Source organism: Myxococcus qinghaiensis (assembly GCF_024198215.1).
GTDB lineage: Bacteria > Myxococcota > Myxococcia > Myxococcales > Myxococcaceae > Myxococcus > Myxococcus qinghaiensis.
The window spans coordinates 112376-169155 of the sequence record NZ_JAKCFA010000026.1 but is presented as its reverse complement, the minus strand read 5'-3'; the positions used below and the strand labels follow the sequence as shown (position 1 = coordinate 169155).

52 protein-coding genes (2 of these 52 running past the window's edge) are annotated in these 56780 nt (G+C 69.2%); 42 read left to right on the top strand and 10 right to left on the bottom strand.

Going from position 1 to position 56780, the window contains the following annotated elements; all coding sequences use genetic code 11:
• On the top strand, positions 1–1397 hold the 3' portion of the coding sequence (gene aspS / locus LZ199_RS37585) for an aspartate--tRNA ligase (protein ID WP_253998609.1). 421 nt of this gene lie to the left of the window's left edge; the window shows 1397 of its 1818 coding nt (coding positions 422–1818); its start codon lies beyond the left edge, outside the window; the stop codon is at positions 1395–1397.
• Here aspS and ehuR read toward each other — a convergent pair whose 3' ends face one another.
• Positions 1398–2801, bottom strand: coding sequence for a MocR-like ectoine utilization transcription factor EhuR (gene ehuR, locus LZ199_RS37580; protein WP_253998608.1), 1404 nt, complete (start codon positions 2799–2801; stop codon positions 1398–1400).
• Positions 2802–2935: 134 nt separating this feature from the next.
• Here ehuR and LZ199_RS37575 point away from each other — a divergent pair, with 134 nt between their 5' ends.
• The 3 genes from LZ199_RS37575 to LZ199_RS37565 all read left to right on the top strand — a co-directional run bounded on the left by LZ199_RS37575 (position 2936) and on the right by LZ199_RS37565 (position 5609).
• On the top strand, positions 2936–3823 hold the full coding sequence (locus LZ199_RS37575) for a PhzF family phenazine biosynthesis protein (protein ID WP_253998607.1): 888 nt from the start codon (positions 2936–2938) through the stop codon (positions 3821–3823).
• A 137-nt stretch (positions 3824–3960) separates the two neighbouring features.
• Entirely contained in the window at positions 3961–4485 is a 525-nt protein-coding gene (locus tag LZ199_RS37570; protein WP_253998606.1) for a hypothetical protein, read from the top strand.
• A gap of 200 nt (positions 4486–4685) precedes the next feature.
• Positions 4686–5609 carry a diacylglycerol/lipid kinase family protein gene (locus LZ199_RS37565; RefSeq protein WP_253998605.1) on the top strand — a complete coding sequence of 308 codons (924 nt, stop codon included), beginning with the start codon at positions 4686–4688 and terminating at the stop codon, positions 5607–5609.
• Here LZ199_RS37565 and LZ199_RS37560 read toward each other — a convergent pair.
• Complete coding sequence (locus LZ199_RS37560) at positions 5599–6336, bottom strand: DUF2306 domain-containing protein (protein ID WP_253998604.1); 738 nt, start codon at positions 6334–6336, stop codon at positions 5599–5601. The two genes, LZ199_RS37565 and LZ199_RS37560, sit on opposite strands and share 11 nt — an antisense overlap.
• Before the next feature lie 138 nt (positions 6337–6474).
• Between LZ199_RS37560 and LZ199_RS37555 the strand changes: the two genes are divergently transcribed.
• The 5 genes from LZ199_RS37555 (at position 6475) to LZ199_RS37535 (ending at position 10112) form a co-directional block, all read left to right on the top strand.
• On the top strand, positions 6475–7641 hold the full coding sequence (locus LZ199_RS37555) for a sensor histidine kinase (RefSeq protein ID WP_253998603.1): 1167 nt from the start codon (positions 6475–6477) through the stop codon (positions 7639–7641).
• The gene (locus LZ199_RS37550) at positions 7638–8279 is read left to right on the top strand and encodes a response regulator (RefSeq protein WP_253998602.1); all 642 of its coding nucleotides are present in this window, start codon (positions 7638–7640) and stop codon (positions 8277–8279) included. Before LZ199_RS37555 ends, LZ199_RS37550 begins: the two co-directional genes overlap by 4 nt.
• Before the next feature lie 129 nt (positions 8280–8408).
• On the top strand, positions 8409–9464 hold the full coding sequence (locus LZ199_RS37545) for a DUF72 domain-containing protein (protein ID WP_253998601.1): 1056 nt from the start codon (positions 8409–8411) through the stop codon (positions 9462–9464).
• Between the two features lie 44 nt (positions 9465–9508).
• Complete coding sequence (locus LZ199_RS37540; protein WP_253998600.1) at positions 9509–9820, top strand: hypothetical protein; 312 nt, start codon at positions 9509–9511, stop codon at positions 9818–9820.
• Positions 9741–10112 (top strand): Smr/MutS family protein, encoded by a 372-nt coding sequence (locus LZ199_RS37535; protein WP_253998599.1) that lies wholly within the window; start codon positions 9741–9743, stop codon positions 10110–10112. The genes LZ199_RS37540 and LZ199_RS37535 overlap by 80 nt, the downstream gene beginning before the upstream one ends.
• Here the strand turns inward: LZ199_RS37535 and LZ199_RS37530 are convergent.
• The 4 genes from LZ199_RS37530 to LZ199_RS37515 all read right to left on the bottom strand — a co-directional run bounded on the left by LZ199_RS37530 (position 10094) and on the right by LZ199_RS37515 (position 16094).
• Positions 10094–12859, bottom strand: a complete 2766-nt coding sequence (locus LZ199_RS37530) for an SNF2-related protein (protein WP_253998598.1) — start codon at positions 12857–12859, stop codon at positions 10094–10096. The two genes, LZ199_RS37535 and LZ199_RS37530, sit on opposite strands and share 19 nt — an antisense overlap.
• Before the next feature lie 201 nt (positions 12860–13060).
• Positions 13061–14407, bottom strand: a complete 1347-nt coding sequence (locus tag LZ199_RS37525; RefSeq protein WP_253998597.1) for a DUF58 domain-containing protein — start codon at positions 14405–14407, stop codon at positions 13061–13063.
• On the bottom strand, positions 14404–15339 hold the full coding sequence (locus LZ199_RS37520; RefSeq protein WP_253998596.1) for an AAA family ATPase: 936 nt from the start codon (positions 15337–15339) through the stop codon (positions 14404–14406). The genes LZ199_RS37525 and LZ199_RS37520 overlap by 4 nt, the downstream gene beginning before the upstream one ends.
• Positions 15340–15407: 68 nt before the next feature.
• Complete coding sequence (locus tag LZ199_RS37515; RefSeq protein ID WP_253998595.1) at positions 15408–16094, bottom strand: hypothetical protein; 687 nt, start codon at positions 16092–16094, stop codon at positions 15408–15410.
• A gap of 326 nt (positions 16095–16420) precedes the next feature.
• On the opposite strand from LZ199_RS37515, the gene LZ199_RS37510 reads away from it, so the two are divergent.
• Positions 16421–18568: a peptidylprolyl isomerase gene (locus tag LZ199_RS37510; protein ID WP_253998594.1), complete on the top strand. Its 2148-nt coding sequence runs from the start codon at positions 16421–16423 to the stop codon at positions 18566–18568.
• Positions 18569–18575: 7 nt separating this feature from the next.
• Here the strand turns inward: LZ199_RS37510 and LZ199_RS37505 are convergent, their stop codons facing one another.
• Positions 18576–19691 carry an HD domain-containing phosphohydrolase gene (locus LZ199_RS37505; RefSeq protein WP_253998593.1) on the bottom strand — a complete coding sequence of 372 codons (1116 nt, stop codon included), beginning with the start codon at positions 19689–19691 and terminating at the stop codon, positions 18576–18578.
• Between the two features lie 239 nt (positions 19692–19930).
• On the opposite strand from LZ199_RS37505, the gene LZ199_RS37500 reads away from it, so the two are divergent.
• The 4 genes from LZ199_RS37500 (at position 19931) to LZ199_RS37485 (ending at position 24077) form a co-directional block, all read left to right on the top strand.
• Positions 19931–20932 (top strand): NAD(P)H-dependent amine dehydrogenase family protein, encoded by a 1002-nt coding sequence (locus LZ199_RS37500; RefSeq protein ID WP_253998592.1) that lies wholly within the window; start codon positions 19931–19933, stop codon positions 20930–20932.
• A 16-nt stretch (positions 20933–20948) separates the two neighbouring features.
• Positions 20949–21398, top strand: a complete 450-nt coding sequence (locus LZ199_RS37495; RefSeq protein ID WP_141643258.1) for a MaoC family dehydratase N-terminal domain-containing protein — start codon at positions 20949–20951, stop codon at positions 21396–21398.
• A complete protein-coding gene (locus LZ199_RS37490; protein ID WP_253998591.1) occupies positions 21398–22063 on the top strand; it encodes a MaoC family dehydratase in 666 nt (221 codons plus the stop codon). Before LZ199_RS37495 ends, LZ199_RS37490 begins: the two co-directional genes overlap by 1 nt.
• 169 nt (positions 22064–22232) lie before the next feature.
• Complete coding sequence (locus LZ199_RS37485) at positions 22233–24077, top strand: acyl-CoA dehydrogenase (protein WP_253998590.1); 1845 nt, start codon at positions 22233–22235, stop codon at positions 24075–24077.
• 128 nt (positions 24078–24205) lie between these two features.
• Here the strand turns inward: LZ199_RS37485 and LZ199_RS37480 are convergent, their stop codons facing one another.
• A complete protein-coding gene (locus LZ199_RS37480; protein WP_253998589.1) occupies positions 24206–24658 on the bottom strand; it encodes an ExbD/TolR family protein in 453 nt (150 codons plus the stop codon).
• A gap of 19 nt (positions 24659–24677) precedes the next feature.
• Entirely contained in the window at positions 24678–25403 is a 726-nt protein-coding gene (locus LZ199_RS37475) for a MotA/TolQ/ExbB proton channel family protein (RefSeq protein WP_253998588.1), read from the bottom strand.
• 43 nt (positions 25404–25446) lie between these two features.
• Here LZ199_RS37475 and LZ199_RS37470 point away from each other — a divergent pair, with 43 nt between their 5' ends.
• From LZ199_RS37470 to LZ199_RS37340, 27 genes are all read left to right on the top strand, one after another.
• Complete coding sequence (locus LZ199_RS37470) at positions 25447–26277, top strand: DUF4292 domain-containing protein (protein WP_253998587.1); 831 nt, start codon at positions 25447–25449, stop codon at positions 26275–26277.
• 60 nt (positions 26278–26337) lie between these two features.
• On the top strand, positions 26338–27096 hold the full coding sequence (locus LZ199_RS37465) for a GspE/PulE/PilB domain-containing protein (protein WP_253998586.1): 759 nt from the start codon (positions 26338–26340) through the stop codon (positions 27094–27096).
• A gap of 9 nt (positions 27097–27105) precedes the next feature.
• Positions 27106–28101 (top strand): GspE/PulE/PilB domain-containing protein, encoded by a 996-nt coding sequence (locus LZ199_RS37460; protein WP_253998585.1) that lies wholly within the window; start codon positions 27106–27108, stop codon positions 28099–28101.
• Positions 28098–29123 (top strand): ABC transporter ATP-binding protein, encoded by a 1026-nt coding sequence (locus LZ199_RS37455; protein WP_253998584.1) that lies wholly within the window; start codon positions 28098–28100, stop codon positions 29121–29123. Before LZ199_RS37460 ends, LZ199_RS37455 begins: the two co-directional genes overlap by 4 nt.
• Positions 29120–30172: an ABC transporter ATP-binding protein gene (locus LZ199_RS37450; RefSeq protein WP_253998583.1), complete on the top strand. Its 1053-nt coding sequence runs from the start codon at positions 29120–29122 to the stop codon at positions 30170–30172. The genes LZ199_RS37455 and LZ199_RS37450 overlap by 4 nt, the downstream gene beginning before the upstream one ends.
• Positions 30141–30548 carry a DUF2085 domain-containing protein gene (locus tag LZ199_RS37445; protein WP_253998582.1) on the top strand — a complete coding sequence of 136 codons (408 nt, stop codon included), beginning with the start codon at positions 30141–30143 and terminating at the stop codon, positions 30546–30548. The genes LZ199_RS37450 and LZ199_RS37445 overlap by 32 nt, the downstream gene beginning before the upstream one ends.
• 42 nt (positions 30549–30590) lie before the next feature.
• A complete protein-coding gene (locus LZ199_RS37440; RefSeq protein WP_163864811.1) occupies positions 30591–31262 on the top strand; it encodes an RNA polymerase sigma factor in 672 nt (223 codons plus the stop codon).
• Positions 31259–32710: a zf-HC2 domain-containing protein gene (locus tag LZ199_RS37435; RefSeq protein ID WP_253998581.1), complete on the top strand. Its 1452-nt coding sequence runs from the start codon at positions 31259–31261 to the stop codon at positions 32708–32710. The genes LZ199_RS37440 and LZ199_RS37435 overlap by 4 nt, the downstream gene beginning before the upstream one ends.
• Before the next feature lie 96 nt (positions 32711–32806).
• Entirely contained in the window at positions 32807–33793 is a 987-nt protein-coding gene (locus tag LZ199_RS37430; protein WP_253998580.1) for a TadE/TadG family type IV pilus assembly protein, read from the top strand.
• Between the two features lie 15 nt (positions 33794–33808).
• The gene (locus LZ199_RS37425; RefSeq protein WP_253998579.1) at positions 33809–35866 is read left to right on the top strand and encodes a Tad domain-containing protein; all 2058 of its coding nucleotides are present in this window, start codon (positions 33809–33811) and stop codon (positions 35864–35866) included.
• A gap of 20 nt (positions 35867–35886) precedes the next feature.
• Positions 35887–37053, top strand: a complete 1167-nt coding sequence (locus tag LZ199_RS37420) for a TadE/TadG family type IV pilus assembly protein (RefSeq protein WP_253998578.1) — start codon at positions 35887–35889, stop codon at positions 37051–37053.
• Positions 37043–37834 carry a hypothetical protein gene (locus LZ199_RS37415; protein ID WP_253998577.1) on the top strand — a complete coding sequence of 264 codons (792 nt, stop codon included), beginning with the start codon at positions 37043–37045 and terminating at the stop codon, positions 37832–37834. The genes LZ199_RS37420 and LZ199_RS37415 overlap by 11 nt, the downstream gene beginning before the upstream one ends.
• Positions 37831–38652 carry a hypothetical protein gene (locus tag LZ199_RS37410; RefSeq protein ID WP_253998576.1) on the top strand — a complete coding sequence of 274 codons (822 nt, stop codon included), beginning with the start codon at positions 37831–37833 and terminating at the stop codon, positions 38650–38652. The genes LZ199_RS37415 and LZ199_RS37410 overlap by 4 nt, the downstream gene beginning before the upstream one ends.
• A complete protein-coding gene (locus tag LZ199_RS37405) occupies positions 38649–38873 on the top strand; it encodes a hypothetical protein (RefSeq protein ID WP_141647169.1) in 225 nt (74 codons plus the stop codon). The genes LZ199_RS37410 and LZ199_RS37405 overlap by 4 nt, the downstream gene beginning before the upstream one ends.
• A complete protein-coding gene (locus LZ199_RS37400; RefSeq protein WP_253998575.1) occupies positions 38870–39640 on the top strand; it encodes a hypothetical protein in 771 nt (256 codons plus the stop codon). The genes LZ199_RS37405 and LZ199_RS37400 overlap by 4 nt, the downstream gene beginning before the upstream one ends.
• A gap of 128 nt (positions 39641–39768) precedes the next feature.
• Complete coding sequence (locus LZ199_RS37395) at positions 39769–40509, top strand: hypothetical protein (RefSeq protein ID WP_253998574.1); 741 nt, start codon at positions 39769–39771, stop codon at positions 40507–40509.
• A gap of 188 nt (positions 40510–40697) precedes the next feature.
• Positions 40698–41513, top strand: coding sequence for a Flp pilus assembly protein CpaB (gene cpaB / locus LZ199_RS37390; RefSeq protein ID WP_163864820.1), 816 nt, complete (start codon positions 40698–40700; stop codon positions 41511–41513).
• Between the two features lie 39 nt (positions 41514–41552).
• A complete protein-coding gene (locus tag LZ199_RS37385; protein ID WP_163864821.1) occupies positions 41553–42398 on the top strand; it encodes a type II secretion system F family protein in 846 nt (281 codons plus the stop codon).
• Positions 42399–42408: 10 nt separating this feature from the next.
• The gene (locus tag LZ199_RS37380) at positions 42409–43293 is read left to right on the top strand and encodes a type II secretion system F family protein (RefSeq protein ID WP_163864822.1); all 885 of its coding nucleotides are present in this window, start codon (positions 42409–42411) and stop codon (positions 43291–43293) included.
• A gap of 80 nt (positions 43294–43373) precedes the next feature.
• Positions 43374–45341: an FHA domain-containing protein gene (locus LZ199_RS37375; protein WP_253998573.1), complete on the top strand. Its 1968-nt coding sequence runs from the start codon at positions 43374–43376 to the stop codon at positions 45339–45341.
• Between the two features lie 36 nt (positions 45342–45377).
• Positions 45378–47117, top strand: coding sequence for an FHA domain-containing protein (locus tag LZ199_RS37370; protein WP_253998572.1), 1740 nt, complete (start codon positions 45378–45380; stop codon positions 47115–47117).
• Entirely contained in the window at positions 47114–48850 is a 1737-nt protein-coding gene (gene xseA / locus LZ199_RS37365) for an exodeoxyribonuclease VII large subunit (RefSeq protein ID WP_253998571.1), read from the top strand. Before LZ199_RS37370 ends, xseA begins: the two co-directional genes overlap by 4 nt.
• A 48-nt stretch (positions 48851–48898) precedes the next feature.
• On the top strand, positions 48899–49243 hold the full coding sequence (gene xseB, locus LZ199_RS37360; RefSeq protein WP_253998570.1) for an exodeoxyribonuclease VII small subunit: 345 nt from the start codon (positions 48899–48901) through the stop codon (positions 49241–49243).
• Between the two features lie 24 nt (positions 49244–49267).
• Positions 49268–49648, top strand: a complete 381-nt coding sequence (locus LZ199_RS37355) for a response regulator (RefSeq protein ID WP_163864826.1) — start codon at positions 49268–49270, stop codon at positions 49646–49648.
• A 29-nt stretch (positions 49649–49677) separates the two neighbouring features.
• Complete coding sequence (locus LZ199_RS37350) at positions 49678–50571, top strand: polyprenyl synthetase family protein (protein WP_253998569.1); 894 nt, start codon at positions 49678–49680, stop codon at positions 50569–50571.
• On the top strand, positions 50571–52322 hold the full coding sequence (locus LZ199_RS37345; protein ID WP_253998568.1) for a 1-deoxy-D-xylulose-5-phosphate synthase: 1752 nt from the start codon (positions 50571–50573) through the stop codon (positions 52320–52322). Before LZ199_RS37350 ends, LZ199_RS37345 begins: the two co-directional genes overlap by 1 nt.
• The gene (locus LZ199_RS37340; protein WP_176435540.1) at positions 52319–53059 is read left to right on the top strand and encodes a TlyA family RNA methyltransferase; all 741 of its coding nucleotides are present in this window, start codon (positions 52319–52321) and stop codon (positions 53057–53059) included. The genes LZ199_RS37345 and LZ199_RS37340 overlap by 4 nt, the downstream gene beginning before the upstream one ends.
• 27 nt (positions 53060–53086) lie before the next feature.
• Here the strand turns inward: LZ199_RS37340 and LZ199_RS37335 are convergent, their stop codons facing one another.
• Positions 53087–54697 carry a hypothetical protein gene (locus LZ199_RS37335; protein WP_253998567.1) on the bottom strand — a complete coding sequence of 537 codons (1611 nt, stop codon included), beginning with the start codon at positions 54695–54697 and terminating at the stop codon, positions 53087–53089.
• 545 nt (positions 54698–55242) lie between these two features.
• Here LZ199_RS37335 and LZ199_RS37330 point away from each other — a divergent pair.
• Positions 55243–56780, top strand: the 5' portion of a protein-coding gene (locus LZ199_RS37330; protein ID WP_253998566.1) for an ATP-binding protein. 958 nt of this gene lie beyond the right edge of the window; 1538 of the gene's 2496 nt are visible here — the first part of the coding sequence; it begins with the start codon at positions 55243–55245; its stop codon lies off the right edge, out of view.

The window sequence follows — 56780 nt, the reverse complement described above, 5'->3', positions numbered from 1 at the left end:
GGGCGCCGCTCCAGAAGTCGCTGATGACGCGCTCGAAGATGCACTCGCTGACGCGCGCGTACATGGTGGACAAGGGCTTCCTGGAGCTGGAGACGCCGTTCATGGGCAAGTACACGCCCGGCGGCGCGCGCAACTTCCTGGTCCCCAGCCGGATGAACGCGGGCAAGTTCTACGCGCTGGCGGAGAGCCCGCAGCTCTACAAGCAGCTCTTCATGGTGGCGGGCTTCGACCGGTACTTCCAGATCGTGAAGTGCTTCCGCGACGAGGACCTGCGCGTGGACCGGCAGCCGGAGTTCACGCAGATCGACGTGGAGATGAGCTTCGTCAGCCAGGACGACATCTTCACCATCATCGAGGGGCTCATCAAGAAGCTGTGGGGCGAGGTGCTCGGCATCGACGTGCCCACGCCCTTCGCGCGGATGGACTTCTACGAGTCCATGGCGAAGTACGGCAACGACAAGCCGGACCTGCGCTTCGGGCTGGAGCACACGGTACTCACGGACCTGATTCGCGAGCACGGTGAAGCGGGCGGCGTGCCGATGATGTTCGAGGCGGTGCAGAACAAGGGCATCGTCAAGGCGATGGTCGTCCCCGCGGAGAAGGCGATGAGCCGCGCGGAGAGCGACAAGCTGGAGGAGTTCGCCAAGCAGGCCGGTGCGAAGGGCCTGGCGCGCGCGAAGGTGGGCGAGGGCGGCGAGTGGACGCAGTCTCCGCTGTCCAAGACGATTACCCCGGCGCTGCGCGCGGCCATCAACCAGGCCGTGGGCGCGAAGACGGGCGACCTGCTCCTGTTCCAGTTCGGCAAGGAGTCGCTGGTCCACACGGTGATGGCGAACCTGCGCGTGCACGTCGCCAAGAAGCTGGGGCTGATTCCGGAGTACGGCAGCGGCGGCCAGTGGAAGTTCCTGTGGGTGGTGAACCCGCCGCTGTTCGAGCACGACGAGGAGTCCAACACGTGGGTGGCGGCGCACCACGCCTTCACGCGTCCGCATGACGAGGATGTGCCGTTCCTGCTCACCGACCCGGGCCGGGTGAAGTGCCACCGCTACGACGTGGTGCTCAACGGCTTCGAGATTGGCGGCGGCTCCATCCGTCTGCATGACCCGAAGGTCCAGGCGGAGGTCTTCAAGGCGCTGGGCATCGGCGAGGAGGAGGCGCAGGCGAAGTTCGGCTTCCTGCTGGACGCGCTCAAGTTCGGCGCGCCTCCGCACGGTGGTATCGCGTTGGGCATGGACCGGCTCGCCTTCCTGCTGACCGGCGCCGAGTCCCTGCGCGACGTGATTCCGTTCCCCAAGACGAAGACGGGCACGGACCTGATGACGGGCGCGCCCGGCGACGTGGACGACAAGCAGCTTCGCGAGCTGCATGTCCGTCCGGTGCCGCTCCCGCAGAAGTAGTCAGACGATGGAGGCGAGGGGCTCCGGCCCCCCCTCCAGTGTCTCTCGCAGTCGGTGCAGGCCCTTCTCCAGCGAGGCGCGGGTGCGTGGAGTCCCCAGGCACACGCGCACCGCCGCTGGAGCGGTGGCCGGGCCCACGGTGAACAGCTCGGCGGGCATGACGACCACGCCGCGCCGCCGGGCCTGCGAGGTGAACGCCTCCGCGCGCCAGGGCGAGGGGAGCTTGAGCCACAGGTGGTACGTGGTGGCTCGGCCCTGACGTGGCAACAGGTCCCCGAGCACGTCCCTCGCCAGCTCCAGTCGCTCGTGGGCTTCTCGGCGGCGTCGCACCACCAGCTCGTCGGCGGTGCCGTCACGAACCCAGCGCGCGGTGATGTCGGCCGTGAGCGCGGGTGTCATTCGCGCGGCCAGGGCGGCTTCTTCCGCGAGTCGCTCGGTGCTCGGTCCCGCTGGCGCCGCGAGGTAGCCGATGCGCAGCCCCGGGGCGAGCAGCTTGGAGACGCCGGCGATGAACCAGCCGGACTCCGGCAGGAGCGTGCAGAGCGGCGGTGGACGCTTGTCGAGGAGGAGGCCGTACGCGTCGTCCTCCACCACCGCGAGACCGTGTCTTCGAGCCACCGTGGCGATGCGGCGCCGGCGCTCCTCGGGCATGACGGCGCCCGTGGGGTTCTGGAGGTTGGGCAGGCAGAAGAGGACCTTCGCGCCGGTGCGGCACGCGGTCTCCAGGGCGTCCGGGAGGAGGCCTTGCTCGTCCATGGCCACGCCGTGAAGGCGCAGGTGGAGCCGGCTCGCGAGCACCTTGAGGCCCGGGTAGGTGAGTGACTCGCAGAGCACCGTGTCGCCGGGGCGCGTGAGGGTGCTGAGGGCGACTTCCATCGCGTGCTGCCCGCCGGAGCAGACCATGATTCGCGAGGGCTCCACGTCCAGGCCGAAGCGGGACATCCACTCGGCGCCGGCCTCACGGTGCGCTGTGTTGCCCGCGTGGGGTTGGTAGTCGAGCAGCTCCGAGAGGTGAGTGGAGCGGTGCAGTGCCTCCAGTGACTTCTTCAGCGCGGCACCGGCGGGGTCTCCGGATGGGGTCGCGGGCCAGTTGAGGCCCAGGTCGATGAGGGTGTCGTCGCCTGCGTCCTGAGTGGGCTGTGGGAACTGACGCGGGGTGTCCCGGTGGCGCACGAAGGTGCCTCGACCGACTTCGCCGCCGATGAGGCCCCGGCGCTCCGCCTCCGCATAGGCACGTGTCACGGTGCCCACGGTGACGCCCACCTTCTCCGCCAGTTCACGGTGCGTGGGCAGGCGGGTTCCGGCGGCGAGGCGTCCCTCCTCGATATCCGCGCCGAGCGCATCCGCGAGGATTCGGTACAGCGGCCCCTCTCGGCCCCGCAGGTTGGGCGTCCAGATTGTCATGGTGACAATGCATACAGTTGCCGGGCGTGTTCGCGCAATGTATCGATTGTGTCGATTCTTGAGTTGGATTGTGTCGGTACACTCGAAGGACGGTGCGGGCTTGGGCCCGGGGCCGTGGATGGGAGAGGCACGCCATGCAGGTGACCATCGTCGACGCTTTCACGCAGACCGCTGGGGCAGGCAATCGCGCGGGTGTGGTGCTGGACGCGGCGGGACTGGGGGTGGAGGCCATGCAGCGCATCGCCGCGGCGGTGGGCGCGTCGGAGACGGCATTCGTCGTCTCGGGCCCCACGGCGCAGGGCGTGCGGCTGCGCTACTTCACTCCGACGAGCGAGATTGATTTCTGCGGCCACGCCACGGTGGCGACGTTCCACCTGTTGGCCGAGCGCGGGCTCGTGCCTCGGGCGGGAGCGCTCAAGCTGGAGTGCGCGGCGGGGGTGCTCGACGTGGAGCTGGAGTCGGTGGACGCGCGTCGAAGCCGGGCGTGGATTGTCACCCCTCGGCATCCGTGGCTGGAGACGCCGGTGCCGCTGGAGCAGGTGCTCGCGCTCGTGGGTGGGACGGTGGACATGGTGGATGGCTCGTTGCCCGTGCGTCGCAATGCGCACCGAATCATGGTGCCGTTCCGCCGGAGGGCAGACGTGTGGGAGCTGGCCCCGCGCTCGAACTCACTGGACGTGCTGCTTCGGCCCCATGGGCTTAGTGGCGCGTACTTCTTCACGCGCGAGACGCTGGAGGCGGGCAGCGTGGCGCACTCGCGCTACTTCGTGCCCGGCATGGGTGTGGCGGAGGACCCCGCCACGGGCTCGGCGGCCGGGCCGCTCGGCATGTACCTGGCGATGCACGGGGTGCTGACGCTGCCAGCCGAGGGTGGCACCGTGCGCGCTCGCATCGAGCAGGGTGATGCCATGGGCAAGCCGGGGCGCATCGAGGTTGAAGTCACGGGGCGCGCCGGGCAGCCCGAGCAGGCTCGCATCGGCGGAGTGGCGGTGACGGTCCTCGACGGCACGCTGCACGTGTAGCGGAGCGGAGCGGCTCGCCCTTGTTCCAGGACGCCTGTCGTCGGCGGACCTTGCTCGCTCCACACGGACACTCCGCCGTGTGGAGTGCTCACTGGGAGGACTCGTCCGCAAACCGAGTCCCGAGCCGTCCGCGACGCATGCGCTTCCTTGCCTACCCGTATGTTGGTCCCCAGGAGATACGACGCCGTTCCTCGGATGCCCCGGCTGGTACGCCGGTCAGCTCCCTGGAGGACGTCCAGGATTGGCTTGCCGCCAACCCCGATGCGCTCGTCGAGGGTGCGACGTATGTGGTCGACTTGCGTGGACGCTTGCGGCTCGCGCCTCGGAGGTCCGAGCATGTCGCGTGCGCCAGCGGTGAAGAGGTCCTTGCCGCTGGCGAGATTCGCTTCCGCGACGGTTCGCCCCAGCCCTCGGTTGTCGAGGTGACGAACCTCTCCACTGGCTACTGCCCTGATGTGACCTGTTGGGCTGCCGTGGAGGGGGCCTTGAATCGGGCGGGCCTGAGGCCTCCGTCGGGCTTCACCACCGAGATGCTGTTCCGGCGGTGTACGGCATGTGGCCAGGTCACCCTGGTGAAGGACGGATGGTTCGTCTGCGTCTTCTGCGACGCAGACCTCTCTTCCTCGTGGAACGTCGGGGCCCGCCGTGAGGTGGGCGATTGAACCCGGCCTTGGGCCCCTGAAGGCACATTCCAGAGAGGCGGCCAGTCGTGGGGGGGCTGGCTGGAGCCGGACCTCACTGTGCGGTGCGTCAGCCGTGTGCCGGGTGGCGGGGGACCTGGACGACCCTGGGGGGCGTCGCGAAGTGGAGTACCGCGCCACAACCGCGTAAACAGGGGCGTTACAGGGAGGGGTAGGTGCCGATGAAGACGTTCCTCGTGGTCAATCCGCGCAGCGCCAATGGCCAGACAGGGAAGCGCTGGGTCGAGATTGCCGCGCAGGTGGGGAAGGTGCTCGGTGAGTTCGGGCACGGATTCACCCAGGGCGGCATGGATGCCGCGCGCATCGCCCGCGAGGCGATTGACCAGGGCTACGAGTGCATCGTCGCGGTCGGCGGCGACGGCACGCTCAACGAAGTCACCAACGGCTTCTTCCGCGACGGCAAGGCCATCAACCCGAACGCCGTCCTTGGCCTCATCCCTCGCGGCACCGGTGGCGACTTCCGCCGCACCTTCGGCTGGGGGCTCGACCTGGAGTCCTCCCTGGAGCGGCTCCGCTCGGACACCACCGAGCCCTTCGATGTCGGCCGGCTCGACTTCATCGACAACGACGGCAATCCCGCGACGCGCTACTTCGCCAACATCGCCTCGTTCGGCGTGAGCGCGGTGGTGGCTCGCGAGGTGAACAGCGGCAGCAAGGCCCTCGGCGGCAACTTCAGCTTCGTCTGGGGCACGCTCAAGGGCCTGGTGAAGTACACCGAGCGCAAGGTACGGCTGTCCACGGATGATGGGCCCGCGGAGACGCTCGACATCACCGCCGTCGCCGTGGCCAACGGTCGCTACTTCGGCAGCGGCATGTTCGTCGCCCCCGAGGCGATTACCCATGATGGCGTGTTCGACATCACCATCTGGTCCGGCTACGGCCTGAGCGACTTCCTCCTCAAGTCCAAGGGCGTCTACAACGGCTCGCACGTCACCTGGAAGGGCACGCGTCGCCTGCGCTGCCAGAAGGTCCATGCGGAGTCGGTGGATGGCCAGGAGGTCTTCCTGGACGTCGACGGAGAGACGCCAGGCCGACTGCCCGCCACGTTCACGCTCCTGCCCGCCGCCATTCGCATCAAGGTGTAGCCAAGGGCGGTTGCTCCCCAGGGGCAGGCGCCACGGCACTCTTGGGCGCGGGGCTCTTGGCCTTGGGCGCGAACTTCTTCTGGTAGTAGCGCTCCCACAGCTTGAGTCCCGGAACGCCCACCAGCGTGGGGCCGAGGAACACCGCGAGCTGCATGCCCTCGATGCCCAGGTGCCGCGCATTGACGACGAGCACGGCCGTCAGCGTGGCGATGCCCGAGCCCACCATGGCCCCCATGTGCTGGAACCACCAGTGCATCCGCTCTTGAGGCGGACGCAGCCAGTACCTCAGCGACGAGGCTCCCGTGAGGATTCCCACGGGCGCGAAGCCCCACAGGAGCGGCACGCCCTTCACGAGGCCCCACGCCACGGTGAACAGGCCCAGCGCCAGGGTCAGCGCGGAGAGGCCCAGGTCGAAGGGGTGGCGATGTGCCGTCGTGCGTGACTTCGTGCGCAGCACCCGCACGCCCATGGACGCGGAGGTTCCACTCATCACGCTCAGGAGCATGAAGAACAGCGCGTGGGACTGATTCTCGGGGCCTTGCATGAACCTCCAGGTGGAGATGATCAACCCGGTGAGGGCCACCACGCCCATCGCCCCCACGTAGACCCAGCCCACGCGCCGGTGGAGCGAGCCTCCCTTGCGCGCGACGAGGGGCAACCACAGCGCGGTGAAGCCGACGACCCCCGCCATGATGTGGATGGCACGGGCGAGATAATAGAAAGACATGCAGGCCTCCGAGGTGCTGCGAGACGAAAGCCACGGTACGCAGGCGCTCCCGTGTCCACATCGGCTGGAAGTCACACGGGGGCGCTGTGACTTCCGGCATATGTCCTGCCTCCGAGGCGGGCTCTATGCTCCGCTCCCATGTCCCTGAAGCACGCCGCGCGGAAGCCCGCGTCCATCCGAAGACTGCTGCGCATGGCGGGGCTGCTCACGTGGGCTGTCGTCGGTTCTCCGCATGTGGAGGACGTGCTGCGAGAGCCCGCGCTGCTCTTCACTCCGCGAGAGCTGGCGTGGTGGGCGGCCTTTCTCGCATTCGGCCTGGCCTACTGGCGCAACGCCCGCTCGGAGACGGTGACTCGGGACGGTGTGGTGATGATGGGGATTCAGTCCGTCAGCGCGCTCGTCATCGTCGCCACCAGTCGCACGGGCGTGGACGGGGCGCTGCTCGCCATCGTCGCGGCCCAGGCGCCCGAGCTGCTGTCCCAGCGTCGCGCGATGCTCTGGGTCCTCGCGCAGTCGGTGGCCATGCTGCTCGTCTTCGTCTCCATCTACCCGCTGTCGCGCGCGCTGCTCCAGGCGCTCATCTACATCGGCTTCCAGGGTTTCACGTTGGGCTCGGCCATCGTCATGGTTCGCGAGGCCGAAGCGCGAGGTGAGCTGGCGCGCCTCCACGCGGAGCTTCAGGCCACCCAGGTGCTGCTCGCCGCGCGCGAGCGAGAAGGGGAGCGGCTGCGCATCGCCCGCGAACTTCACGACTCGCTGGGCCACCACCTCACCGCACTGTCCCTCAACCTGGAAGCCGCCGTGCACACCGCGAAGGACACGCCCTCCGCCGAGCACCTGCGACGCGCGCGTGAAGCCGCCCGCACGCTGCTGTCCGAGGTGCGCGAGACAGTGTCCGCGCTGCGTGACACCCCCGCGCCCCTGCTGGCCACGCTGCGCCGGCTCGCGCAAGACGTGCCCGGCCTCACGGTCCACCTGGAGATTCCGGAGTCGCTGGTCCTCGACTCGTCCGAGGCGACGCATTCGCTCATCCGCTGTGTCCAGGAGGTCCTGACGAACACGCTGCGCCACGCCCAGGCATCGCAGCTCTGGATTCGCATCGTCCCGACACACGAAGGTGGCGTGCGCGTCACGACCCGGGACGACGGTCGAGGGGCGCAGGCACCGACGACGCCCGGCGCGGGCCTCACGGGCATGCGAGAGCGCTTCACCCGATTGGGAGGCGGCGTGGAGTGGCGCGCGGAGGCAGGGAAGGGCTGGGAGCTGGATGCGTGGCTGCCGGCCGAGCGGAGGGCCGACGCGTGATTCGACTCGTCCTGGTGGATGACCATGCGCTGGTGCGCCAAGGGCTGCGCGGGCTGCTGGACCTCACGCCCGACCTGCGCGTGGTGGGCGAGGCCGTGGATGGCGAGGACGCGCTGCGCAAGGCGGAGGAGCTGAACCCCGACGTCGTCCTGATGGACGTTCGCATGCCCCGCATGACGGGCCTGGAGGCGCTGAGGGAGCTGCGTCGCGGACCCGTGCACCGTCGCGTGGTGCTGCTCACCACCTTCGACGAGGACGCCGCCATCGTCGAGGCGCTGCGCGCGGGCGTGCAGGGCTTCCTCCTCAAGGACGTGTCGCTGGACGAACTGGCCGACGCCATCCGCCGGGTCCACGCCGGAGAGACGCTGCTGCCTCCCGGTGTCGCCGAGCGCGTGGCTCGGGGCCTCTTGGAGCTGTCCCGGGATTTTCCGGCCGCCGAGCTTCCCGAGGGCCTCACGCGGCGGGAGGTCGAGGTGCTGCGGCTCATCGCCCGGGGCTTGAGCAACCGGGAGATTGCCCAGGCGCTCGGCACGGCGGAGGGCACGGTGAAGAACCAGACCTCCAGCATCCTGTCGAAGCTCGGTGTGCGGGACAGGACTCGAGCGGTGCTCCGGGCGATGGAACTCGGCTGCCTGTAGGCCGTACATCCCTCTTGGGTAGTCCCCGGATTCTGAGGCAACCTCCTGCATCAGGTGGCGTCCGGCGTTATGCCTGCTGGACGCGCGGCACCGCGTTCCGGTGTCCGTAGGACACAAGAGAGATGCCCGATGGCCCAGCAGCGCGGACCCTCCCAGCTCGACCTCTTCACGGGCGCGCCCATCGAGCCGCCCGCGCGGAGCCGGAGCAGGACCCAGCCGGTAGCCCCCGCGCCGGTGCCGGAGCCCCTCGCCGACCTGGGACGCGAGCTGCCGACGGGCGTCTACCTGGGCACCTCGTCGTGGACGTTCCCCGGCTGGTCCGGTCTCGTCTATGACCACGAGGCCGCCGCGTCGCAGCTCGCGCGCGAGGGCCTGTCCGCGTACGCGCGCCACCCCGTGCTGCGCACCGTGGGCATCGACCGGACCTTCTACGGCCCCATCAACGCCGAGGCCTTCGCCGAGTACGCCGAGCAGGTGCCCGCGGACTTCCGCTTCCTGGTGAAGGCACACGAGGCCTGCACCCTGGCGCGCTTCCCCATGCACGAGCGCTACGGCGCGCACCGGGGACAGCTCAACGAGCGGTTCCTGAACGCGGCCTACGCGGAGGAGTACGTGGTGCGCCCGTTCGTCGACGGCCTGGGCGACAAGGGCGGTCCGCTCGTCTTCCAATTTCCACCGCAGGACCCGCAGGTCTTGGGGGGCACCGCGCGCTTCGTGGAGCGGCTGCACGCGTTCCTCTCCGCGCTCCCCAAGGGCCCGCTGTACGCGGTGGAGGTGCGCAACGAGGAGCTGCTGACGGAGAGCTTCGCGCAGGCGCTGGCGGACGTGGGGGCATGTCCGGTGCTCGCGGTGTGGGCCCACATGCCCTCCATGGGGATTCAGGCGAAGCGCACACGGGCGCTGGACGCACGGGCCCTCGTCGTACGGTGGATGCTGCCGCCGAACCTGGGCTACGAGGAGGCTCGCGCTCGCTACGCGCCCTTCAACCGGCTGGTGGACGAGGACGTGCCCACCCGCGACTTGCTGGCCCGCGCGTGTCTGGCCGCCCTGCGCCGCGAGCGCCCCGTCTTCGTCACCATCAACAACAAGGCCGAGGGCAGCGCGCCACTGTCCGCCATCAAACTGGCGGAGCGTATCGTCACGAGCAGGTCGACGGAGGGGGACCAGCGGAGCGTCGCGTCATGAACGCCCCTTGCGCCCATGCACAACACTTGCTTACTTGAGGGGGCATGAAGTCCGTCCTCATCGCCGCACTGCTGGTTCAAATGACGACAGCCGGAGGCGCGGGCGCGCGCGATGAACGTGCGAACGAGCACGTCACCGCGACGGAGGAGGATTGGAACAAGCACCTCTCCGCGCTGAAGCAGGAGGTCGACTCGGTGTCGGAGCAGTTCCGGGTGGCCCGAGAGCGGCGGCGTGTGGAGGCCGAGCGCCAGAAGCGCGAGTCGGGGGAATGGACGAATGAGCCCACGACGCCTGCCCCCTCTCCCAGCAAGCGAGCCCTCGCTCCCGCCGGAGGGGCCGGAACCCCCGCCCCCTGACGATGAAGTCGTCGAGCTGCCCATCGACGGCACCCTCGACCTGCACTTCTTCCAGCCTCGCGAGGTGAAGCCCCTCGTCATCGAGTACCTCTGGGCCTGTCGCCAGAAGGGGCTGCTCGACGTGCGGGTCATCCACGGCAAGGGCACGGGCGCGCTGCGCCGCACGGTGCACGCCCTGCTGCCAAAGCTGGAGGAGGTGGAGTCGTTCCGCCCCGCCTCCGAGTTCGATGGAGGCTGGGGCGCGACGTGGGTGCGGCTCAAGCCGCTGCCGCCTCAGGACAGCCAGAAGTAGGCGGAGGCGATGAGCGAGCGCTTCTCGTTCACCTTGGCCTTGTTCGCGAGCTCCGCGAGCTGCCGGTCCTTGGCGGCGTAGCGCTTCTCCTCCTCGTTGCGCAGCGAGGACAGCTTGCGGCGGTACTCGCGCTCCATCCGGTCCGAGTGCGCCCGCGCCTTCGCGCGCTCCGCGATGTCTTCCACGGACGACACCTGCTTGCGCGCGTCGATCCACTGCTGGCGGGCCGCCTCCACGCCCTCGCGGGACTCCATCAGGCAGTCCTCGACGTAGCGGTCCGCGCGCTCCTTGGCCTTGTCCAGCTCCAGGGCATTGCGGCGCTCGGCGGCGCGGACGATTTCGTCCTTCGCCGTCATCAGCGACTGCTCCTGCATGAGCTGCACGGATACGGGCGCGGGCTGCCGGCGCTTCTCCTCCTTCGCGGCCAGCTTCACGAAGTGCGCGCCGTCCTGGAGGGGCAGGGCGCGGAAGTTGCCCTCGCGGTCCTTCACCAGCACCAGGTGGACCAGCTTCTCCTCCGGCTTCAGGCCCGTCGTCTCGAACTTGTAGGCGAACCACCAGCCCTCGCTGCCGGCCAGTCGCGCCAGGCGTGAGGGAAGGCCCGCGGCGTCGAGCTGGAGGTAGCTGACGGCGTCCTGCTTGCGCTCCTTGACGGCATAGGCGGCCTTGGCGATTTCGAGCCGGCCAGAGGTGCGGCTTCCGAGCACGGAGCTGGTGAGCGCGCGCGCCTCCTGCTGCCGCTTCGCGAGGGCCTCCTTCGTCTGCTCTCCCTGGCCCCGCAGGCGGCGGCGGACATCGCCGTCGAAGCGCTCCAGCACCACCGAGCGCATCTCCGTCATGCGTTGGCTGATGCGCCCCTCCATCTCCGAGCGCAGCTTGTCGAACGCCGCGTTGATGTCCTCCACCTTGCGGCAGCCCTGGTAGATGTCGAGCACGCGGCGCTCGAAGTCCACGCCGCTCTCCAGCGCGCCCAGGATTTCATCCGACGCGCCGAAGACGCCGTCGAAGAGGTTGAGCTTCTTCTCCAGCAGCTCGAACAGGCGCGCGTCCGCCGCGTTCATCCGGTTGAGGAAGTTGATGACCAGCACGTCGCGCTGCTGGCCATACCGGTGGCAGCGGCCGATGCGCTGCTCCACGCGCTGCGGGTTCCAGGGCAGGTCGTAGTTCACCACCAGGTTGCAGAACTGGAGGTTGAGGCCCTCGGCGCCGGCCTCGGTGCAGATGAGGATCTGCGTCTTGTTGCGGAAGTCGTCCACCAGCGCGCGCCGGTCCTCCGGCGTGCCGGCGTCACCCGACAGCAGCGAAATCTTTCCCCGGTACCCGTTCTCCGAGAGGAGGTTGAACAGGTACTGCTGCGTGCGCTTGGACTCGGTGAAGATGAGCGCCTTCTCCGGCCAGCCGTGCGCGCGCATCACCGTGAAGGTGCGGTCCAGGCCCCGCTTGAGGGCCTCGCCCTTGGCGTTGACCTTGATGGAGTCCGCCAGGTCCGCGTACTGCCGCAGCTCCCAGACCTCCTGCTCCAGGGCGCGCACGTTGGGCGCCTTGGCCGGGTCATCGGACCACTCCTCGCCCTCTTCGACGAACTGCTTGGCCTCCTCGGGCTCGAACATCGCGAGCGCCTGCTGGCCCAGCTTCGCCGCCGCCAGTCGCTTCTCCAGGTTGTCCGACAGCCGCCGCAGCGTCGGGGCGATGGCGTACGTGGAGGACGCCAGGAGCTTGCGGTAGCACAGCGTCAGGAGCGTCTTCTTGCCGGGCTCAATCGCCGCGGCCTCCGAGCGCTGGAGGTACTCGCTGACCTTCTCGTAGAGGTCATGCTCCTCGGGCGAGGGCGTGAAGTCCTCCACGATGGAGCGGCGGTTGGTGTAGCGCACGTACTCGCGCACCTGCCGGCGCAGCGTGCGTTGCACCACGGGAGCAAGGCGCTCCTTGAGCTCTCCGGCGGCGGCCTCGGACATGCCGCCGCCCTCGTCCACGCGGTAGCGGCTGCGGAAGGCGTGCTCGGGCCCCAGAATCTGCTCGTCCAGGAGCGACATCAGCCCGAACAGCTCCATCAAGTCGTTCTGGAGCGGGGTGGCGGTGAGCAGCAGCTTGGGCTTGCCGGCCAGGGACGCCTTGAGCGCCTGGCCCATCTTGTTGTTGGGCCGGTGCGCGTTGCGCAGGCGGTGGGCCTCGTCGATGACGACCAGGTCCCACGGGATTTCCGACGTCAGGTGCGCCTTGTTGGCCGCGAAGGGGTGCGAGCAGATGACGGGGAAGGGCTGGTCGAAGCAGTTGCCGGTGGCGCGCACGGTGCGGCCGTCCACCAGCACGCTGTCCAGGTCGAACTTCTCCCGCAGCTCGCTGTTCCACTGCGCGCGCAGCGTGGCCGGCGCGAGGATGAGGATGCGCGTCTTCCCCTCGGCCATGAGCTGGGCGATGACGAGCCCGGCTTCAATGGTCTTCCCCAGGCCCACCTCGTCGCCCAGCATGCAGCCGCCGCGCGACAGCGAGTCGAGCGCGAACATGGCGCCCTCGACTTGATGCGGGTTGAGGTCGACCTTCGCTTCGGACAGGGCTCCCGCCAACCGTTGTTGCGTATCACCACTGCGTGCCAGCAGCTCTTCCGCCAGCAGGCGTTCGTGGAAGGGGGTCAGCGTCGTCCGGGGCGATGGCTCCGTGGCCTCCGCTCCGCGCGCGGCGATGGCCGCCGCGTCCGCCTCGACCTCCAACCTCAATCCCCTTGCGACCTCCGCCAAGACCGTCTCCATCCGCTCTGTTTCGGGGCGCCCACCGACACAGCGGGCGAGAGAGACGCGCCATTTTGTTGACGGAGGCTCCGGTGTAAAGGGGGTCGTCTCCGAGGCCGAATTCTAGGCCTCCGCGCGATTGGCATGCTTCTTCGCGAGCGACGCGCGCGTACTCCAGAAATGAGTGCCGCGCGAACTTTCCGCTGGACATCTTCGCGAGGCCTACAACAGCCCGCGCGACTTGACGTCCAGGTACACGTTGAGCGCGGCCGCGCCGAAACCCTGGGCGGGTGCGCGGACGACCAGGGCTCCCGCGTCGCGCAGGGTGCTGGCGGTGCGACGGAACTCGGATTCCAGCCGCGTGGCGGCCTGTCGCGAGTACGCGTCCTGCGCTTCCACGGGCACGTCGATGGCCGCGTCGCGCACGTCCTCGTCCAGGAGCGACGCGACGACGGGGAGGTGCCGGGGCCGCAGGGCCAGCGTGCGGGTGAGCAGCCCCGCGGAGGCGTCCGGGTCCACCAGGTCCGTGAAGAGCACGACGAGCGTGCGCCGCGTCTGTCGGGCGAAGGCGAAGTCGTAGGCGCGGCCGTAGTCGCTCTCCTCCAGCGCGGCCTCGGCGCGGTAGAGCGATTCGGTGATGAGGCGCAGGTGCTCGTGGCCCTTGCGAGGCGGCAGGAAGGTGAGCACGTCGCTGGCGAAGGCCATGACGCCCACCACGTCACCGGCGTCCAGGCCCACCCGCGCCAGTCGGAGCGCCGCGTCCACCGCGTGGTCCAGCTTGCGACGGCCCTGGACCTTGCCGGCCATGTGTCGCCCGCAGTCGAGGAGCAGCAGCATGGGCTGGTGCCGCTCGGGCTGCCACGTGCGCACCAGGGTGTTGGCGTGGCGCGCGGAGGCCTTCCAGTCGATGTGGCGGTAGTCGTCGCCGGGGCGGTACTCGCGCAGGGACTCGAACTCGCGTCCCTCGGCCGCGCGGCGGCGCAGCGTCCTCTCTGACGGCGCGTCCGAGGAGCGGGCCAGGGCGAGCGCCTCCCTCGAAAGGGCGGTGAGGTCCGGATAGATTTTCACCGCCTGCGCTGCGGGCACGCGCACCTGTCGGGCGCAGAGTCCCAGCGGGCCGAGGAGCCGGAGGTGGAGGTCTCCGAAGCTCGCATCTCCTCGGGACGGAGGGGTGACGAAGTACGTCAGGCGGGAGCGGGTGAGGGGCGCGCCGCTCAGGGCTTGCAGCACGAGGGACTGACGGTGGCCGGTGCTGGCGACGACCTGGGGCGGCTCGTCGCGGACCTCCAGGCGCAGCGGCGCGGGGCCGGTGTCCACTCGCTCGAACGACAGGTGCACGGCGTTGCGGGTGCCCGAGGAGAGGATGGGCTCCACCTCGCGTGACACCTTCACGTCCTCGCCATGGGGCGCGCGGAGGAAGTCCACGGCGCACAGGGCGAGCACCGCCACGTCCAGGGCCAGCGCCAGCCAGCCGAATGCGGGGCTGGCCACCGTCAGCGCGGCGGGGAGGAGTCCCACCGCGAGCAGTGCGACGGCGAGGCCGGTGGGGACGGGACGGCCCAGGCTCACCGGGGGACCCGGACCCGCTCGAGCGTCTGCTTCAGCACGTCATCCGCGGTGACGCCTTCCACCTCGGCCTCGGCCTTGAGGAGGAGGCGATGGTTGAGCACGCTGCCGGCCGCGCCCTTCACGTCGTCCGGGGTGACGAAGTCATTGCCCATCAGCGCGGCGCGGGCCTTGGACGCGGCCAGGAGCGCCTGCGCGGCGCGGGGGCTTGCGCCCAGACGCACGCGGGGATTGGCGCGCGTGTCCCGTACCACGGCGACGACGTACTGGAGGATGGAGTCGTCGCAGGTGACGCGGGCCGCGCGGGCCTGCAGCTCCATGAGCGTGGGCGCGTCCAGCACGCGGTCGATGGAGGGCGGTTTCCCCTCGCGCTGGTGGAAGGCGCGCAGCATGGTCGTCTCGGAGTCGGAGTCCGGATAGCCCACGCGGATGCGCATCAGGAAGCGGTCCAGCTGGGCCTCGGGCAGGGGATAGGTGCCCTCCAGCTCCAGCGGGTTCTGCGTGGCGACGACGAAGAAGTGCGGCGGCAGCGGGTGGGTGACGCCGTCGATGGTGACCTGCCGCTCCTCCATGGCCTCCAGCAGCGCGGCCTGGGCCTTGGGCGGGGTGCGGTTGATTTCGTCCGCGACGAGGACCTCCGTGAAGATGGGGCCCTTCACCAGACGGAAGGCGTTGTCCTGGGGCTGGAAGATGTTGGTGCCGAGGATGTCCGCCGGCATCAGGTCCGGGGTGAACTGGATGCGCGTGAAGAGCAGCCCCAGCGCTCCGGCCATGCTGCGCGCGGTGAGCGTCTTCGCCACGCCGGGCACGCCTTCCAGCAGGACGTGGCCGCGCGCCAGGAAGGCGGTCACCAGGTCGGCGAGCACACGAGGCTGGCCGAAGACGGTGCCGGCGAGCGCGGCGGTGAGGCGGGCGAGGGGAGTGGCGTCGGACATGGTGGCGGGGAACGGTAGACCGCCGTCGAGTCGCGCGGCACCACTTTCGTGGCGCGCGCGCCGTGTCGTCAGTCGTTCTTGCTCTTGAGTCCGAGGAACGCGCCGATGAGCGCGGCCACCGAGCCCAGCAGGCCGATGAAGACACCGAAGCTGGGCGAGGAGTTCATCATCTCCGCGTTGCCGATGGGCGTGGGCACCAGCGTCGTGTCCGACGACACCTTGATGAAGACGATGCACCAGATGAGGCACAGGAAGGTGGTGAACAGCTGCGCCATCCACGGCACCACGGGATTGAGGTTCGGGAACGAGCTGCGCACCCGGACGCCGATGGCCACCATCACCATCAGCGAGAGCACGAACGCGCCGAAGCCCGTGCTCATCAATCCCAGCGCGTCACCGTCCGCCGCTGTCTCCTTCCACGGCGTGAAGCACGAGAGGACGACCAGCCCCGAGCCATAGAAGGCAATCTTGTCGCCGGCGCTCATCGCGCCCATCAAATCCCTGGCGTCCTGCATGAGCTCTTCGGGGTCGACGATGGGGCTGCCGTTCTCCTCGTCGTCGCGGCCCCTGCGCTCCCAGGGGTCGGACCCCGTGGAGACCGGCGCGGGAGCGGGAGCAGGCGCGGGAGCGGTGCGCTTGGGAGCCGTGGCGGGCGCGGCGCGAGTCGCGGGCGCGGGGCGACTGGGGCGCTGAGGCGCGCCCCGGGCGATGTCCTGCACGCTCTTGACGTTGGTGGCGTCCGCGCTGACCGGCACGGCGGGCCTGACGCCGGACTTGCCCGCGGGTCGCGGACGCGCGGGCTTGGGCGGAGGAGGGCGCGGGTCTTCGCTCGCGCCCGTGGATTCCTCATCGTTGTCAGCAGGTGGCTCCGAGGAGAGGAACGAGCTGTCGATGATGTAATCGCAGACGGAACAGATGGATGCGTCGGCGGCTACCTTCGAGCCGCAGCCAGGGCAGTTCAGGACCAGCGCTCCTGCTGAGAGATGCGAACCATCATCTTCGGAGCCCGGGGCCGCGCGTGTCAAACGGCATGCGGCCTAACCCCTGGATTTTCGCGGGAATTTGGCCTAGGCCCCAGCGCATGAGCCGCCCGAGCCCCGTCCGACTCCCCAGCGTCTGTCTGGCCCTCCTCGTCCTCGTCTCCGGCTGTGTCCGCGCCGTCCCGGGCCCGGATGCGGACCCGCCCGACGCGGAGATGATGGCCCGAATCCGCGATTGGGAAGACCGGCGCTCGCTGGGCGGCGGGGAGCTGGTGGCGCTGGTCACCGGCGCGCCGGATCCGCGGGTCCGGGCGAGGGCCCTGCGCGCGCTGGCCCGCATCCAGGACGTGGCCACGCTGGACGCGGTCGTCGCGGGCCTGGAGGACTCGGAGGCCCTTGTCCGAGGCGAGGCCGCCTTCGCGGCGGGCGAGCTTGCGCTCTCCTGGGAGCCGCTCACGGAGGCCGAGCGGGCGAGCCTGGCGACGCCGTTGCTGGCGGCCGAGGAAGACGAGCGCGACGCGGCGGTGCGTGCCGCGCAGCTCGACTCCCTGGGGCGCCTGGCGACGGCGGACACGCTGGCTCGACTCGTCCAGCGGCTTCAGGGCGAGGACGTCGAGACGGCCGGACGGGCGGCGCTGGCGTTGGGCGTGGCGGCGCGACGTGGGGGTGCGGCGGTGGTGAAAGATGTGTCCCTGGCGCCCGCGCAGGCGCTGATGGCGGCAGGGCGGCCGGTAGCGGCCCGATATGGCGGCGCCTATCTGCTGGCCACGGCGAAGCGCGCGGAGAGCCTGCCGACGCTGCGCGCGTGTCTGGCGGATGAGGACGCGGACGTACGCGGCCTGTGCGTGAAGGCCTTCGGTGACGTGGGGGGACCGGAGGACGCGGTGGTGCTAGGCCGGATGCTGGACGACACGGTGCCTCGCGTGGCGGCGGAGGCGGCGCGCTCGCTGGCGAAGCTCGCGGCCACGTGTGGCGGGCCTTGCGCGCCACTGGACGCCCTCGAAGCCCTGGTGCCCCGAGCGAAGCGCGTGGCGCGGGGGATGGAGACGCCGATGCCCACGGGCGCGGCGCCGCGCGTGGAGACGCTGGCGCGCTCCGCGGATGGGCACCCGTTGCTGGCCCTGGCGCAGCAGGGGCTGCCGGAGTTCGGCATGCCGTTGCTCGCGTCGCTCCGGCTCGCGCTGGCGGACGCGGAGCGGGGCTCGGCGTCGGATGTGGCGCGCGCGGACCTGGGGTGGCTCGACTGTCGGCTGGCGGCGGCGTCGGACCGTCAGCGTGGCGTGGTGGCGGACACGATGAACTGTGGCTTCGGCCGGGTGTCCGAGGAGCGTCGACTGGCCCTGGGACTTCGCGAGGCGGCGCTCTCCCCGAAGAAGACGCCCGCCGACTTCGCGGTGGGCTATCTGCGCCACCCGTCGGCGCGCGTGCGGCTCACAGCGATGGAAGCCCTCGCCGAGCGCCCCGTGCTCCGGACGGCGGCGGCCGTGTCTCCACTCCTGCGCGGTGAGGACCTGGTGGTGGCCGGCGCGGCCGCCGCGACGCTGGGGAAGCTGAAGGCCCCGGGTGCCCAGCCCGACCTGGAGGCGCTGGCCGACCGCGTCCCCTCCGAGCCGGACCTCGCGGACCCCGTGGCGGGCGCGCTCGTCGCGCTCCAGGTTCCTGGTACCGAGGCGCGCATGAAGCAGTGGTTGACGCTCCCGCACGCCAACGTGCGCCGAGTGGCCGCCGAGGCCCTCACCCAGCTCACCGGCCAGCCCGTGCGCTCCGAGCGCGTGGAGCTTCCCCCATACGCCTTCCGTCCGGAGCCCGCGCCCAAGGGGGCCGCGCTGGTGCTGCGCACGGAGAAGGGCGACATCACCGTGCGGCTCGACGCCGACGAGGCGCCGCTCACGTCGGGCAACCTCTACGCCCTGGCGCGCAAGGGCTACTTCAACGGCATCACCTTCCACCGCGTGGTGCCGGACTTCGTGGCGCAGGGCGGAGACCCGCGCGGAGACGGGGAGGGCGGCCCGGGACACTCCATCCGCTGCGAGATGACCCGGCGGCCCTATCTGCGCGGTGTGCTCGGCATGGCGCTGTCGGGGAAGGACACCGGGGGCAGCCAGTTCTTCTTCACGCACGCGCCGCAGCCGCACCTGGATGGCCGCTACACGGCCTTCGGCGAAGTGGTGTCAGGGCTGGACGTGGTGGACGCGCTGCTGGAGGGCGACGTCATCCGGGAGGTCAGCGCGGTGACGCTGGCCCCGTGAGGTGAGGTCAGGTGCCGCTGGCTCGCGTCAGCGGCGGCTGGGCCCCGAGCGGGTGACTTCGCCAGCGCTGGTTCTCCTCTTCCTCCAGCGCCTCCACCTGGTTGCGGATGCGCTGCCACTCCGTCTCGGGGATGCGCAGGAAGGCGTCCGCGAGGTTCGGGTCGAACTGCGTGCCGGAGCAGCGGCGAATCTCGTCCCGAGCCACGCTCATGGGGCGACCCTTGCGGTAGGGCCGGTCCGACGTAATCGCGTCCACCGTGTCGGCGATGCAGAAGATGCGCGCGCCGATGCAGATGTCCTCGCCGGCGAGCTGCTGCGGGTAGCCCTTGCCGTCCCAGCGCTCCTGGTGCTGGAGGACGATGAGCGCCGCCTCGTGCAGGTACGGCATCTTCCCCATCATCCGGTAGCCGAACTCCGGGTGCTTGCGCATCTCCACCCATTCGTCCGGCGTCAGCGGTCCGGGCTTGAGCAGGATGGAGTCGCGCACGCCAATCTTGCCGATGTCGTGCAGGAGCGCTCCCTGCTCCACCACGTCCAGCGCGGCCCCGGCCAGGCCCACTTCCTCCGCCAGCCTGCGCGAGTAGAGCGCCACCCGACGCGAGTGCCACTGCGTCTCCGTGTCGCGGTAGTCCAGCGCGCTGATGAGCCCGTCCAACAGGCCCGTCGTGCGCTCCACCACCCGCCGCTCCAGGTCCTGGTTGATGGCCACCAGCTCCGCGTTCTTGTCCGCCACCTCGCGCGTCAGCCGCTCGTTGGACTCCACCAGCCGGTAGTGCTCCACCGCCTGCCGCACGCTGCTCGTCAGTTCGCTGAGCGACCAGGGCTTGCCGAGCAGCCGGAACACCTCGCCCCGGTTCACCGCCTCGGACGCGGTGCGGAAGTCCGCCGCCGCCGTCAGCATCAGCCGCACGGCCTTCGGGTTCTTCTCCCGGAGGACGCCCAGCAGCTCGATGCCGTTGAGGTACGGCATCATGAAGTCCGTCAGCACGACGCTGAAGCCCACCTCGCGAGCGGCCAGGGCCGGGTCGCTGTAGGTGACGACGTCATAGCCTTCCGTCTGGAGGATCCGGGTGAGCGCGGCGAGGATGAGCACGTCGTCATCCACCACGAGGATGCGGTCCATGTTGGAGGGTCTCCGGGGAGGTCGCGGGCCTGTCATTCTTTATACACGCCTTGCCTTGCGGCCAAACAGGGGCCCCCTTGCGTTTTGCACTCGCAAGCCCCGGAAATCCTTGGAGGTTCTTGCTAGCGGCAAGAGTGGTAGAACCAAGTGACGCTTGCCTGCTCGCCAAGGTGTGATTTATGGTGCGCGGCAAGGCTGCGTTTCAACGCTAACCCCTTGGAATCCTGGAGCAATCTCCGATGGCTAGAGCCCCAGCAGGGCCGGTGCCGGTGGTGGTGATGGGGCTGGGATTCATCGGGCAGGAGATTGCCAGAGCTGCCCTGTCCTGCCCGGAAGTGGAATTGATTGGGGCCGTGGATACCCATGCCTCCCTGGTGGGTCGTCCGTTGGGCGACGTGCTGGGAGGCCCCGCGCCGCGCGTCAAGGTGATGGACTCGCTGGAGAAGGCGGTGGGCCGCCGCAAGGGAGCGGTGCTGCTGCACGCGACGGGCTCCCGGCTGCCGGCGGTGATGGACCAATTGCTGGCGGCGCTGAAGCTGGGCCTGCCCATTGCCAGCACCTGTGAGGAGCTGGCCTTCCCCTATCTGAAGTACCCGGAGCTGGCGGACAAGCTGGACCGCGCCGCGCAGCGCGCCGAGGTCTCCATCGTCGGCGCGGGCGTCAACCCGGGTTTCGTTCTGGACAGACTGGTGGCCACGGCGGGACAGGTGTGTGGCCCGGTGCGGCGCGCGACAGTCACCCGGGTGGTGGACGCGCGCACCCGCCGGGAGGCCTTGCAGCGCAAGGTCGGCGCCGGTCTGACCGAGGAGGAGTTCTTCGAGTTGGTGGATGGTGAGCAGCTGGGCCACGTGGGGCTGGTGGAGTCGGCGGCACTCGCGGCACTGGGCCTGGGGTTGGATTGTGATGACTTCGAAGAAGAGGTAGCCCCCGTATTCGCCGAGCAGGACATCTCGGGCGGCGCGTTTGCCGTGAAGAAGGGACGGGTGGCGGGCATGTTCCAGTCGGTGGTCGGGTTGGAGGACGGGCAGGAGCGGGTGCGACTGGAACTGACCATCGCCGTAGGGGCTGACGACCCGAAGGACCGCATTGAAATCGATGCGGACCCTCGTTTGGTGTTGGAAATCCCGGGGGGAGTGGCAGGCGACCGGGCCACCGCGAATGCGCTGGTGAATGCCGCGCCACGCTTGACGGCCGCCGAAGCAGGGCTCCTCACGGTGCTCGAGCTTCCGGCCGGACGTTAGAGTCAGGAGAGGGATAATGCTGGACAAGAATGCGATCGGCCGTGCCTCGCCGCCGACGCTCAACGAAGTGGAGAAGGGTGCCATCCGCCGCTTCGCGGAGGCCATCGGAGACTACAACCCGATCTACTACGACGAGGAGTACGCTCGGGCCTCCGGATATCCCACCATCATCGCGCCTCCCACGTTTCCCGCGTCCTTTCATTCGGCCGCGGACTTGAGGGAGCTGTTGGGCGTGGGCATCAAGAGCCTGCTGCACGCCGAGCAAGGCTTCGACTACGAGCGGCCCATCTTCGCCGGAGACCGCATCTACGTCTCCACCCGCGTCGCGGACGTCTCCGAGCGCCAGGGCATGTCCGGGAAGATGGACATCGCTGTCATCGAGGATGAAGGCCGCGACGAGGAAGGCAACCTGGTGTTCCGAGCCCGCCGGACGTTGGTGGTCCGCGCCTCCAAGGAGACCCCGTGATGCCCGCGCGCAAGCTCTACTTCGAGTCCATCCGCGTCGGAGACGAGCTGCCGGCGCTGGCCAAGGCCCCGGTGGACCGTGTCCAGCTGTCCCGGTACGCGGGTGCCTCCGGCGACTACAACCCCGTGCACGTCGACGAGCTCTACGCCAAGAGCGTGGGCATGCCGAGCGTGTACGCCCCCGGCATGCTGGTGATGGGCATGCTCGGCCAGCTCATCAGTGACTGGGCCCGGGGCGGGCAGATGCGGCGCTACAACGTGCGCTTCATCAAGATGGTGTGGCCGGGTGACACTGTCGTCTGCAAGGGCCGGGTGAGCAACCGCCACGGCACCGCGGGCCGTTACTTCGTGGACATCGACCTGTGGGCGGAGAACCAGCGCGGCGAGCTGGTGATGAAGGGCGGCGCGCAGATCCAGCTCTTCTACTCCCTGGAGGACGAGAACCGGCAGCGCTCCGGCCAGTCCCCCATCGTCATCGAAGTGCCCCGGGAGAGCCTGGCCGCCGCCCCCGCCACGTCCACCGGCGGAGGCTCGAGCGAGGCCTCGGCCGTCGACGAGGAGGCAGACGAGCGCCTCACCGGTGCCTCGTCCAAGAAGACCGTCCCCCGGGAGAAGCCCGCTGCCAAGACGGCGACGCTTCCCTCGGCCAAGAAGCCGAAGAAGTAGCGGTTTGAGGGTCTGCGGTGAGGGGCGGCCAGGGTGGCCCCTCAACGCAGGGTGTCATTCAGGGTTGACTCAAAAATCAGTCACCGCCACACTTCCTGTGTCATTCGCGCCGCTGACCCGAGGCCTTCGAACCTGAAGGCGGGCGGCGAGCCGTCACGCAGGAGTGGCCATGTCCGCCGGCATCAACACCTACAAGACCGACCTTCGAGAGATTTTCTTCACGTTGTTCGAGCAGTTCGGCTTCGGCCAGGTGGCCGGTCAGGCCCCGTACGACGCCTGGGGCCCGGATGAGGCCAAGGCGGTGTTGTCGGAGACGTACCGCTTCGCGCGCGAGGTGCTCGGGCCCCTCAACTCCGTGGGAGACCGCGAGGGCTGTCGGGTGGAGAACGGCTCGGTCCTCACGCCCACGGGTTTCAAGGACGCGTGGAAGAAACTCTACGAGCAGGGCTTCAAGACGGTGGCGGTGAGCCCGGAGCACGGCGGCCAGGGCGCGCCGATGATGCTGCAGGTGACGGTGGAGGAGCTGCTATCGGGCGCCAACACGGCCTTCAACATGTACCCGGGCCTGTCGTTCGGCGCGGCGGAGGTCATCGCCGAGTGCGGGACGAAGGACCAGCAGCACCTCTTCGTGGAGCGCATGCTCAACGGCACGTGGGGCGGCACCATGTGCCTCACCGAGCCGCACGCCGGCTCCGACGTGGGCGCGGCGAAGTCCACCGCCCGCCGCAACGCGGACGGCACGTACAACATCCGCGGGACGAAGATCTTCATCTCCGGCGGCGACCACGACATGGCCCAGAACGTCATCCACCTGGTGCTCGCGCGCATCGACGGCGCGTCGCCCGGTACCAAGGGCCTGTCGCTGTTCATCGTCCCCAAGCTGCGCATCAACAAGGATGGCAGCTCCGGTCAGGCCAACGACGTGTCCGTGGGCTCCATCGAGCACAAGATGGGCATCAACGGCTCGGCGACCTGTGTGCTGAACTTCGGTGAGAGCGACAACTGTCTGGGCGAGCTCGTCGGCACCGTCGAGCACGTCGGCATGAGCCAGATGTTCAAGATGATGAACGGCGCGCGCATCGCCGTCGGCATCCAGGGCGTCGCGCTGGCGTCGGCCGCCTACTACAACGCGGTGGACTACGCGAAGGACCGCAAGCAGGGCTCCCACTTCACCAAGTGGAAGGACCCCACCGCGCCGCGCGCCGCCATCATCGAGCACCCGGACGTCCGCCGCATGCTGCTGGACATCAAGTCCCACGTGGAGGGCATCCGCGCGCTCATCATCAAGCTGGCCATGCACCTGGACAAGGCGCGGCAGCTGGCGGGCAAGGACGACGAGGCGGCCACCTACCACAAGGGCCAGGTGGAGCTGCTCACCCCGCTGGTGAAGTCCTACGGCTCCGACCAGTCCTTCCGCCTCTGCGCGCAGGCCATCCAGGTGTACGGCGGCGCCGGCTACATCCAGGACTACCCGGTGGAGCAGTACACGCGCGACTCGAAGATCTTCTCCATCTACGAGGGCACCAACCACATCCAGGCCATGGACCTGGTGGGCCGCAAGCTGGGGCAGGCCGGTGGCATGCACTTCCAGCAGTTCATGGGCGACGTGGGCGCGTTCGTCGAAGCGCACCGTGAGAACGCCACCTACGGCGAGGCCGTGAAGCTGCTGGCGAGCGCGCAGGAGGCGCTGATGTCCAGCGCGATGACGGTGTTCAGCTGGTCGCAGGACGGCGGCAAGTTCCCGCTGATTCCGCTGTCCGCCAACCGCTTCCTCAACATGATGTCCGAGGTCGCCGTGGGCTGGCTGCTCCTGGACGCGGCGCTCATCGCGGACAAGGCGCAGGGCGCGCTGTCGGCGGACCACCCGGACCGCGCGTTCTACGAGGGCAAGAAGTACAGCGCCCTCTACTACGCGCGCAACGTGCTGCCCAACGTGGAGCAGGCCGCGCGCCTCATCGCCATCGAGGACACCTCTCCGATGGAGATCACCGACGCCGCGTTCGCGTCCGTCTGAGCCGCGACATCGTTTGAACGGGCGCCCTGAGGGAAGGGCGCCCTCCAGAAACACCGAGGCCACCTGGGGAGTCGCTCCCGAGGTGGCCTTCGTGTTTCAGCGGGGCCTTCGTGACGGAGACGGACGGGCTACTCGCCCTCGCGCACGCCGATGGCGAGCTGACCGAGGCCCGCCTTCTTCGCCAGCTCCATCACCTGGACGACGGTGCCGTGCGGGACGCCCTCGTCGGCCTGGACGATGACGACGGTGTCCGGGTCCTTCACCTTGGCGGCGTCGAAGGCCTTCTGGAGCTCGTCCTGGCTGACGACGTTGCCGGCGACCACGAAGCGGCCGTCCGCGAGCACGGCCACGGACATGTCCGTGGTGCGCGCGGTGACGTCCGCAGCGCCGCCCTTGGGCAGGTTCACCTTGAGGCCCGCCTTGGCGCCGCCTCCGGGGCCCTGCTGGACGATGACGGAGCTGGTCACCATGAAGATGATGAGCAGCACGAGGAAGATGTCGGTGAGCGGGGTGATGTTGATTTCGGCGAAGACACCTTCTTCGCCTTCGTCACCGGACCCCGGTGTCTTGCCCATGGCCATGGCGCGCGGTTCCCTGGAGCTAGGCGGGCTGCGTGTCGACGCGCGCCGGGGTGGGGGGAGGCTGTGAGTCGATGCGGGGCGCGGGCTCCGGAGGAAGACCCGAGGCGCGCTCCTTGAGCATCTCCGCGAACTCGTCGCCCATCAGCCGCAGCTCCACCAGCACGCGGGAGAGGCGGGCCTGGAAGTAGTTGTAGAAGACCATGGCCTGCACGGCGACGAGGATGCCGACCGCCGTGGCGACCAGGGCCTCGGAGATGCCCGTCATCACCGCGCCGGTGCCGCCGGTGCCGCCGGCCTCCACGTCCAGGCCCAGGTCCTTGAACGAGCGCATGATGCCGGCCACGGTGCCGAAGAGGCCCACGAAGGGCGTAATCGAGCCGATGGTGGCGAGAATCCACAGGTTGCGGCGCAGCTTGAGTCCCACCTGGGCGCGCTCGCGCTCCACGGCGGCCTCCACGCCCGCGCCGCCCGTGCCCCGGCTGCGCTCCCAGCGGTCGAACCCCGCGAGGAAGATGTCGGCCGCGACGGAGTCCGAGCGCTCGGCGGCGGTGCGGGCCGCCGGCACGTCGCCGCGAAGCAGGTGCTTGCTGACCGCCTCGCCCAGGAGGCGCGAGCGCTCGCTCACCCCCCAGAGGGCGATGATGCGCTCGACGGCCACGACGAGCGCGGCGACGGAGGCCAGCAGCAGCAGGGCCAGGGTGACTCCGCCAAGGCGGAGGTAATGCAGGATGTCGTTCAGGCTCATTGGTGGGTGACCCGGCAGGGCGCCTTGGCCCAGACTAGGAGATATGAACCGCGCAGCCGCCGCAATCTTCCTGGCAGTGCTCTGTTCGGCCTGCCCCAAGCGCATCGAGTTCGGGCCGGAGGGGCAACTCACCGACGCCGAGGTCGTCTACCAGCGTGTCCGGCAGAACCAGGACAACGTCATCTCCCTCGAGGGAGATGCGAAGCTGCGGGTCGAGTCTCCCCAGCAGAGCGGCACCATCGGGATGTTCCTTTCCGTCACCCGACCGGCCCTGCTGCACCTGGAGACGTTCGATTTCTTCAACCGGCCCCTCGCCTCCCTCGTCGGGGACGGGACGCGCTTCGGCCTGTACCAGACGGAGACGCACACCTACTACCAGGGCCCGGCGAGCCCGCAGAACGTGTCGCGCTTCCTGCCCGTCGTCCTGCCAGGCGAGGAACTGGTGGCCATCATGCTGGGCCAGGTGCCCCTCATCCCTCCGGAGCGCATGACGCTGGAGCTGGACACGAAGGAGGGCGTCTACGTGCTCACCCTCCACCGGGGCACGGCCAGCCAGGTGCTCCAGGTTCACCCAAAGTATCTGCGCGTGGTGAAGAGCCACGTGCGAGGTGTCCCCGGGTATGACCTGGCCTTCGACGACTTCCTGGAGCGGGGCGGCCTCATCTTCCCGGGCAAGGTGGAGCTGATCGCGAAGCAGGCGGGGACGAAGCTCCAGCTGCGCTACCAGCAGATCAAGCTCAATGGCCGGCCGGACCTCACGCTCTACGAGTTGACCCCTCCGGAGGGGTCCAAGGTGGTGGAGGTGGATGAGTCCGGGCAGGAGCTGCCCGCGGGGGGACCCGAGTCGCCGGCGCCCCCGGTGCCGGGTTCCTGACCGGGCAGGCACGGAAGAAGAAGCGCGGCGGCTGGAGTCGGGTAGAGTGGCGCCCACGACATGGCACAGATCAAGCTCGGAGAACTGCTGATCAAAGCGAATGTGCTCCAGGAGAGCCAGCTGAAGTCCGCGCTCGCCGAACAGGCGAAGTGGGGCGGCAAGCTTGGCGAAATCCTGGTCCGGATGAGCCTCGTCTCCGAGGACATCCTGGTGCGGGCGTTGTCCAAGCAGCTCGGCATGCCGGCGGTGAACCTGGACGCGGTCCAGGTGGTTCCCCCGCATGTGAAGGCCAAGATTCCTCCGCAGACCGCGCGTGACTTCTCCGTGCTGCCGCTGCAGCTGCGGGACGAGGGCAAGACGCTGCTGGTGGCGATGTCGGATCCGCTCAACATGCGGATGCTCGACGAGCTTCGGGCCATCACGAAGTGCCGCATCATCCCCAACGTGGCGGGGCGCACCTCCATCGCCCGGGCCTTCGCCCGGATGTACGAGGAGAACCTGGAGCTGGAGGACGCGGACACCAACTTCAAGGTGGTGGACGCCCAGGGCCGCACGGTGGTGAAGAACCTCAAGGACCTGGATCCCGCCGCCGCGGCCGCCGTGTCCGCGCCCAAGCCCGCGCCCCCGGTCGCGCGTCCGCCGCCGCCGGTGCAGGAGGCCCCGCGCAGCACCGCGGGCACCGGCAGCCCGGCCGACCTCCTGCGCAGCGTGGAAGAGGTGCAGCGCAAGGAAGTCGCCGCGCTCAAGGCCATGGTGGAACTGCTCATCGAAAAGGGTGTGTTCTCCCGCGACGAGTACCTCGCGAAGGTCAAGCGGTAGCCCGCCCTCATGCGCAAGAAGATTGGTGAGCTGCTCGTCGAGGCGGGGGTGGTGACGGAGGAGCAGGTGCGGGTGGCGCTCGGGCGTCGAGGCGCTCCGGGGAACCTGCGGCTGGGCGAGACGCTGGTGGCGCAGGGACTGTGCGCGCCGCTGCACGTGGCCAGGGCGCTGGCGGTGCAGCACGGACTGCCCTTCCTGGAGCTGCCCGAGGAGATTCCCCACGCGGTGGTGTCGCTGGTGTCCCTGGACTTCCAGGCGGAGCACCGCGTCCTCCTCTTCCGTTCGGAAGTGGAAGGGCGCAGCGAGCGCATCCACGTCGCCGTGGAGGACCCCGGGGATTTGACGTTGGTGGACGAGCTGCGCTTCCAGCTCCGCAAGCAGGTGCGGGTCTTCGTCGTCGCATCAGACGACCTGGACGCCGCGCTGGCCCGGGCGCGGGGAGAGCCGCTGGACATCGTCGAGGCGGAGCCGCTGTACGAAGAGGATGGCTCCGGCCCTCCTCCCGTGACGGCGGGGACGCCATTGGAGTGGGAGATGCCGGAGACGCCGAAGCCCCCCGCAGCGAGACCACCACCCGCCGCTGCTCCCGCCGCCCGTCGGCCCGGGACGCCGCCGCCCCCGCCCGCGGAAGCCCTGCGGCAGGGGCCTGGGGGAGATTCGCTGGATGATCTGCTGGGCGTGAAGCCCGCCTCCGCCCGGCCTCCTCCGCCGCCTCCGCCCATCTTCGAGGCGGAAGAAGAGGAGAAGCCACGCGTGCCGGTGGTGCTGTTCGGTGGGGCCGCGAAGGGCTCGCAGCCCGCGCTGGCGCTCACGCCGACGCCGGACTTCTCCGATGACGACCTGGCCATCCTGGACGACCTGGAGCGCATGTCCCGGGGCGACGAGGCGGTGCTGGACACGGAGAAGGTGAAGCCCGCGCGCATGGTGGCCAGCCTCATCCGCCTGCTCATCCGCAAGGGGCTCATCCAGGAGGTGGAGTTCCTGGAGGAGCTGGCGAAGAAGTGACGCCCGGCGCGTCGCCCTCGGGGGACGGGCCCCTGTTGGACGTCCGAGGGCTCGCCGTGGAGCTGGCGCGGGACGAGGGCCGCGTGCGCGCGGTGGACGGTGTGTCCTTCGCGGTGCCGCCCGGCGGAACCCTGGGCGTGGTGGGGGAGAGCGGCTGCGGCAAGAGCCTCACCGCGCTGTCCCTGCTGAAGCTCGCGCCGCAGCCTCCGGTGCGGGTGGCCGCGGGCGAGGTGTTCTTCCAGGGCCGCGACTTGCTGAAGCTCTCCGATGACGAGCTGCGGCGGGTGCGCGGACGCCATGCGGCCATGGTGTTCCAGGAGCCGATGACGTCGCTCAACCCCGTCTTCACCGTGGGCGAGCAGATCTCCGAAGGCGTGCGGCTCCACCTGGGGGCCTCGCGCTCGCAGGCGCGGGAGCGCTCGGTGGAGATGCTGCGACAGGTGGGAATCCCCGCGCCGGGTGAGCGCGTGGACGCGTGGCCCCATCAGCTCTCGGGCGGGATGCGGCAGCGGGTGATGCTCGCCATGGCGCTCGCGTGTGACCCTTCGCTGCTCATCGCGGACGAGCCCACCACCGCGCTGGACGTCACCATCCAGGCGCAGATCCTGGACCTGCTCAAGCGCCTGCAGGCCGAGCGCGGCATGGCGGTGATGCTCATCACCCATGATTTGGGCGTCGTCGCGGAGAGCTGCGACACGGTGGTGGTGATGTACGCGGGGAAGGTGGTGGAGCACGCGCCGGTGCGCGAGCTGTTCGCCAGCCCCGCGCATCCCTACACCGCGGGCCTGCTGCGCTCGCTTCCGTCGCTGGGAGGCGAGGTGACGGACGGGCCTCAAGGGCCTCGGCGGAGGCTGCGCGCCATCCCCGGCATGGTGCCCGCCCTGGGGAAGCTGCCGTCGGGCTGTGCGTTCCGCGAGCGATGCGAGCGTGCTCAAGAGGAGTGCTCGCGCGTGACGCCGGTGCTGGAGCGCAAGCGCGGCGGACAGCTCGCGGCCTGTCATCATCCGGTGCCTGCGTCATGAGCGCGGAGCCGCTCCTCCAGGCGAAGGATGTCCAGGTCCACTTCCCGGTGCGCGGGGGGTGGCTGGGGCGCGTGCGTGGCGCGGTGAAGGCCGTGGACGGCGTGACGTTCGACGTCTTCCGGGGCGAGACGCTGGGCGTGGTGGGGGAGAGCGGCTGCGGGAAGAGCACCCTGGGGCGCGCGGTGCTGCGCCTGGTGTCGCCCACCGCGGGCTCCATCCACTTCGACGGGCAGGACGTCACCGGGCTCTCCCAGAGACGACTCCGGCCGCTGCGCCGTCGCATGCAGTTCGTCTTCCAGGACCCGTATGCCTCGCTGAACCCGCGCATGACGGTGCGGGAGATATTGGGCGAGCCGTTCGACATCCACGGCCTCGCGCGGGGGCCGGGCGAGCGGGAGCGCGAGGTCGCCGCGTTGCTGGATGCGATGGGGCTGCCGCGCGAGGCCCTGGGGCGCTACCCGCACGAATTCTCCGGAGGGCAGCGTCAGCGGCTCGGCATCGCCCGGGCCATCGCCCTCCGGCCGGACCTGGTGGTGGCCGACGAGCCCATCAGCGCGCTCGACGTCTCCATCCAGGCGCAGATCGTCAACCTGCTGGTGGACCTGCAGCGTGAGCGCGGCCTCACCTACGTGTTCATCGCGCACGACCTGAACATCGTCGAGCACGTGTCCACGCGCGTGGCGGTGATGTACCTGGGGCGAATCGTGGAGCTGGCGCCTTCGGCCTCGCTGTACCGCCGCCCCCGTCATCCGTACACGCAGGCGCTGCTCGCGTCGGTGCCGGTGCCGGACCCCGAGCGGCCTCGCACGCGCCTGCTGGTCCCCGGAGAGCCGCCTTCGCCGCTCGCGCCACCGCCAGGGTGCACGTTCCATCCCAGGTGTCCGCACGCGATGGAGCGGTGTCGCCGCGAGTCTCCGCCGCTGTATCCGCTGGGCTCCGGGCATTTCGCCGCGTGCTTCCTGGCGGAAGGCGAGTCCCAGCAGTCCTCGACCGCCCCGCGGTCCGGAGGTGCCGACGGTGTTCTGGCTCAGTCACCATCATCCGGATGAGTACAACCGCACCTACGTGCTCGGTGGGCTCCGCGTCTGCGCGCGGTGTCTGGGCACCTACCCGGTGCTGATGGCCACGCTGGTGGGGCTCTTCATCGCTCGCGCGCCGCTGACGTGGGCCTGGGAGGTGCCGGCGGTGCTGCTGCTCACGCTGCCGGCGCTGGTGGACTGGGCGGTGGGGCGCTTCCGCCCGGCCTCCGGCTCCAACGCGGTGCGGACGGCCACGGGCGTCCTGCTTGGAATGGCGCTCGGCCGCTCACTGTACGTCCACGTCCAGCGCCCCCTGCCAGGGGTGCTGCTGGCGCAGGCCGCGCTCGTGACAGCCGTCGCGCTCCCTGTCATTCTCGCCACTTACCGGAAGCCACGTCCGGATTAGACCCTGCTGGCCCGTCGCCCGTTAAGAGGGCACGGGTTGAGGGTGGGCCGGAGTGAACGTGGCTCCACGAGCGATGGGGGAGAGTTGGGACCGGAGACCTCAGACGAGCGATTGATGCTCGCCTTCCAGGCGGGGGACGCTCGCGCGTTCGAGGCGTTGGTGCGAAGGCACCGGACACCGGTGTTCAACTTCATCCTGCGCTTCGTCGGGCAACGGGCACGGGCGGAGGACGTGCTGCAGGAGACATGGCTGAAGGTGGTACGCAGCGCCGGCGAATATCAGGCGAAGGCCCGGTTCACGACCTGGGTCTACACCATCGCGAGGAACCTCTGTGTGGACAGCGCGCGCAAGGAAAGCTACCGCCAGGCCACGTCCCTGGAGTCTCCAGTGAGTGGTGTGGACGGGGAGGAAGGCCGCCCGCTGTCGGAGGCGCTGCCGGACTCCGGCGCCAGTCCCGAGCGGGGCGCGTACAACGCCCGCCTGCGGCCCCTGCTGGAGCGCGCCCTGGCCTCCCTGCCCGAGGAGCAGCGGGAGGTGTTCATCCTGCGGGAGTACAGCGGCATCCCCTTCAAGGATATCGCCGACGTGACGGGCGTCTCGGAGAACACGGTGAAGAGCCGGATGCGCTATGCGCTCGACGGCTTGCGCCGCCGACTGGCGGAGCTGGGCGTGGATGGCGATCTCGCCGACGATGGAAGGACGGTGGTGGGATGAAGCCGCAGAATCTCCATGCGCACGAGGACCGGCTCCTCGACTTCGCCTATGGCGAGCTGCCCGCCCCGGAGGCCCAGGTGGTGGAGTCGCACCTCCAGGGCTGCGCTCGCTGCACCCAGGCCCTGGACGACATCCGCGGCGTGCGCGTCACCATGTCCCAGCTCTCCGAGGAGTCCGCGCCTGACGCGGGGCTGGAGTCGCTCCTGGCGTACGCGCAGCAGTCCGCGCGCCGCGCCGCCGCCGGACCCGCTCCCACGCCGTCGCGCTGGCGCCGGTGGCTTTTGCCCGTCGTCGGGCTCGCCTCGGTGGGCACCCTGGGCATCCTCACCCTCAACGCGCAGTCACCGGAGCTGACGCGGCCCAACCTCTCGGCGGTGGAGATGCAGTCGAGCAAGGCCGTTCCCGCGCCGAAGCCCGTGCCTGCACCCTCCGTCGCGCCGGCCCAGGCCGTCGCGGAAGCTCCGCCGCCTCCCGCCGACACGATTGGCGGAGCCAGCGACTCCCGCGCCAAGGAAGCGCGGAAGTCACGGGCCGAGGAGTCCAAGCGCGCGGAGGGCTGGGAGATGGCGGGCAGCGGCGGTGGCTTCGGCACCCGGAGCCGCTCCGACGAGCTGAAGTCGAAGGTGAAGCCCTCGGCGATCATGGACGGCAAGCAGTCCGCTGCGAAGACCGAACCCGCCGAGAAGGCCCCGCGCGAGGTGTCGAACCTGAACGAGGAGGCCCTCGCGGAGGGATCTCCCGCCCTGTCTCAACCCGCTGCCCCCGAGAGTCCTCCCCAAGAGCCCCTGCGGCTGGGGGGCGCACTCGCCAAGAAGGAGTCGGTCAAGGACAAGGACGACGCCCCCTCCTCGAAGGGCGGCACTTGGGATGAGGGGCCTGGCGCGCCTGCCCTGGAAGCCGTCACGGAGCCCATGGCCCAGGGGGTCGTCGCCAGCGCCCCCGCGCCTTCAGGCTCCTACGCGGGGCGGGGCGGGGTGGCTCCGCCGACGGGTGGCGCGAGCGATGACTTCGCTCAGGCTTCCACCCCCCGTGCCAAGTCCACCATGAAGCCGGCGAAGGCTCCCTCGAGAGAGCAACTGTCGCGGCCCGAGCCAGCCGCGGTGCGCCGCGCGGAGAGCGAGGCCGAGGACCGGTCGCCGGGGCTTTCCGTGGCGGAGCTGTCCCTTCAGGCCCAGGCCGCGAACCGGACCGGAGACCGGGACCAGGAGGTGAGGCTGTTGAGACTCGCCCTGGACTCAGGGGCCTCCAGCGCGGAACGCCTGGGGTTGCTCACCCGCCTGTGTGACGCGGAGCTGGCCCTGGGACGTCGACGGGAGGGGCTGGCCGCGTGTAATCAGGTTTTGACGGAAGCACCGGGTTCCAGCGCGGCGCAGGCGGCGCGTCGTCGGCTGAGCCGTGAGTCGGTCTCGGTTGAGACACCGGCGGTGGATTCTCAGCCCGCGCCGTAAACTCCCGCGATTTTTCAGCAAATGGGAGGGTGTAGGCAGGTGGAGCTGGCCATTTGACCGATGCGTCTCATGGGCGCTGATCGAGATAATGGCACCATGGGAATGGAACAGGAATCGCGGCCGCGGGGGGCGGCAGGCCGGCAATCCGGTCAGGCCATGGTCGAAGCGGCGATGATCATGCCCCTGGCGGTCTTCATGACGCTGGGCATCATCCAGCTCACGCTGATTCAGCACGCCAAGCTGATGACCGAGTACGCCGCGTATCAAGCGGCGCGCGCTGGCGTCGTGTGGAACGGCAACAACGAGCGCATGCATGACGCGGCCATCGTCGCGCTGCTGCCCACGTTGGGCCGCACCGACGACATCGGCAATCTGGCGAAGACCTTCGCCATCCATCAAATCTACGACTCCGCGATGCGCACGCTGAACTTCGGCGGCGGCGTGGTGCCCCGGACGGTGAACGGCTCGAACCTGTTCGGCCTCATCCGGGTGGACACCATCAACCCGGCGTACTTCACGCCCATCGACACCATCTGGAAGCTGCGCACCGGCTACAACTGGCAGGAGCTGGACTTCGACGGCGCGGACAGCTTCCCGGAGGTGCCGTCGCTGGAGAACAACATCCGCAAGTTCTTCAACCTGCCGGAGCCGGATGACTCCGAGCTCGTCTACCGGAAGGCGACGCGGCTCACCATCCGCCTGCGCTACTTCTACGAGATGAAGATTCCGTTCGCGAACTGGATCATCTTCACCGCGTGGTACGCGTCCAACGCCCAGGTGGCGCTGCGCGGCGCCATCGACAGGGCCACGCTCGTCCCCAGGTCCAACATGATGGCGGACGGTGGCAACCTCACGCCCCTGGCCGCGATGGCCAAGGGCATTGACCACGAACAAGGCTACAACTCCCTGTATCCCGCCGAGATGTGGGTGCTCTGGGGCCTGGCCACCGGCAGCATCCCGCTCGTCTCAAGCCTGGTGGGCAAGCGCTACTTCATGCCCCTGTCGGCGACCTACACCATGCGCATGCAGTCCAACTTCCACCGCAAGTGGATCATGCACCTCAACCCCGACTGGGGCCTGTAAGAGGACGCACGCACCATGTTCACTCGAATCCTCCGACAGAGCTTCCAGCGCCAGGAGGGCCAGGCCCTCATCCTGGCCGCATTGATGGTGTTGGTGATGTCCATCGCGGTGCTGACCACCGTGAACATCGGCCACACCGTTCACGAGCGCGTCCGCCTGCAGAACACCTCGGACGCCGCCGCCTACTCCATGGCCGCCATGGAGGCGCGCGCGTTCAACTTCTACGCGTACGCCAACCGCACGCAGGTCTCGCACTACGTGTCGGCGATGATGTGGCACTCGCTCATCTCGCTCATCTACTCGGCGGAGGCGTTCTTCACGGACCTCTTCGGGTTCATGAAGACGCTCAACCCGTGTGCCGGCAAGCGGAAGAAACTGTGGATCGTCCTCTGTCCCATCATCGAGGTGATTCCGTACGTGGGGCAGGTCATCAAGGCGATCAACAAGATCATCACCCTGTACAAGACCGCCTTCCTCCAGCCGCTCCAGAACCTCTTGAAGGCAGCCAACCCCGACAAATGGTTGGGGAAGTTCATGGTACCGGCGCATCGGGTGCTCAACGGGGCCATGTATTTCATGTCCCAGGCGGTGATGATGTCGGCCACCACGCACGTGATTCAGACGGCGCAGGGGGTGCTGGACGCGAACGACAAGAACCTCAACTCGATGGCCAGCCAACTGGCGACGGGCTTCTACAGCCAGTGTCTCTTCAGCCAGTCGCACAGCGCTCACGCTGGCGGCAAGCCGCTGAACCCGGGCACGTGGAAGAACCCCTTCGGCGCGCTGGACGTGACGAAGTACAAGGCCAACGACGACATCGCCCGCGTCAAGCGCTCCATGGGTGGCATCACCAACGCGACCCGCTACGCGTGTGATCGCGATGGCGGCATGTGCCCCGAGCGATTCACCACCTCGCGCGAGCTGGGAGACATCCTGCCGCTGCCGGACGCGCTCGGCTTCCTGCGCGACATGCTGAACAACGGCGTGAATGCCCCCGGCCTGATGGAGTTCAAGAAGATGGGGCAGACGCGCATGCTGTCCGCGACGTTCCCCACGGCGAGGACCATCATGGACTCGCGCAACTTCATCCGTGACTGGAACGACAACCTGAACCCCTGGGGCATGACGGCGCAGGGCGACAACATGGGCGCGGACGACCTGTACTGGCTCAAGCTCGGTCCCGCCGAAGTCGACGTGGGCGTGGGCAAGGCGGACAACCCGCTGTCCTGCAACAACAAGGACCCGTACACGCGCTGCTTCGGTGACAACCGCAAGGGGCTCAACGACAAGGGCGGCATCAAGCTGCCGTACCGTCACACGCTCAAGCCCAGCGTCTGGGCGCTGAACGACAAGGACACCGGCAGCGTCAAGGGCGGCGTCCACTGGCGCGTGCACTACCCCAGCAACAGCGAGGGGTGGCGCAACCACACGGCGCCGAGGGGCGCCGAGCGGCAGGTGGGCGTCCACAGCGAGGAGGTCTGCGTCCTCAAGCTGGTGGTCTGCTGGTTCGAGGTGGACGTCTACACGGCGAACGTGCGCCCGGCCCAGGACGGCAACCACCCCTGGGGTGGTGTGACGCCGTTCATGCACTTCGAGCCCGGTCAGTATGGCGGGAGCGTCTGCAATCCGATGGCGAACGCGGACAAGGCCAACATGGCCAAGCGCACGATGGACTTCAACCAGCCCTCCGCATGGGTCGCGCTGAACAAGTCCCCGGAAGAGGTCGTGAACAAGGCCAACACGGACGGCACGGGGACCAACGCGCCCGCGCTGCTGAACGACGAGGGCAAGGTGAAGTTCACCTTCTCGCCGGACTCCGAAGGCCTGGAGATGCTGAACAACCGCAAGAAGTTCCTCAGCCTCACCGAGGGACTCAACGTCATCTCCCGCGGCCAGAGCTACTACCACCGGCCGGGCAACTGGACCGAGCAGCCCAACTTCTTCAACCCGTACTGGCGTCCGCGTCTGGCGTCCGTGTACCAGGGCCGCAACCAGCTTCCCGTGGTCGGGTCCATGCTGGACGCGCTGCCTGGCGCGCTCCAGGGCTTCGCCCCGAAGGTCATGACGCACTGAGGACCGCGATGAGAACCCCCATGTCCCGAAAGAGTTTTCGTCGCGGAGCCGCCACGGTGGAGTTCGCCCTCTCCGTGCCGCTGCTCGTCATGATTCTGATGTTCAGCATGTACCTGACGGAGTTGGTCCGGGCGAAGCTGAAGCTCCAGGAGATGGCGCACTACGCCGTCTGGGAGATGACCAGCTACACGCTCACCGACTTCGCGAAGGGCAACCACGACGCCGCGTTCGAGGATGCGCGGCAAGAGGCGCACACGGAGCTCCTGGAGCGCTTCAAGGACATGGACTCCGTGGAGCCCAACGGGCCCGCGGGGTCGTTCATCGCGCGCTACAGCTCGGTGCAGGGCACCATCACCAACAAGGAGATTCCCTTCCTCGAGTCCGGGATGCTGGGCAATCCTGGCAGCACGGGCGAGGGTGGGAGCCTGGGGGGCGGGGTGCTGAGCATGCTCAACCGGGGCGCGGGCGCGGTGCTGGACATGTGGGGCTTCAACAACAAGGGCTGGGTCGAGTCCGAAGTCACGATGAACTTCGACAACGTCATCATCCCCCGCAGCTACCTCGACGAGAACTCCGGCCCCGGCGGCTTCTTCAAGTCGGACACGTTCGGCGGTCAGGACCTGTCCAGCATCCCCATGCGGTCGAAGTTCTCGATGTACGCGAACGGCTGGCACCTGCCGGACGGCGGTGACGCCGTCGTACGCGACAGGCGAGCAGGCAACCACCGGTCTGGTAGCGACCCCCACGGCCTGCACGTGCAGGTGGAGCGCATGGTGTTCCTCGGCCTGACGAAGGCCCTGGACGGAAGCGTCGGCGGCATCCTCAACTTCCTGGGGAGCTTCCTGCCGAACTTCTTCGGCACCTTTGTCGTCGCGCGAAACTACGGTATCGATCCCCAGCAGAAGGGGAACTGCAACGGCCTCACCGGCTATGACGGCGCTGCCAGCAGCGGCCTGCATGCGATGAGGGACCTGTTGGACAATGACAGGCCGGACTGCTTTGACTCCGCGCCGTTCCGCGACGAGATGACCTACGGGGACAGCAACTACATCAAGGTGTTCCTGGCGCGCGGGCCGCACTTCATGGGGTGCAAGAGGGCCATGGCCGACGACCCGTCGGATCCGGACGCCACCCAAGAGGCGACGAACAAGGATGAGCAGGACAACAAGATTCGTTGTGAGCAGTAACGTGCTGGCCCGCCGGCTCCTGCTCGGTGTCGCGCTCCTGGCCGTCTGGCCGGCGCTCGCCGAGCAGGAGGTGCCCGTCTACCCGGGCACCATCCACACGCGCATCGGCAACGACCTCATCATCGGGGGCGAGTACTACCGGCTGGCCTACTTCACGACGACCGACCCCATGAAGAAGGTGGCGGCCTACTTCGCGCAGAAGTGGCGCGACGAGGGCTACCCCACCGTGGTGGAGGGAGACCTGGAGGACGAGGCCGTGGTCTCCGCCCTCTTCACCCGAGAGGGCCTGCAGCGGGGCGTCGTGTTGCGCACGCACCTGGGCAAGACGGTGGGCTTCACGGCGCTGCGCGACCTGTGGACCCGTCCCCCGAAGTCCACCCCGTCCGGGCTGATAAAGCTGGAGGGCACGCTCTACAGCCAGGACCTGGCGACGCGGGATGACCCGGGTGGCTCTCAGAACCGCACGTCGCTGGTGACGGGAGATTTGTCGGACGTGCAGCAGCGGGTGGGGGCGGAGCTGACGCGCCAGGGCTTCGAGCCGGTGCGCAGCACGGCCACCAAGCTGGGGGGCGGCACGCAGGTGACGATGGAGCACGCACGCAAGGGCGAGCAGGTGATGACGACCATCTCCCAGGTGGACGATGGGATGTCGACCGTCATGCAGACGTGGGTGGGGACGGACCGTCCGGACGGCGTGCCCAACAACGATGCGGTGCGCAAGAGTCGCGAGGCGTGGGAGCAGGAGCAGAAGGCGAAGGCGGCGAAGGGGGCGGGCAAATGAGGGGGGCGTGGGCCGTCATCGCGGTGGTGCTCATGGCGGCGCCCGCGCGCGCGGAGGAGAGCCCCGCGGCGCGTGAGGTCATGTCCCATCTGTCCCGAGGCGCTCGCAGCGCGCGCGTGGGCGACTGGGTGACGTACCGCTTCGACGGCGGCGCGGGGGGCCTGCGCGTCTACTACTGGCGCATGGCGGTGGTGGGGGAGGAGAAGGACAAGCAGGGCCGGGACGCGGTGTGGGTGGAGATGGAGGCGGGCACGCATCCGGCCATGAAGTCCCCCCTCATGCAGATGCGCATGCTGGTGGCGCGCGAGGGCGAGCAGATCCGCTACGACGCCATCTCCCGGCTCTTCGTGGGCGGGCCCACGGACCGTCCCCAGGAGTACTCGGAAGAGGCGCTGGGCCACGTCCTGAAGAAGATGGACCAGCAGGAGAAGGACGACAAGGTCGTGGATCCGGAGGACGCCAAGTTCACCGTGCCGGCGGGGATGAAGCCCGTGCTTCGCACCAGCAAGGAGATGCGGGTGATGACGCTGGCGGGCACCGTGACGGTCGTCCCGGTGGAGGTGGTGGTGAAGAAGACCGTCATCAAGCGGATGTGGATCAGCCGCGAGATTCCGTTGATGCAGATGGCGAAGATGGAGATTCCGGGCATCGCCCATTCGATGGAGGTGGCGGAGTACGGTATCGACGCCAAGCCTCGAATGGTGCTACCGCCCCCGTCCGCGCCCAAGGTCCGCCTGGAGTACGCGGACCGCGTCTTCCCGGACCTTCCGGCGATGGACGCCCCCAAGGACCCCGCCGATTCGGAGAAAGCCCCATGAGCTTCCCCAAGACGCAGCGCCTCCGCGCCTCCCGACGTGGGCAGGCCATGGTCGAATACTCCATCCTGAACTGGGTGCTGGTCGTCGCGCTCGTCATCGGCGCGTCGGTCAAGGTCCGCTGGACGGATGACGTCCAGTCGAACGTCATCGACCTGTTCATGCGCTCGTACCAGATCTACTACGACTCCTTTTATTTCGTGCTGAACCTGCCGTTCCCGTGACCTCCCGGAGCGAAGCAGCGGCGCCGTCGCCCCTGGTGTTGCGGCTGCTTCACGCGGCCGTGTTCCTCGCGATGGCGGCGGGCGTCATCTCCGTCTCGGTCCCCGAGTGGCGACACCTGGCCCGGGGCCTGGGCCAGTCGTTCCACTCCGGCCCGCCGCCGCGCTGGATTTTGCTCGCCGGTTGCCTGCTGGCGGTGGTGAGCGGGCTGCGCCTCGTCTGGGGCCTGGTGCGGGGAAGGTCCGCGCCGCTCTGGGCCTCGGCCACGGTGCTCGTGTCCGTGGTGGGCGCGGTGGGGGCAGGGGATGGGCGCCCGCTCAAGGAGGCGCGCTCGGAAGAGGTGGCGAACCTGTCCCTCCTACGGGTGGCGCGGCGGGTCCACCTGTCGATGGTGCAGGAGCTCCAGTCGCACGGTGAGGCGCCCACGGATGAAGCGTCCTGGCGCAAGGCGCTCGAGGTGGCGGGGCCCAATCACGAGCAGCTTCGCACCCGCGAGTTCCGCGCCGTGCCCGTGCAGGTGGTGTGGCTGGAGTCGGAGGAGTCGCGCCCCGCGCCCCTCGTTCCCGGCGCGCTGTGGGTGCACGTGACGCCGGACGGCGTGGGCTTCAGCCTCCGCATGGTCGGTCTCCGAGGAGGAGAGCCCGCGCTGCTGCTCGACGAGCGCGAGCGGGAATTGGTGCTGCGCGGCCTCTACAACCCGGACCTGCCCCCTCCCGAGAAGCCCGCCGCGTCGCCCATCGAGCAGTTGTCGCCGTCGCCCACTCCCTGACACGTCCGATGATGCACACCGGTGTTGCCGACGACCCGGTAGTCAGCCAGTCTCGGACCACCTCATGACGCGGTGGCCCAAGGCCGGAGGGTCGCTTTCGCATCAACGACGAGGACAAGGAGCGCGCAATGGCGCATGCGGCCTGGAAGTGGATGGTCGTCGCGACGGCGGTAGGGGCAGCAGGGGTGCTGGCTTGCAGTGACGACGGCGATGATGGCGACGGCGGCAGGACGGACGGCGGCCCCATCACCTTCGACGCGGGGGTGAACAAGGAGCGGCCCGGCTTCGGTGAGGACCCGGGAGCTCCCGTGGGCACCACCTTCACCTTGCCTCCGGGCGTGGAAATCGTCGGGCCGCTGTACGGCGCGAGCGATGCCACCAAGGACTGTGGCAATGGCGTGGCCCCGGTGGGCACGGGCCCCGCGGTGCTGGTCTGCGTTCCGCTGCGCAACAACACGGGGGCTCCCGTGCAGGTGACGTTCCCGCCGGGGCTCGTCATGCTCAACGTGTCGCCCAGCCGCATCCAGAACGGCATGTTGATGGGCCGCGTGCGCATCAACGTTCCTCCCACGGGCATTGGCCCGGGCGGCATCGACGGAGGCGCCGACGGCGGTGGCGAGGAGGAGCTCTACGTCGTTCCGTTCCACCTCTACTGCCTCAACGAGGCGCGCGGCCCCTCCGAGCAGGACGGCCCCTTCGAACTGGGCCCCGTCTCCACGGACCCGGACATCCTGGAGCTGCTGAACCTGCTGGAAGGGAAGACCATCGACGACGAGGACGAAGCCGACGTCGTCCAGGACGCCCTTTACAGCATCACCGAATACAACGGGTTGACCGAAGAGGACCGGGAAGCGATCCGGAAGCTCTGACGCAACCGCTGATTTCGACAGGGATGGCGCGGGATTCAGTGCTGTCGCGGGAGGTGGTTTTGACACCTGCTGTATCGCACGGCTAACATCCCGCGCCATCGGCGCAAGGTGCGCCTTTCTAGATTTCTACACCCCTCGAACGCCTTCGCCGCCGAACGGCGCCCCCCCGTTTTGGAGGTTCCTGAACCATGCTGAAGGGCAAGACCCCGCTCGTCGTCGCGCTCGTACTCGGCCTTCTCGCCGGTGTCATCGCGTATTCCGCCATCAAGAAGAAGGAAGCCGACGTGCGCCGCGGCTGGAACCTGGTACCCGTGGTGGTCGCGGCCCAGGACGTCCCCGAAGGCACCGTCATCACCTTCGAGATGATCTCCCAGCGCTCGGTGCCGGAGCAGTTCGTCACCTCGTCGGTGGTTCGTCCTGACTCGGCGTCCTACGTCGTGAACCAGAAGGTGCTCGTGGCACTGCAGGCGGGTGATCCGCTGCTGTGGAGCCAGTTCGAGACGACCAAGGCCGCCGAGCGCCTGTCCTCGAAGGTGCAGAAGAAGATGCGCGCGATGACCATCGAGGCGAAGAACACCACCGCCGTCGGCGGCTGGATTCGCCCGAATGACCACGTGGACATCATCGGCACGTTCCGCGACCCGCAGACGGACGAGAACGTCGGCGTGACGCTGCTGCAGAACATCATCGTGGTGGCGACCGGAAAAATCACCGGTACCACCAACGTCAACCTCATCCCGGAAGGCCAGCGCGACTACAACAACGTGTCGCTGATGGTGCTGCCGGAAGAGGCGGAAATCCTCGTGCTGGCCGCGGAGCTGGGCGCACTGACGCTCAGCTTGCGCAACGAGGACGACGTCGACCTCATCGAGGAGCGCGGCCGCGCCACCATCAGCACCCTGCTGTCCGGTGAGCGTACCCGCGTGCTGGAAGCCAAGCGCCGGGAGATCATCCAGATCATCAAGGGCGGCAGCGAGAAGGCCGCCGCCGCTGGCGCCCAGTAGTCCGCGCCACGCCGCCCTCACCCCCAGGGAAGCGCGCCCATGCTTGCCGGAATCGTCCTCCTCCTCGTCACAGGCTCGGTCTTCTTCTTCAGCCTGGTGATCTTCAGCGTCCTCTCGAAGGCGTATGAGCAGTACCAGGAGCGCTACGTCGCCAAGTCGATGAACGACTTGAGCGACATGTTCCTCTTCATCGATGCGCGCCAGATGTTGGTCCTCAACATCGCGTGCATGTGCTTGCTGGGCATCCTGTCCTACATCATCTTCAACCCCATCCTGGCCGTCGTGGCCACGGTGTTCGGCTTCTTCCTGCCGATGTTGATGGTCAAGCACTACCGCAAGCGGCGCATCAAGAAGTTCAACGTCCAGCTGGTGGACGCGCTGCAGGCGATGGCCAACGCGTTCAAGGCCGGTCTCACCTTCCCGCAGGCCATCGAGCACGTGGCGCGCGAGGCGATGGCGCCGCTGTCGCAGGAGTTCGGCCTGTTCGTGAAGGAAGTGAAGCTGGGCGTCCCGCTGGAAGAGGCGCTCGTCAACATGGGCAAGCGCGTGGGCAGCGACGACCTGGAGCTGGTGGTGGTGTCCACCAACATCTCGCGCCAGCTCGGCGGCAACATGGCGGAGATGTTCGAGACCATGTCCAACGTGATTCGCGAGCGCTTCCGCCTGGAGGGCAAGATCGACGCCCTCACCTCGCAGGGCAAGCTGCAGGGGTGGATCGTCGCGGCCATGCCCGGCGTGCTGGGCATGGTGCTCAACTACATGCGGCCGGACTTGATGGAGCCCATGATGAACCACTTCTTCGGGTGGATCCTCGTGGTGATCATCGCGATCATGGAAGTCCTGGGCATCCTCATCATCCGCCGCATCGTCAACATCGATATTTGAGGGGTGCTCCGTGGACATCCTGACGCAAGTGTTGGTCGGCAGCTCCGCGCTGCTCTTCGCGGGAGCCATCGGCTTCCTCGGACTCGGTCTGTACCAGGTGCTCTTCGAGCGCTTCCTGTCGGAAGTGCGCGACGAGTCCCAGGGCGGCATGAAGGGCTTCGGCTCGGTGGCCATCCGCCGCCTGGGTGCCATGAACCGCCGCTTCATCTGGCCGGGCTACGAGGCGAAGTCGCGCCGCAACCTCATCAAGGCCGGTGAGCCCCAGGGCTACAAGCCCGAGGACATGATGGCGCTCCAGGAAGTGAGCGCCGTGGTGGGCCTGCTGATGGGCCTCTTCATCCTCAACGGCACGGGGCAGAACCTGGTCTGGTCCATCCTGTTCCTGCTCTTCGGGATGTACTACCCGATGCTCTGGCTGAACGACCAGGTCAAGAAGCGCCACCTGCTCATCAGCCGCGCGCTGCCGTACAACCTGGACCTCCTGACGCTGTCGGTGGAGGCGGGCCTGGACTTCACCGCCGCGCTGGCCAAGGTCGTGGAGAAGGGCAAGACGGGCCCGCTTCGCGAGGAGCTGCAGCTGGTGCTCAAGCAGCTCAAGATGGGCAAGACGCGCGAAGAAGGCCTCAAGAGCATGATTGTGCGCGTGGACCTGCCGCCACTGACGACGTTCGTCACGGCGCTGATCCAGGCGGACAAGATGGGCACGAGCTTGGGCAAGGTGCTGCGCATCCAGTCCACGCAGATGCGCATCGACCGCACGCAGCGCGCGGAGAAGCTGGCCGGCGAGGCCCCGGTGAAGATGCTCTTCCCGCTCATCGCCTGCATCTTCCCGACGGTGTTCATGGTGCTCTTCGGGCCCATCGTGTTCCAGTTCTTCTTCGGTGAGCTCGCGTAGGGGGTAGTCCTCTGCCGATTCTCCTCTCCATCACCAAGGGGCTCCAGCAGGGCAGGGAGCTCGTCTTCGAGCAGGCCGAGGTGAAGATCGGTCGGACGTCGGAGAACGACCTGGTGTTGCATGACCATGGCGTCTCCCGTCTGCATGCCCGCATCGTCCTGCGGGGCGGGCAGTACTTCACGCAGGACATGGGCAGCTCCAACGGGACGGCCCTCAACGGCAGCGTGCTGAAGGGCGAGCAGCTCCTGCGGGATGGGGACCGCATCGGCGTGGGCCCGGTGGAGTTCACCTTCCTCTGGGTGCCCCCGGATGGGGACGAGGACGCCACGCGTCCCATCCGCCGCAACCCGCCGGCCCCGCCGCCTCCGGGCGGAGTGGAGCAACAGTACCTCCCCACGGGCGAGGTGCCGCTCGTCGCGCCCGTGGCGCCGCCGCGTCTGGTGCCGGTGCTGGCCGATGACTTCCCCGCGCTGGCCCCGCCCAGCGGCAAGCGCCCGCTCGTCGCGCCCGTGGCGCCGCGTCCGATACCGGTGCTGGCCGATGACTTCCCCGCGCTGGCCCCGCCCAGCGGCAAGCGCCCGCTCGTCGCGCCCGTGGCGCCGCGTCCGATACCGGTGCTGGCCGATGACTTTCCCGCGCTGGCTCCGCCCAGCGGCAAGCGCCCGCTCGTCGCGCCCGTGGCGCCGAGCCTGCCGCCCGTGGAGCCCTTCGTGGAGGAGCGCACCGAGGTGGCCCTCCTCGCGGACCGCCTCGCGCTGCTTCCAGGCCCGCCGGTGATGGAGCAGGTCGAGGAGGAGCGCACCGAGGTGGCCCTGGCCATCCAAATCCCGCCTGTCGCCACCGCGATGCCGCCGGGGTTCATCGCGCCGTTCACGGAGGAGCGGGAGGAGCGCACGGAGCTGGCGCTGCCCACGCTCGCCGACCTCGGACTCCTGCTGGAAGAGTCCTCCGTCGACGCGGACGCCACCCGGCCGATTCGGACCCGCGCTCCGGGGACCGAGGCGCCCGTGCCGGCCCCCCAGGCGCTCGCGCCGGCCCTCCCGCCGCCGGCGCTCGTGCCGGAGACGACGAAGGTCACCTCCGCTCCCATTCCCACGGGCCCCACCGCGGCGGACCGGGCGCGCAAGCGTCGGGAGCTCGCGAGCACTCGCGCCGGCCAGCTCTGGCTGTGGTGGCGCGGGCTGCCGCTGGCCCGCAGGCTCCTGACGAGCACCGTGACGCTCTTCGTGCTGGGGCTGGCGGGCAGCGCGCTGGCCTTCGTGTTCCTGCCGGGGGGCGTGGCCTCGGGCGGGCAGGGGGCGGAGCCGCTGACCCTGGGCGTCGAGAACGTGCCCGACTCGTTCGGTCTGGGAGAGGGCGTGCGCTGGGAGCATTCCGACCAGAAGTCCTTCGACTTCCAGTTCGTCGCGCCCACCCGCGCGGTGGCCCTGCTGCACTACCAGGCCAGTGGCATCTCCAAGGAAGAGGTGTCCCTGTCCCTCAATGGCGTGAACCTGGGCTGGGTCCCCCCGGATACCACCACCACCGCCGAGCGCGAGCTGGAGCACATCCTCCCCGCCCGGACGCTCAAGCGCGGGGAGTTGAACAGCTTCGTCTTCGACAATGTGCGCAACCCCCCGGGCAACGAGACCTGGCGGGTCTGGAACCTGCGGCTGGAGGTCATCCCCGTGCCAGAGCTTCCTCCGGAGCAGCTGCTCGCGCAGGCGCGGGATTATGCCTCCACGGGCAGGCGGTTCTTCGACACCAAGGGAGTAGGGGCGGAGAACCTCTTCCGGGCCTGGCAGCAGTTCCGCTTCGCGTGGTTGACGCTGGAGGCCATGGACCCGAAGCCGGACCTGTACCAGGACGTCCGCTACCAGCTCTCCCAGGTCTCCGCCGAGCTGGACCACCAATGTGCCCAGCTCATGCTTGAATTCCAACGGAGTGTGCAGTTCCGGAGCGCGAAGAAGGCTCGGGCGGCGCTGCAAGAAGTGAGCAGGCGCTTCCCTACCACCGAGCATCGCTGCCACAATCTGGCCCAGGAAAAGGCGTTCGAGCACGAGCTCTGAGCTGGTGCTCTCTCTTCAGGAAGTCGGTGATTCGCCATGTCTAACGGTTCCCCTCCTGCTCGTCGCAGGCCTCCTTCCGGGACGCCCTCGGGCGGGACAGGAGCTCGCCCCGCGGCCCGCAGGACGTCTCCTGTCTCCGCTGCCCCCGTGGCGGCCTCCCCCCGGCTCATCTGCGTCGCGGGGCCCAAGTCAGGTGAGGAGTTCTCGCTGCAGGACGGCGAGTACGTCATCGGCCGCGCCGCGGACAACCCCATCTGCATCCCCGACACTTCCGTGTCGCGCAAGCACGTCATGGTGCGCAAGGCGGGCGCGACGTGGATGGTGAGCGACCTGGGCTCCGGCAACGGGACGCTCGTCAATGGCGAGGCCATTGGCGAGGAGACGCCCCTGGCCAACGGGGATGTCATCACCCTGGGCGACACGGAGCTTCGCTTCGAGGACGTGGTCAACTCCACGCTGATGGTGGCCGCCCCGTCGCGGGGGCGCACGGCAAGCGCCTCCTCTGCTTCCACCAGCCGGGGCTCGTCGCCGGCCCGCCCGCCTCCGCGCGTGGAGGGTGGCCGCGTGCGCAGCGCGCGCTCCACCGCCATGGCGCCGCAGGACCCCGAGGTCCTGCGCAAGAAGATGCGGCTGAAGCTGCTCGCGGGCGGCGTGGTGGTGGTGCTCTTCGCCGGTCTGGGCATCGCGCGCATGCGCATGGTGAAGGAGCAGGAGGAGATTCTCGCCCAGAAGGGCCAGCAGGAATCCGTCCGCAAGGAGCTGAGCACCATCTTCCAGGACGCGAAGAACCTGGTGCGCGAGGGCAAGTGGGTGGAGGCCAAGGCGAAGCTCGAGGAGCTGTCCACCACGGCTCCCGACTACCCTGGCGTGAAGGACTATCTCCAGCACGCCGAACGCGAGATTCCCGTGCAGGGGCGCCTCATGGATGCGCGCGCCGCGCTGGCCAAGAACGAGCTGGGCAAGGCCTCCGCCGCGCTGAGCAAGGCGGGCGAGAGCCAGTTCCTCTACGAGCAGGTGAACGCGGCGAAGCGGGAGCTGTCGGAGCTGGCCGACAAGCGCACCCGCGAGGCGCGCACGGCCATGGACACCGGGCAGATTGACTCCGCGAAGGCCATCACCGACGACGTCATCAAGGCCTTCCCCGAGCACCGCGACGCCAAGCTCATCAACGAGCAGGCCGTGCAGGCCATCACCGTTCGCGACACGCCCCGCGTGATTCCGACAGGCCCCGCGCCCAAGCCCTGGGAGCCCGCGGTGGAGCGCTTCCGCGACGGAGACATGTCCGGCGCCGTGGCCATCCTCAACGCGTGCATGTCGAAGAATCCGCAGTGCAAGAAGCTGCTCGCGCAGATGTCGGAGTTCAGCACGCTCTACAAGCGCCTGGAGGACCTGGACGCGAAGGGGCTCCAGAAGCTGCTGGCGCTGGACAAGGACATCACCGACGGGCGCACCAGCAAGATGGCGCGCAACGCGGGCACCCGCGCGGCGACCATCTTCTACAAGAGCGCCAGCTCGGCGAAGGCCGCGGGGCAGTGGGCTCGCGCCATGGAGTTCGCGCGGCGCACGCTCCAGGCGGACCCGGGCCATGCGGGCGCGGCGAACATCATCAGCGAGCTGAAGACGAAGGGGCGGGAGCTCTACCTCCTGGCCTACTCCCTGAAGGACGGCAGCCCGGAGGACGCGCTGCCCAAGTTCAAGGACGTGGTCGCCATGACGCCGCCGGATGACGAGTACCACGAGAAGGCGAAGTCCTGGGTCGAGAAGCTCTCGCGATGACGAAGCGCAAGGGCGCGGGCGGCGAGTCGCCGCCGCCCGCCACGTCGGGTTTCCAGGGGGACTTGTTCGGTGCCTCTTCCGCATCCGCGTCCTCCGCGGTGCCTCCTTCCGCGCCGCGCGTGGCGGCACCGAGGAAGGCTCCGCCGCCACCTCCTCCGGTGGGCGCTGACGGCACGGGGCTCCTGGGGCCGCTGGAGGGTGCTCCCGCCGCGCCGCCCAAGCCCGAGCGCTCGGTGCTCTCCGTGGCGGAGCTGACGCGTCAGCTGAAGCAGACGCTGGAGTCGCGCTTCGCACGGGTGATGGTGCGCGGCGAGGTGACGGGCTTTCGCGGCGCCAACGCGCGCGGGCATTGGTACTTCGCGCTGAAGGACTCCGTCGCGTCCATCGACGCCAAGGTGTGGGCGTCGCTCGCGGGGCGGATGCGCTTCGCGCTGCGCGACGGCATGGAGGTGGTGGCCGAGGGCAGCGTCGACCTGTACGAGCCGCAGGGGCGCTACAGCCTCATCGTCACGCGGCTGGAGCCGGTGGGGGAGGGCGCGCTGGCGCTCGCCTTCGAGCAGCTCAAGGCGCGGCTGGCGGCCGAGGGGCTCATCGGCGACCGCCGCGTGCGGCCTCCGCGTCCGCTGCCGTTTTTGCCCCAGCGCATCGGCGTGGTGACGAGCCGCACGGGCGCGGCGCTCCAGGACTTCCTGCGCGTGTTGCACTCGCGCAACCCCCGGCTGAGCGTGCTGCTGGCGGACGCGCGCGTGCAGGGCGAGGGCTCCGCGCCGGAGGTCGCCCGGGCGATTGCGCGGCTGGGACGCGCCGACGTGGACGTCATCGTGGTGACGCGCGGCGGTGGCTCGGTGGAGGACCTCTGGACGTTCAACGAGGAGGAGGTGGCGCGCGCCATCTTCGCCTCGCCCGTGCCGGTGGTGTCGGCCATCGGCCACGAGATTGACTTCACCATCTCCGACTTCGTGGCGGACTGGCGGGCGGCCACCCCCAGCGCGGCGGCGGAGCGACTGGCCCCCGTGCTCGCGGACCTGGAGCTGTCGCTCGCCACGCAGGCGGGGCGGCTGCGTCGGGCCATGGAGCGCCGGGTGCTGGAGTTGCGCGAGCGACAGGGCCAGCTCGCCTCGCGGTTGGATGACCCGAGGCGGGCGCTCAACCACCAGCGACTGCACCTGTCCGAGCAGGTGGAGGCGATGATGCGCGTGCTGCGGCCCGCCGTGCGCGAGCAACGCGAGTCGCTGCGAGCCTTGACGGAGCGCCTGCAGCGCGCGCGGCCCCAGGCCCGGTTGGGCGAGCAACGCGCTCATCTGCTGAAGCTGGCCCGCCGACTGTCGGAGGCGGCGCGCGCGGGGGTGGCGACGCGACAGGCGACGCTGGCGACGGCGCGGCTCGGGTTGGAGCGGGCCTCGCCGACGGCGCTCGTCTCGCGGGAGCATGCCCGGCTGGCGGCGCACCAGGCGCGGCTGCGGTCGCTCCAGCAGGGAACACTGGCGGACGCACAGCGGCGTTTCCAGACTCTGGAGGGGCGACTGGACGCGATGAGCCCGCTGAAGGTGATGTCGCGCGGCTATTCGGTGGTGTTCCGTCAACGCGACGGTGGGGTGGTGCGTTCCGCGGCGGACGTCGAGGTGGGAGAGCGCCTGGGCATCAAACTCGCGGCGAACGGGGCGAAGACGCTGGGCGGATGTGAAGAAGTCGAAGCCACTGTCACGTTGGTAAAAGGGCCGGTGGACTGCTAACGGGCCACCCTCTAGAGTCCCGCGCCCCGAACGGGGAGGTGGAAGGCTGTGGCGAAGGCGGACAAGGCGTCCAAGGTGGACAAGGCGGCGGAGGGCGAGGTTCCCGGTCAGTATGGGGACGTCGTGTCCCGGCTCGAGGAGACGGTGGGCCGGCTGGAGAGCGGCAACCTGTCACTGGAGGATTCGCTCAAGGCGTTCGAGGAAGGCATCCGGCTGGTACGCCGGGGCGAGAAGCTGCTGACGGAAGCGGAGCAGCGCATCGAACAACTGCTCCAGGATGAGGACGGCAACGACGTGGTGGCACCGCTGTCGGTGTCCGCGCGTCCCGCCGCCCAGGCGGCTCCCCGGGCGCCCACACCCCGGCCTCCTCCCGAGGATGACGTCCCGTTCTAGGTCGTGCGGGACGCGCACACCGGAATGTCGAAGCCGAAAATCACCATCGTCGATGATGACCGCGACACGCGGGAGCTGCTCGCCGCGGCCCTCGAGGACGAGGGTTTCGAGGTGACGCTCGCGGCCAACGGCCTGCGGCTCATCGCCTCGCTGCAGCTCCACCGTCCCCAGGCCATCCTCCTGGACGTGAACATGTCCTGGATTGATGGCTTCGAGCTGTGCAAGGCGGTGAAGAAGAACGAGCACTTCCGGGACATCCCCATCATCTTCATCAGCGGGCGGGGAGACTCCGAGGACAAGCGGCGCGGCCGGGAGGTCGGCGCCGCGGACTACTTCGTCAAGCCCCTGGACACGGACAAGCTCGTCCGGCGCATTCGTGAGCTGGTGCCTCCGCCCGCTCCCTAGTATCTCACCGGCGCAAGGAGCACCGACCCATGGCCCACTTCGACCTGGATACGTTCCTGCGCACCCAGCACGCGCGGGTGGAATCGCTGTTGCTCGAGCGCGTGGAGCGGCTCGCTTCGTCTGGTGCGCCTCCGCGGCTGGTGGAGGCCATGCGCTACTCACTGCTGGCGGGCGGCAAGCGCCTGCGGCCGGTGCTGTGCCTCACCTTCGCGGACGCGGTGGCGCGCGCCTCGCTGATATCGCCCGTGTCCGGTGACGCGGCGTGTGCCCTCGAGTACGTCCACACGTACTCGCTGGTGCATGACGACCTGCCGGCCATGGACGACGACGACTTCCGTCGCGGACGGCCCACCAACCACAAGGTGTACGGCGAGGCGATGGCCATCCTCTCCGGCGACGCGCTGCTGACGGAGGCCTTCGCGTTGCTCGCTGACGGGCCGGAGCCCGTGCGGGGCGCGCTGTGCCGGGAGCTGGCGGTGGCGTCGGGGGCCGTGGGCATGGTGGGCGGGCAGGTGCTGGACACCGCCGAGGACCGTCCCGCCGTCCTGGACTACCTGGTGCGGCTGCACCGGATGAAGACGGGGGCGCTCATCCGCGCGGCGTGTCGCATGGGCACGCTGGCGGGTGGTGGGGATGCGGAGGCGCTCGTCCGCGCACAGCTCTACGGGGACGCGGTGGGGCTGGCCTTCCAGATAGCGGACGACGTGCTGGATGTGACGTCCACGCAGGAGCAGCTCGGCAAGCCTGCGGGCGCGGACGCGGAGGCCGGGCGCCACACGTTCCCCGCCGTGGTGGGGCTGGAGGCCTCTCGCCGCATGGCGCAGGAGCAGGTGGCCCTGGCGGTGGAGGCGGTGCGCCCGCTCGAGGGCGAGGATGGTCCGCTGGCGGCGCTCGCGCGCTATGTGGTGGAGCGGAAGTCCTGATGCCGGGGTTGCTGGAACGCATCGCCTCTCCGACAGACATGCGGGCGCTTCCCGAAGCGGAGCTGCCACGGCTCTGCGAGGAGCTCCGCGAGGACATCATCTCCATCTGCGGGAAGGTGGGCGGCCACCTGGGCGCCTCGCTGGGAGCGGTGGAGCTCATCGTCGCGCTGCACCGAGTCTTCCACTCGCCCACCGACGCCATCCTGTTCGACGTGGGCCACCAGACGTACGCGCACAAGCTGCTCACCGGGCGGCGCGAGCGGATGCACACGCTGCGGCAGGCCGGCGGCGTGGCGCCCTTCCTGGACCCGCGTGAGAGTCCGCACGACGCGCTCCTGGCTGGCCACTCGTGCACGGCCGTGTCGGCGGCGCTGGGGCTGCTGGAGGGCCGCAGGATGATGGGCCACCGGGGCCACGTGGTGGCGGTGCTCGGGGATGGAGGCCTCACCGGCGGGCTGACTTTCGAGGGCCTCAACAATGCGGGAGGCAGTCACCTGCCGCTCGTCGTGGTGCTCAACGACAACCAGATGTCCATCAGCGCCAACGTGGGCGCCATTCCCTCGCTGCTGCGCACCCGAGGCGCGCGCGACTTCTTCCAGGGCCTGGGCTTCACCTACCTGGGGCCGGTGGACGGGCACGACCTGGGCGCGCTGATGCACGCGCTGCGGGAGGCCCGCGCGTCGTCCCGTCCGGTGGTGGTCCACGCGCTCACGCTCAAGGGCAAGGGATTCCCTCCCGCGGAGGCGGACGCGCAGACGCGTGGCCATGCCATGGGCCCGTACGAGTGGCGCGACGGCAAGCTGGTGCGCTCGCGCGGTGGCCAGCGCACGTACAGCGAGGCGCTCGCCTTGGCGCTCGAGGAGGCGATGGAGCGGGACTCGCGCGTCGTGGCGGTGACGCCGGCGATGCTGGAGGGCTCCGCGCTCAATGCCCTCAAGGCGCGCTTCCCGGACCGCGTCCATGACGTGGGTATCGCCGAACAGCACGCCGTCACCTTCTGCGCGGGGCTCGCCGCCGCGGGTGCGCGTCCCGTGTGCTGCATCTACTCCACGTTCCTGCAGCGCGCGTACGACCAGATCATCCACGACGTGTGTCTGCCGGGCCTGCCCGTCGTCTTCGCGGTGGACCGCGCGGGACTGGTGGGCGCGGATGGCGCCACGCACCAGGGAACCTATGACGTGGCGTCGCTGCGTCCGCTCCCGGGGCTCGCGTTGTGGGCGCCCGTGGTGGGGGAGGACTTCGGCCCCATGCTCGCCACCGCGCTCCAGGCGCCGCATCCCTCCGTGCTCCGCTTCCCCCGGGGCACGCTGCCCGCGCCGCCGCCCGAGGTCCGGGTGGAGGACGCGCCGGTGCGGGGTGCCCGGTGGCTCGTGCGCGCCGAGCGCCCGGAGTTGACGTTGGTGACGCTGGGGCCGCTGGGGCTGGCAGCGCTGGAGGCCGCGAGGCATGAGCCGCGTTGGAGCGTGCTCGACGCGCGGGGCCTCTCTCCGCTGGACGAGGTGGCGCTGCTGGAGGCCGCCTCCCACGGCCCCGTCGTCGTGGCGGAGGAGGGGACGGTGCGAGGGGGCCTGGGCAGCGCGGTGCTGGAGCTCTACGCGGAGCGCGGTGTCGCCGCGCGGGTGCGGGTGCTGGGCATGCCGGACGCCTTCGTTCCCCATGGAGACGCGCGGGTGCAGCGCGCGGAGCTCGGGCTGGACGCGGCGGGCCTCCGGCGGGCCGCGCTGGCGCTGCTGGGGAGGAGCGAACCGTGAAGCCTCGCAAGGAGCGGGTGGACGTGCTGGTGGTGGAGCGTGGACTGGCCGAGTCGCGCACCAAGGCCCAGGCGCTCATCCTCGCCGGGCTGGTGGTGGTGGATGACCAGCGCGTGGACAAGCCCGGCTCCCTGATTCCGGTGGAGGCCGAGCTGCGCCTCAAGGGCGAGGTGCTGCCGTACGTCTCTCGCGGGGGGCTGAAGCTGAAGGGCGCCATCGACCACTTCAAGCTCGACGTGCGCGGCAAGGTGGCCGCCGACATCGGAGCGAGCACGGGAGGCTTCACCGACTGCCTGCTCCAGCATGGCGCGGTGCGGGTCCACGCCATCGACGTGGGGTACGGCCAGCTCCACGAGAAGCTCCGGAAGGATGACCGGGTGCGCTCGCGTGAGCGCGTCAACGCGCGCTACCTGACGGACGAGGACCTGCCGGAGAAGGTGGGCGTCATCGTCATCGACGTGAGCTTCATCTCGCTCACCCAGGTGCTGCCCTCCGTGCTGCGCTTCCTGGAGCCAGGAGGGCTGCTGGCCGCGCTGGTGAAGCCCCAGTTCGAGGTGGGGCCAGACCGCGTGGGCAAGGGGGGCGTCGTGCGGGACGCCGTCGCGCGCCAGGATGCCATCGACACCGTGACGGCCTTCGTGCGCGAGCAGGGGCTCACCGTGCGCGGATTGATGGACTCCCCCGTGCCGGGGCCCGCTGGCAACGTCGAAGCGCTCCTCGTCGCCGAGCGGCCCTGAGTCCGCTCGGCGCGAGTTCACAGGCCGTTACGGCCGGGCGCTGCGATACTGCGACGACGGCTGGAGCTGGAGCAGCTTGAGCCCAGTGCGCATCCAGAGCCGGTTCGTGTCGTCGAAGGCGGCGCCCATGGAGACGGGCACCTGGTAGCGGAACAGCTCCCGGCCCTCGGCCACGCTGCCCGGTGTCTGGTCCACGCCCACCAGCTCCACCGGCAGCGTCACCGTCTGTCCCTGGGCTTCGGGCCCGTTGAGGAAGAACAGGTCCGTCGAAGGGGCGGGCGCCGGCAGCAGGTACTTCACGTGGAGCGCGCCGTTGGCGTCCACCGAGCGGTTCTCCCGGTTGCGGATGACGCCCGTGGCGTTGTCCAGCAGCCACACGCGCTGGGTCGTCGCGGCGGCGACGCGGTTGCCGTTGGCGTAGGTGGAGATCTGCGTCACCTGGCCGGTGAGCACGTCCGTGGCCCACCTCGAGGCGTTGCCGTTGCAGCCCGGCAGGTTCGAGATGCACGCGATGATCTGCGACTTGTTCTCGGGCAGGGCGAAGCCCAGGTACAGGATGCTGCCATCCGGGCTGAAAGAGCCCACCGGAAGCGGTGTGGCGGCGTTGACGTTGAGGATCTCCTTGACCACGACCTCCGAGATTCGCGTCCCATTCGCCGCGTTCGTTTCGGCATCCAGCTCCTCGACGACGACGTCCGCGCGGTTCCCGCTGTAGGCGATATGGCTGGCGACCAGCACCTTGCCGGTGCCAGTCACCAGGAGCTGGCCGATGGGGTCGTTGACGGAGATGTCCCGCTTGTAGGCCCACCGGGTGACGCCGATGCCCAGGCCGTCCGTGGTGGCGTGGGAGACGCGTTGGATGATGCCCGTCCGGGTGCGGATGATGGCGTCACCGTTGGGCATGACGGACAAGTCATTGACCGCGACGTCGATGGGCGTGCGCGACGAAACCTTGAAGTCGTCGGCGAGGGCGAACGCGCCATAGCCCGGTGTCCAGACCCACCGCTTGCGAGAGGTCGGGTTGCGCGGGGTGATGACCGTGGACGCATTGCAGACGGTGGGGACCTGGAGCAAGGTGGCCCCGCCACCGGCCGAGTTGTGGCGGTACATCGTCTCCAGGCCGCCCGTGGTCGTCTTGGCGCAGCTCAGGAAGGTCATCTGGCTGCCGGTGCCGTCGATGGCCAGCGGGGTGGAATAGACCTGGAGGCCCTGGGGATCATCCACCGCCCGGGCCACGGGGAAGAACGTGGCGGGCTGGGGCAGGGAGGTGTTCTTCCGCCCGTCATCGCACACCACCTCCGCGGTGAGCGACAGGCTGGCGGCGATTCCCACCAGCGGGTTGGCGTAGGGGATGTCGGCGGCCGCTAGCTCCACCGTGGTCGCCCCGCTCGCGTACGGGAACGCCTTCAGGAAGGTGGTCCGGTCGTACAGGTTCAGCGTGGCGACCTTCTCGCAGCCGGACACGTTGACGATGAGCGGGAGGGCCGTCCCCGCGAGGTTCCCCTCGGGGACCGTCAGGTTGACCTGGGGGGGATCCGGCGTGGGCGGCGGTGGGTCATTGCCGCAAGCGGTGGCCAGGCCGGAGACGAGTACGAGGGCGGTGCGCCATGCACGCCGAGTCACGGAGGGGTGGAGCATGGCGCCGCACTCTATCTCGCTCGCACCATTCCCGGCATCATCCCCCCTCCGAAACGCCCCCGGAACCCCCCTCCCGCGTCGATTGCCGCCCTTGACGGGGCCGTGACGTGATAGCCGCCGGGTGTCCGTGCGCGGAGGTCAGGTAAGTCCGCGAAGCCAGGGCAACACGGAACCGGGTGGGAGCAAGCGATGACGGCCGGCAGGATGCTTGAATGGACGGCGCCCGACCGGGCGACCGGTGCTCATGCGCGGTGGGCCTGGGAAGGTTCTGCCGCCTGCGCTGTTTTGCGCGCCCATTTCCCCCGGCGCCCGCCCGGAGCACCTTCGCCGTGCCTGCGGGAAAGCCACGATGGGCATGACGCCTCCGCGGTACCACTCACAGTTACCGCCGTCTCCGGATGTGCGCCGCTCTGGCCCACGGACGTGATCAGCGGCATGATCGGGATCCGAACCATGAACCCTTACGCACTCAACGGGTTTTTGCAGCCTCCCCATCGAGTCCCGGTCCGGGATTCGTCGGCGCGAGGTTCACTGTGAGAGTCGAGATGCAGGCGGATCAGCGTGGACGCGTTCTGGTGGTGGCCGGGAAGGAGTCCGGCGACGCCTTGATGGAGCGGCTGACCGCGAGCGGCTACCACTGCGCGTCGGCCGAGCGGGAGAGCGGGCTGGCCGAGGTGGCGGACGCGCTGCAGCCGGAGGTCGTCCTGCTGTCGGTGACGGCGAAGCGCGCGGCGGAGCTGCTGGAGTCCCTGCGTCGGGTGGAGCGCCTCCAGCGGTTGCCGGTGCTGGTGGACCTGGGGCGCAGCCGGTCCGCGGAGGCCTTCAAGCGCCTGGCGGTGGACGACTGGATTCGCGGCGCGGATGAAGTCGTGCCCCGCCTGGAGGCCGCGCTGCGTGCGGGCCGGTTGCGGGACAGGGAGGAGCGCGTCCGCCTGCGCATGGGGATGCTGCTGGAGATCACCCAGGCGGCCACCAGCTCGCTGGAGCTGGAGGAGATCCTCCGAATCGCCGTGGACAAGGTGGGCCGCGTCACCGGGACGGACCGGTGCTCGGTGGTGCTGGTGGAGGGAAGCCATGCCCGCACGGGCAGGGTGGTGGCGACGCAGGAGGACCCGAGCCTCGTGCAGCTGGACATCGAGGTGGCGCGCTATCCGGAGCTGCGCCGCGCGCTGGAGACGCGGGAGCCGGTGCTCATCGAGGAGGCGCAGCGGGATCCGCTCATGGCGGAGGTGCGCACGTCGCTCGTCCCGCTGGGCGTGAAGTCCATCCTGGTGCAGCCGCTCATCTGTCAGGACGACCTGTTGGGCGCGCTGTTCCTGCGCGTCTCGCGCATGGACGCGTCCTTCGGGCGCGACGAGCAGGAGTTCACCCAGGCCGTGGCCGGCGTGCTGGCCAACTCCATCCGCAATGCGCGGCTCCACACCGCGGTGAAGAAGAAGCGCGAAGACCTGGAGATGGCCTACGTGGAGCGCTACCACGAGCTGCTCGAGGCCAACCGCCGGCTCAAGGAGCTCAACCGCCTCAAGGATGAGATCATCGCGGTGGTCAGCCACGACCTGCGCGCCCCGCTCCAGGTGCTGCTGGGACACGGACGGCTTCTCCTGGAAGGACCGCTGGAGTCCCAGCAGAAGCAGTCCGCCGAGGCGATGATTCGCCAGGGCAAGAAGATCCTCGGTCTCGTCGAATCCCTGCTGGAGAAGGGCAAGGGCGAGGCGGCTCGGCTGTCCATCGAGCCGCGCGTGCTGGACGTCGCGCAGCTGTGCCGCGACGCCGTCAACGAGCTGGAGATCCTGGCCGCCGAGCGCGGGGTGTCGCTGCGCGCGGACTGCCCCGACAGCCTGATGCTCATCGGCGACGAGGTGAAGCTGCACGAGGTGCTGCAGAACCTCATCACCAACGCCATCCACCACGCACGGGACGCGGGCGAAGTCGTCGTGTCCACCCGGCGCCTGGGTCGTCCGGACGGTGACGCGGCCAAGGTCTGCGTGCAGGACGACGGCGTCGGCATCCCCCAGGACGAACTGCACCTGGTGTTCGACCGCTACCGGCACGGTGGCAAGGGCACGGGGCTGGGGCTCGCCAT

Bases quoted from the DNA above. Each gene is read 5' to 3' on its own strand.
- LZ199_RS37385 (WP_163864821.1), top strand. From the start codon at position 41,553: ATGCTTGCCGGAATCGTCCTCCTCCTCGTCACAGGCTCGGTCTTCTTC.
- LZ199_RS37370 (WP_253998572.1), top strand. From the start codon at position 45,378: ATGTCTAACGGTTCCCCTCCTGCTCGTCGCAGGCCTCCTTCCGGGACG.
- LZ199_RS37485 (WP_253998590.1), top strand. From the start codon at position 22,233: ATGTCCGCCGGCATCAACACCTACAAGACCGACCTTCGAGAGATTTTC.
- LZ199_RS37490 (WP_253998591.1), top strand. From the start codon at position 21,398: ATGCCCGCGCGCAAGCTCTACTTCGAGTCCATCCGCGTCGGAGACGAG.
- LZ199_RS37470 (WP_253998587.1), top strand. From the start codon at position 25,447: ATGAACCGCGCAGCCGCCGCAATCTTCCTGGCAGTGCTCTGTTCGGCC.
- LZ199_RS37350 (WP_253998569.1), top strand. From the start codon at position 49,678: ATGGCCCACTTCGACCTGGATACGTTCCTGCGCACCCAGCACGCGCGG.
- LZ199_RS37505 (WP_253998593.1), bottom strand. From the start codon at position 19,691: ATGGACCGCATCCTCGTGGTGGATGACGACGTGCTCATCCTCGCCGCG.
- LZ199_RS37425 (WP_253998579.1), top strand. From the start codon at position 33,809: ATGTTCACTCGAATCCTCCGACAGAGCTTCCAGCGCCAGGAGGGCCAG.
- LZ199_RS37520 (WP_253998596.1), bottom strand. From the start codon at position 15,339: ATGTCCGACGCCACTCCCCTCGCCCGCCTCACCGCCGCGCTCGCCGGC.
- LZ199_RS37565 (WP_253998605.1), top strand. From the start codon at position 4,686: ATGAAGACGTTCCTCGTGGTCAATCCGCGCAGCGCCAATGGCCAGACA.
- LZ199_RS37555 (WP_253998603.1), top strand. From the start codon at position 6,475: ATGTCCCTGAAGCACGCCGCGCGGAAGCCCGCGTCCATCCGAAGACTG.
- LZ199_RS37510 (WP_253998594.1), top strand. From the start codon at position 16,421: ATGAGCCGCCCGAGCCCCGTCCGACTCCCCAGCGTCTGTCTGGCCCTC.
- ehuR (WP_253998608.1), bottom strand. From the start codon at position 2,801: ATGACAATCTGGACGCCCAACCTGCGGGGCCGAGAGGGGCCGCTGTAC.
- LZ199_RS37535 (WP_253998599.1), top strand. From the start codon at position 9,741: ATGAGCCCACGACGCCTGCCCCCTCTCCCAGCAAGCGAGCCCTCGCTC.
- LZ199_RS37500 (WP_253998592.1), top strand. From the start codon at position 19,931: ATGGCTAGAGCCCCAGCAGGGCCGGTGCCGGTGGTGGTGATGGGGCTG.
- LZ199_RS37465 (WP_253998586.1), top strand. From the start codon at position 26,338: ATGGCACAGATCAAGCTCGGAGAACTGCTGATCAAAGCGAATGTGCTC.
- LZ199_RS37495 (WP_141643258.1), top strand. From the start codon at position 20,949: ATGCTGGACAAGAATGCGATCGGCCGTGCCTCGCCGCCGACGCTCAAC.
- LZ199_RS37480 (WP_253998589.1), bottom strand. From the start codon at position 24,658: ATGGCCATGGGCAAGACACCGGGGTCCGGTGACGAAGGCGAAGAAGGT.
- LZ199_RS37355 (WP_163864826.1), top strand. From the start codon at position 49,268: ATGTCGAAGCCGAAAATCACCATCGTCGATGATGACCGCGACACGCGG.
- LZ199_RS37570 (WP_253998606.1), top strand. From the start codon at position 3,961: ATGCGCTTCCTTGCCTACCCGTATGTTGGTCCCCAGGAGATACGACGC.
- LZ199_RS37530 (WP_253998598.1), bottom strand. From the start codon at position 12,859: ATGGAGACGGTCTTGGCGGAGGTCGCAAGGGGATTGAGGTTGGAGGTC.
- LZ199_RS37335 (WP_253998567.1), bottom strand. From the start codon at position 54,697: ATGCTCCACCCCTCCGTGACTCGGCGTGCATGGCGCACCGCCCTCGTA.
- LZ199_RS37575 (WP_253998607.1), top strand. From the start codon at position 2,936: ATGCAGGTGACCATCGTCGACGCTTTCACGCAGACCGCTGGGGCAGGC.
- cpaB (WP_163864820.1), top strand. From the start codon at position 40,698: ATGCTGAAGGGCAAGACCCCGCTCGTCGTCGCGCTCGTACTCGGCCTT.
- LZ199_RS37545 (WP_253998601.1), top strand. From the start codon at position 8,409: ATGGCCCAGCAGCGCGGACCCTCCCAGCTCGACCTCTTCACGGGCGCG.
- LZ199_RS37405 (WP_141647169.1), top strand. From the start codon at position 38,649: ATGAGCTTCCCCAAGACGCAGCGCCTCCGCGCCTCCCGACGTGGGCAG.
- LZ199_RS37450 (WP_253998583.1), top strand. From the start codon at position 29,120: ATGAGCGCGGAGCCGCTCCTCCAGGCGAAGGATGTCCAGGTCCACTTC.
- LZ199_RS37435 (WP_253998581.1), top strand. From the start codon at position 31,259: ATGAAGCCGCAGAATCTCCATGCGCACGAGGACCGGCTCCTCGACTTC.
- LZ199_RS37560 (WP_253998604.1), bottom strand. From the start codon at position 6,336: ATGTCTTTCTATTATCTCGCCCGTGCCATCCACATCATGGCGGGGGTC.
- LZ199_RS37395 (WP_253998574.1), top strand. From the start codon at position 39,769: ATGGCGCATGCGGCCTGGAAGTGGATGGTCGTCGCGACGGCGGTAGGG.
- xseA (WP_253998571.1), top strand. From the start codon at position 47,114: ATGACGAAGCGCAAGGGCGCGGGCGGCGAGTCGCCGCCGCCCGCCACG.
- LZ199_RS37460 (WP_253998585.1), top strand. From the start codon at position 27,106: ATGCGCAAGAAGATTGGTGAGCTGCTCGTCGAGGCGGGGGTGGTGACG.
- LZ199_RS37475 (WP_253998588.1), bottom strand. From the start codon at position 25,403: ATGAGCCTGAACGACATCCTGCATTACCTCCGCCTTGGCGGAGTCACC.
- LZ199_RS37430 (WP_253998580.1), top strand. From the start codon at position 32,807: ATGGGAATGGAACAGGAATCGCGGCCGCGGGGGGCGGCAGGCCGGCAA.
- LZ199_RS37410 (WP_253998576.1), top strand. From the start codon at position 37,831: ATGAGGGGGGCGTGGGCCGTCATCGCGGTGGTGCTCATGGCGGCGCCC.
- LZ199_RS37420 (WP_253998578.1), top strand. From the start codon at position 35,887: ATGTCCCGAAAGAGTTTTCGTCGCGGAGCCGCCACGGTGGAGTTCGCC.
- LZ199_RS37345 (WP_253998568.1), top strand. From the start codon at position 50,571: ATGCCGGGGTTGCTGGAACGCATCGCCTCTCCGACAGACATGCGGGCG.
- LZ199_RS37540 (WP_253998600.1), top strand. From the start codon at position 9,509: ATGAAGTCCGTCCTCATCGCCGCACTGCTGGTTCAAATGACGACAGCC.